Annotated in this window: 39 protein-coding genes and 1 pseudogene; 24 read left to right on the top strand and 16 right to left on the bottom strand. The window is 60.6% G+C overall.

The genetic code is table 11. The features are described from left to right. Positions 1–134: 134 nt before the first annotated feature. Positions 135–1,001: a LysR family transcriptional regulator gene (locus tag JBO08_RS27840; protein ID WP_065910644.1), complete on the bottom strand. Its 867-nt coding sequence runs from the start codon at positions 999–1,001 to the stop codon at positions 135–137. 93 nt (positions 1,002–1,094) lie between these two features. Here JBO08_RS27840 and JBO08_RS27835 point away from each other — a divergent pair, with 93 nt between their 5' ends. The 4 genes from JBO08_RS27835 to JBO08_RS27820 are packed head-to-tail and all read left to right on the top strand — an operon-like array spanning position 1,095 to position 3,787. After that, the gene (locus JBO08_RS27835) at positions 1,095–1,637 is read left to right on the top strand and encodes a DUF4865 family protein (protein ID WP_220075268.1); all 543 of its coding nucleotides are present in this window, start codon (positions 1,095–1,097) and stop codon (positions 1,635–1,637) included. A gap of 54 nt (positions 1,638–1,691) precedes the next feature. Continuing rightward, positions 1,692–2,246: a histidine phosphatase family protein gene (locus JBO08_RS27830; protein ID WP_065946369.1), complete on the top strand. Its 555-nt coding sequence runs from the start codon at positions 1,692–1,694 to the stop codon at positions 2,244–2,246. Between the two features lie 45 nt (positions 2,247–2,291). Then, positions 2,292–3,047, top strand: coding sequence for a precorrin-6A synthase (deacetylating) (gene cobF / locus JBO08_RS27825; protein WP_065889421.1), 756 nt, complete (start codon positions 2,292–2,294; stop codon positions 3,045–3,047). An 11-nt stretch (positions 3,048–3,058) separates the two neighbouring features. Continuing rightward, the gene (locus JBO08_RS27820; RefSeq protein WP_065889423.1) at positions 3,059–3,787 is read left to right on the top strand and encodes an alpha/beta hydrolase; all 729 of its coding nucleotides are present in this window, start codon (positions 3,059–3,061) and stop codon (positions 3,785–3,787) included. 60 nt (positions 3,788–3,847) lie between these two features. Here the strand turns inward: JBO08_RS27820 and JBO08_RS27815 are convergent, their stop codons facing one another. Continuing rightward, the gene (locus JBO08_RS27815; RefSeq protein WP_220075267.1) at positions 3,848–4,402 is read right to left on the bottom strand and encodes a hypothetical protein; all 555 of its coding nucleotides are present in this window, start codon (positions 4,400–4,402) and stop codon (positions 3,848–3,850) included. 72 nt (positions 4,403–4,474) lie between these two features. After that, entirely contained in the window at positions 4,475–6,283 is a 1,809-nt protein-coding gene (locus tag JBO08_RS27810) for a monovalent cation:proton antiporter-2 (CPA2) family protein (RefSeq protein WP_065889427.1), read from the bottom strand. A gap of 246 nt (positions 6,284–6,529) precedes the next feature. On the opposite strand from JBO08_RS27810, the pseudogene JBO08_RS27805 reads away from it, so the two are divergent. Both JBO08_RS27805 and JBO08_RS27800 read left to right on the top strand, forming a co-directional pair. Beyond that, positions 6,530–6,894, top strand: a pseudogene (locus JBO08_RS27805) (type II toxin-antitoxin system RelE/ParE family toxin). Beyond that, a complete protein-coding gene (locus JBO08_RS27800) occupies positions 6,887–7,192 on the top strand; it encodes an XRE family transcriptional regulator (RefSeq protein WP_049708781.1) in 306 nt (101 codons plus the stop codon). The pseudogene JBO08_RS27805 and the gene JBO08_RS27800 overlap by 8 nt, the downstream one beginning before the upstream one ends. 48 nt (positions 7,193–7,240) lie before the next feature. Here JBO08_RS27800 and JBO08_RS27795 read toward each other — a convergent pair whose 3' ends face one another. After that, entirely contained in the window at positions 7,241–8,143 is a 903-nt protein-coding gene (locus tag JBO08_RS27795; RefSeq protein ID WP_065910641.1) for an EamA family transporter, read from the bottom strand. A 206-nt stretch (positions 8,144–8,349) separates the two neighbouring features. Between JBO08_RS27795 and JBO08_RS27790 the strand changes: the two genes are divergently transcribed. From JBO08_RS27790 to JBO08_RS27780, 3 genes are all read left to right on the top strand, one after another. Then, positions 8,350–9,147, top strand: coding sequence for a helix-turn-helix domain-containing protein (locus JBO08_RS27790; RefSeq protein ID WP_220075266.1), 798 nt, complete (start codon positions 8,350–8,352; stop codon positions 9,145–9,147). A 103-nt stretch (positions 9,148–9,250) separates the two neighbouring features. Next, positions 9,251–10,804 carry a DUF726 domain-containing protein gene (locus JBO08_RS27785; protein ID WP_220075265.1) on the top strand — a complete coding sequence of 518 codons (1,554 nt, stop codon included), beginning with the start codon at positions 9,251–9,253 and terminating at the stop codon, positions 10,802–10,804. A 41-nt stretch (positions 10,805–10,845) separates the two neighbouring features. After that, positions 10,846–12,165 (top strand): Nramp family divalent metal transporter, encoded by a 1,320-nt coding sequence (locus JBO08_RS27780; RefSeq protein ID WP_065889435.1) that lies wholly within the window; start codon positions 10,846–10,848, stop codon positions 12,163–12,165. Between the two features lie 27 nt (positions 12,166–12,192). Here the strand turns inward: JBO08_RS27780 and JBO08_RS27775 are convergent, their stop codons facing one another. From JBO08_RS27775 to JBO08_RS27765, 3 genes are all read right to left on the bottom strand, one after another. Next, positions 12,193–12,570, bottom strand: a complete 378-nt coding sequence (locus JBO08_RS27775; RefSeq protein WP_065876174.1) for a type II toxin-antitoxin system VapC family toxin — start codon at positions 12,568–12,570, stop codon at positions 12,193–12,195. After that, positions 12,567–12,926 (bottom strand): type II toxin-antitoxin system Phd/YefM family antitoxin, encoded by a 360-nt coding sequence (locus JBO08_RS27770; protein WP_175403072.1) that lies wholly within the window; start codon positions 12,924–12,926, stop codon positions 12,567–12,569. The genes JBO08_RS27775 and JBO08_RS27770 overlap by 4 nt, the downstream gene beginning before the upstream one ends. Before the next feature lie 140 nt (positions 12,927–13,066). After that, a complete protein-coding gene (locus JBO08_RS27765) occupies positions 13,067–13,999 on the bottom strand; it encodes a LysR family transcriptional regulator (RefSeq protein WP_220075264.1) in 933 nt (310 codons plus the stop codon). Between the two features lie 116 nt (positions 14,000–14,115). On the opposite strand from JBO08_RS27765, the gene JBO08_RS27760 reads away from it, so the two are divergent. From JBO08_RS27760 to JBO08_RS27750, 3 genes are all read left to right on the top strand, one after another. After that, positions 14,116–14,604: a DMT family transporter gene (locus JBO08_RS27760; RefSeq protein ID WP_065876172.1), complete on the top strand. Its 489-nt coding sequence runs from the start codon at positions 14,116–14,118 to the stop codon at positions 14,602–14,604. Positions 14,605–14,608: 4 nt separating this feature from the next. Continuing rightward, the gene (locus JBO08_RS27755; RefSeq protein WP_065876171.1) at positions 14,609–15,061 is read left to right on the top strand and encodes a DMT family transporter; all 453 of its coding nucleotides are present in this window, start codon (positions 14,609–14,611) and stop codon (positions 15,059–15,061) included. A gap of 89 nt (positions 15,062–15,150) precedes the next feature. Beyond that, the gene (locus JBO08_RS27750; RefSeq protein ID WP_082224326.1) at positions 15,151–15,321 is read left to right on the top strand and encodes a metallothionein; all 171 of its coding nucleotides are present in this window, start codon (positions 15,151–15,153) and stop codon (positions 15,319–15,321) included. A gap of 120 nt (positions 15,322–15,441) precedes the next feature. Here the strand turns inward: JBO08_RS27750 and JBO08_RS27745 are convergent, their stop codons facing one another. After that, complete coding sequence (locus JBO08_RS27745; protein WP_065876170.1) at positions 15,442–15,714, bottom strand: hypothetical protein; 273 nt, start codon at positions 15,712–15,714, stop codon at positions 15,442–15,444. Between the two features lie 16 nt (positions 15,715–15,730). Then, positions 15,731–15,973: a DUF6555 family protein gene (locus JBO08_RS27740; protein WP_049708769.1), complete on the bottom strand. Its 243-nt coding sequence runs from the start codon at positions 15,971–15,973 to the stop codon at positions 15,731–15,733. A 116-nt stretch (positions 15,974–16,089) separates the two neighbouring features. Here JBO08_RS27740 and JBO08_RS27735 point away from each other — a divergent pair, with 116 nt between their 5' ends. The 3 genes from JBO08_RS27735 (at position 16,090) to JBO08_RS27725 (ending at position 18,108) form a co-directional block, all read left to right on the top strand. Then, positions 16,090–16,854, top strand: a complete 765-nt coding sequence (locus JBO08_RS27735; RefSeq protein ID WP_065876169.1) for a helix-turn-helix transcriptional regulator — start codon at positions 16,090–16,092, stop codon at positions 16,852–16,854. Between the two features lie 89 nt (positions 16,855–16,943). Continuing rightward, on the top strand, positions 16,944–17,117 hold the full coding sequence (locus JBO08_RS27730) for a DUF1427 family protein (protein WP_082224325.1): 174 nt from the start codon (positions 16,944–16,946) through the stop codon (positions 17,115–17,117). A gap of 31 nt (positions 17,118–17,148) precedes the next feature. After that, a complete protein-coding gene (locus JBO08_RS27725) occupies positions 17,149–18,108 on the top strand; it encodes a zinc-binding alcohol dehydrogenase family protein (protein ID WP_220075263.1) in 960 nt (319 codons plus the stop codon). 16 nt (positions 18,109–18,124) lie between these two features. On the opposite strand, the gene JBO08_RS27720 is transcribed toward JBO08_RS27725, so the two are convergent. The 3 genes from JBO08_RS27720 to JBO08_RS27710 all read right to left on the bottom strand — a co-directional run bounded on the left by JBO08_RS27720 (position 18,125) and on the right by JBO08_RS27710 (position 21,224). Continuing rightward, positions 18,125–19,153, bottom strand: a complete 1,029-nt coding sequence (locus JBO08_RS27720) for a purine nucleoside permease (RefSeq protein ID WP_065876167.1) — start codon at positions 19,151–19,153, stop codon at positions 18,125–18,127. A gap of 14 nt (positions 19,154–19,167) precedes the next feature. Next, positions 19,168–20,130, bottom strand: a complete 963-nt coding sequence (locus JBO08_RS27715) for a nucleoside-specific channel-forming protein Tsx (RefSeq protein WP_065876166.1) — start codon at positions 20,128–20,130, stop codon at positions 19,168–19,170. A gap of 155 nt (positions 20,131–20,285) precedes the next feature. Next, positions 20,286–21,224: an AraC family transcriptional regulator gene (locus JBO08_RS27710; RefSeq protein ID WP_065876165.1), complete on the bottom strand. Its 939-nt coding sequence runs from the start codon at positions 21,222–21,224 to the stop codon at positions 20,286–20,288. A 210-nt stretch (positions 21,225–21,434) separates the two neighbouring features. Between JBO08_RS27710 and JBO08_RS27705 the strand changes: the two genes are divergently transcribed. Beyond that, the gene (locus JBO08_RS27705; protein ID WP_065876164.1) at positions 21,435–22,745 is read left to right on the top strand and encodes a sugar ABC transporter substrate-binding protein; all 1,311 of its coding nucleotides are present in this window, start codon (positions 21,435–21,437) and stop codon (positions 22,743–22,745) included. Positions 22,746–22,763: 18 nt separating this feature from the next. After that, entirely contained in the window at positions 22,764–23,537 is a 774-nt protein-coding gene (locus JBO08_RS27700; protein WP_220075262.1) for an L-iditol 2-dehydrogenase, read from the top strand. Positions 23,538–23,682: 145 nt separating this feature from the next. On the opposite strand, the gene JBO08_RS27695 is transcribed toward JBO08_RS27700, so the two are convergent. Further along, positions 23,683–24,375 carry an NUDIX hydrolase gene (locus tag JBO08_RS27695; protein ID WP_220075261.1) on the bottom strand — a complete coding sequence of 231 codons (693 nt, stop codon included), beginning with the start codon at positions 24,373–24,375 and terminating at the stop codon, positions 23,683–23,685. Between the two features lie 146 nt (positions 24,376–24,521). Between JBO08_RS27695 and JBO08_RS27690 the strand changes: the two genes are divergently transcribed. From JBO08_RS27690 to JBO08_RS27670, 5 genes are all read left to right on the top strand, one after another. Beyond that, complete coding sequence (locus JBO08_RS27690; protein WP_049708760.1) at positions 24,522–25,169, top strand: nicotinamidase; 648 nt, start codon at positions 24,522–24,524, stop codon at positions 25,167–25,169. An 11-nt stretch (positions 25,170–25,180) separates the two neighbouring features. Then, a complete protein-coding gene (gene pncB, locus JBO08_RS27685) occupies positions 25,181–26,398 on the top strand; it encodes a nicotinate phosphoribosyltransferase (protein ID WP_065881362.1) in 1,218 nt (405 codons plus the stop codon). 1 nt (position 26,399) lies between these two features. Then, positions 26,400–27,209, top strand: coding sequence for an ammonia-dependent NAD(+) synthetase (gene nadE, locus JBO08_RS27680; protein WP_220075260.1), 810 nt, complete (start codon positions 26,400–26,402; stop codon positions 27,207–27,209). Between the two features lie 210 nt (positions 27,210–27,419). Further along, positions 27,420–28,550: a hypothetical protein gene (locus JBO08_RS27675; RefSeq protein ID WP_175405771.1), complete on the top strand. Its 1,131-nt coding sequence runs from the start codon at positions 27,420–27,422 to the stop codon at positions 28,548–28,550. 278 nt (positions 28,551–28,828) lie between these two features. Next, the gene (locus JBO08_RS27670; RefSeq protein ID WP_065876158.1) at positions 28,829–30,184 is read left to right on the top strand and encodes an MATE family efflux transporter; all 1,356 of its coding nucleotides are present in this window, start codon (positions 28,829–28,831) and stop codon (positions 30,182–30,184) included. On the opposite strand, the gene JBO08_RS27665 is transcribed toward JBO08_RS27670, so the two are convergent. Next, complete coding sequence (locus JBO08_RS27665) at positions 30,168–30,755, bottom strand: TetR/AcrR family transcriptional regulator (protein ID WP_065876157.1); 588 nt, start codon at positions 30,753–30,755, stop codon at positions 30,168–30,170. The genes JBO08_RS27670 and JBO08_RS27665 overlap by 17 nt on opposite strands. A 141-nt stretch (positions 30,756–30,896) precedes the next feature. Here JBO08_RS27665 and JBO08_RS27660 point away from each other — a divergent pair, with 141 nt between their 5' ends. Continuing rightward, complete coding sequence (locus JBO08_RS27660; RefSeq protein ID WP_220075259.1) at positions 30,897–32,069, top strand: MFS transporter; 1,173 nt, start codon at positions 30,897–30,899, stop codon at positions 32,067–32,069. Here the strand turns inward: JBO08_RS27660 and JBO08_RS27655 are convergent, their stop codons facing one another. After that, entirely contained in the window at positions 32,070–32,435 is a 366-nt protein-coding gene (locus JBO08_RS27655) for a type II toxin-antitoxin system HicB family antitoxin (protein ID WP_065876155.1), read from the bottom strand. After that, on the bottom strand, positions 32,432–32,683 hold the full coding sequence (locus tag JBO08_RS27650; RefSeq protein WP_038846635.1) for a type II toxin-antitoxin system HicA family toxin: 252 nt from the start codon (positions 32,681–32,683) through the stop codon (positions 32,432–32,434). The genes JBO08_RS27655 and JBO08_RS27650 overlap by 4 nt, the downstream gene beginning before the upstream one ends. A 209-nt stretch (positions 32,684–32,892) precedes the next feature. Between JBO08_RS27650 and JBO08_RS27645 the strand changes: the two genes are divergently transcribed. Beyond that, positions 32,893–41,893, top strand: a 9,001-nt coding sequence (locus JBO08_RS27645) for a non-ribosomal peptide synthetase (protein WP_220075258.1), incomplete at its 3' end; no start/stop codon positions are given.

Raw genomic sequence — 41,893 nt, 5'->3', positions numbered from 1 at the left:
GATAAAACCAAGTCGCCTGGTTTGGGGCGGCTTCGCCACCCAGCGCGGGGCAAGCCCGCTCACTACAATTGTGAAAATGGCATCACCTGGGCAAGCCAGCTCCCACAAAAAAAGCACACTGGCGGGGGCTGGTTTCAACGTTGCAGCACACCACGAAAGGTCGCGCTCAGGGCGCGCAATGTTTCCCTGGAGCGTGCGTCACTGATCCGGCTGTGAAGCACCACTTCACTCACGGGCAATGCCGGCAACCCATATTGCTCGCTCACCTCAGCCGCGCCAGCGGGTGCCACGCGGTGGGCGAGGGCGGCTACGCCGAGGCCGGCGCTGACTGCCGCCCCCACGGCCATCACACCGCCGCCGACGAATACTTCGGTCCAGTCGATGCGCGCCGCGTCCAGTGCGCGTGTGGCCAAGTGGCGAACGCCGCAGGGCGCAGCCATGGTCGCCATGCGCAGTGGCGTGCCGGGGCTGTGTTGCCAGGTGGGCGCAGCGAACCAGCCGAAGCGTTCCACCACCAAGACTTCGCCGTCCTGGCGGTCACCCTCGTTGCGCACGATGACCGCGTCCAGCTCGTTGCGATCGAAGGCGGCGACCAGGTCGCGGGAGGAGGCGATGCGGACTTCGAGGATCACCAAAGGGTCATAGGCGGCCAGGCGGCTGAGCCAGGTCGGCAAGTCCGGGCCGGCGACGTGGTCGCTGATGCCGATCACCAAGCGACGCGGTGCGTGGGTGCCCATGTCGCCCAGCGCGCGTTCATGGGCGTTGAGCAGCGCACGCGCGGCCACGATGAACTGCTCGCCCTTGGGCGACAGCCGCACGTGCCGTGGCGTGCGCTCAAGCAGGCGATAGCCGAGGCGCTCTTCAAGGCGCTTGAGCTTAAGGCTGATCGCGGCCTGGGAGGTGTCGAGGGCCTCGGCGGCACGGGTGAAACTGGCGAAATCCGCCACCAGTACGAAAGCGTGCACGGTGTCGATATCCAGAGGTTTGAGCGCGTCAGTCATATCGGATCCTTATCGCATCTATATCGGCTCATATCTTGTTGAAATCATCACGGGTGCGCAAGCTGGAACCTCATCTTGCCAGGGAGCTTTTTTATGTTCGCCAAACAGTATTCACACCGCTTGCCCGCCGACTACGACATGAACGTGATTCGCCGACGCGCCGCGCAGTTGGGGCCGTTGTGGGATCACGCTGAAGGGTTGTTGTTCAAGGCGTTTATCGCCCAGGAGACTGGCGGCAATGTGTATTCCTCGGTGTACCTGTGGGCCGACCCCTTGCAGGCCGCTGACTTTTTGCTGGGGGAGCGTTTCCAGAAAGTGCTCGACAGCTTCGGTCGTCCGCATATCGAGAGTTGGCTGCCGCTGGATCTGCAACGCGGCCCGGCGCAGAACGCGCTGAGTGTGTATCGGGAGGAATGGCCGCTGGCGCCTGGCGCGGACCGCGCGGGCATAGTGGCCGATGAGAAACGACGGAATCAGCACTTGGCGGATAGCAACGACACGTTCGCGGTGTTCCTCGCGCTGGACGTACAAGCGTGGCGCTTGGTGCGGTTTACGCTGTCGGCCAAGACGTTGGACGTCGAGCACCCAGGCACGGGCTACCAGGTGCTCTATCTGGCACAAGGCGTTGCGCCCTAGCGATAACTGCGCCAGTCTTGGTGGCCTTAATCCTTGTCGTTGAAACAATCCGTGATCCAGGCCACCCGTTTGACACTCATCTGCCATGCCGCCACGCCGCTGCAAAAGCGCGGGCGTTTTCCGGACGACGAGGCGGTGGCGATGGATTGGCAGGGGGCGGCGCTGTCCCTGGCCGGGCGCTATAAAAAACCCCGGCGTTTGTTGTGCGGGCCGGAAATGCGCGCACGGCAGACTGCCGGCTTGTTCGGCGGTGACGCAGGAGTCGAAGACGCCCTGCGTGACGCTGATTTCGGCCAGTGGAAAGGCCAGGCCATCAGCCAACTGAATGGCGATCAGTTAAACACCTGGCTCACTGACAGCACGTGCGCACCCCATGGCGGCGAGTCGGTGGATGACGTTTGCACGCGTGTCGCGCAGTGGATGAAATCCCTCGAAACCCAACCCGGCCATGTGGTCGCCATTACGCACCCCTTTGTGATCCGCGCCGCACTGCTGTACGTGATGCGGTTTCCGCTGTCGATGTTCTATCTCATCGACGTCGAAGCGCTGTCAGCCACTGAACTTCGCTTCAACAAGGCCTGGCGCCTGCGCCTGGAAACTCACGCCTAGGCGCCTGAACATGGCAAAATCCACGCCCCGCACTGAGAGCTACCCATGAAACGCATCCTGATCATCGGCATTGGCGCCGGCAACCCTGACTACATCACGATGCAGGCCGTGAAAGCGCTCAACCGCACCGACGTGTTTTTCCTGATGGACAAGGGCCAGAGCAAAGACAAGTTGATCGACCTGCGCCGCGAGATCTGCGAGACCTATATCACCGAGCCTGGCTACCGCTTCGCCGAGGCCGATTGCCCCGAGCGTGTGCGCGGCGATATCGACTACACCACCGCCGTGCAGGACCTCAACCGCGACAAGCAGCAGACTTTCGAGCGCATGATCAATGAGGAAATGGCCGACGGTGAAGTGGGCGCTTTCCTGGCGTGGGGCGATCCTGCGCTGTACGACAGCACCATCCGTATTTTGCAGGCGATTTTGGCCAGTGGCCGCTGCGCCTTCGAGTTCGACGTCATCCCCGGTATCACCAGCGTGCAGGCGCTGGCCGCACAGCACAAAGTGCCGCTGAACCGCATCGGCAAGTCGGTTGAGATCACCACCGGGCGCCGTCTGGCGGCGGGGCAGGCGAGTGATGCCGACACCCTGGTGGTCATGCTTGACGCCGAAGATTCCTACCGTAGCGTGGCCGATCAGGACCTGGACATCTACTGGGGCGCCTACCTCGGCACGCCGGATGAGATCCTCATCAGCGGCAAGGTGAGTGAGGTGGCCGAAGAAATCCAACGGGTGCGCAAGGCCGCGCGCCTGGAGAATGGCTGGATCATGGACACTTATCTGCTACGCAAACCCTGAGGTAACGTCCCATGCTTAAACTGTTTGCCCTGGCGCTGACCCTGCTAGCCGGTGCCGCTCATGCCGACGATACGCTGCACACCGACTTGCCGCTGTCGTACCTGGAGCAAACCCAGGGCGATGCGCGCAACCAACCGCTGGTGATTTTCCTGCATGGCTTTGGCAGCAACGAGGAAGACCTGTTTGGCATCAAGGACGCGCTGCCGTCCACGTGGACTTATTTGTCGGTTCGGGCGCCCATGCCGGTCGATCCGAATGGATTCCGCTGGTTTACCAAGACGCCGGGTGACGGCGATTACGATGGTGTCACGGCCGATCTTCAGCGCAGTGCGGGGCTGATCAAGGACTTCGTCGGCAAAGCCACCGCCAAGTACCACACCCGGAGCGATCGGGTGTTCCTGATTGGTTTCAGCCAGGGCGCGATCATGTCGTATGAGGTGGCGTTGCGTGACCCGCAGCTGGTGCGGGGGATTGCGGCGTTGAGTGGCAGCGTGTTGCCGGTGCTCAAGGCTGAGCTGAAACCGGATGAATCATTGGGCAAGCTGGCGATCTTTATTGGTCACGGCACCTTGGACCAGGCGCTGCCGTATGCATCGGCGACCCGGGCAAACGAGGTGCTGACGGGGCTGGGGTTGAAGCCGGAGTTTCATGGGTATCCGGGGATGAACCACACCGTCAGTGAGGCGGAAGTGCAGGACTTGAAGATTTGGCTGGAAAAAAGCCTGAGGCAAACGCCGTAAAAAATGTGGGAGCTGGCTTGCCTGCTCCCCCATTGGTTTTGTGTTGCTTGGGAGATCGGGTTACTTACCGCCTGTAATCTGCTTCACCAACGCGGCATGCCCCTTGGCATCATCCGCCCGCGAAATCGCCTGGATCACCAGCAAATGATTGCCCGAACCGCCGAGGAACGTGGATTGCAACGTCTTGCCGCCACCCTGGGTGGCGGTGCTGTCCACTTGGCGCAGGCCCAGGCCCTTTGAGTTCAGCTTCTTCTCGCTCTGCTTCTTGAAGTCAGGCAGCGCTGCGCTCTGGTCCTTGACGAAGCCGGCCACGGCGCCATCGAGGAACTGCGCGTCGTTATCCCCGATGGTTACTCCATCGTTACGCACGGTTTCGGCGACGATCACCACACTTTTCGTGGTTTGGTTGGCGTACATCGTGCCTTGGGTATCGGCGGTGCCATCATCCGCCTTGCCAGCCGGCAAGGTGTCGGCAGCGTAGGCCTTGGGCAGGTTGAAGGTGAACTTGCCGCCCAGGGTAGAGATGGTTTGCGTAGTTGGCTTGGAGGCGGCGAAGACACTGCCGGCAGTAAGCGCGAGGACCAGCAGGGCGGCGGTCTTGGTGAAAGTGGCCATGAAGCGCTCCAGGGATGAACGAAATTGCGGCATATTCTGTCAGAATTTTCGCAAGATCGTTCACCGATAGCCTCACACCTTGTCGGACTCTTCCTCGAGTCGGTCCATCTCAAACAGCCGCGCCAACTCCGTCCGCGCTTCTTGAGCGGTCTGCATCACTTTCGCTGCATCGTCGTACACCGCGTGTTGCGCCGCCAGCACTTGCAGGTCGTGGTTCTTGAAGCGCGTGATGCGCGCATCGGCCTGAGCCTGGCTCAAGCCCAGGCCGACCAGGGTGCGACGGCTCATTTCCAGGCTGGAGTAGAAGGTCTCGCGAATCGGTGAGGCGTCCAAGTCCACCAGGCGGTGCACGTGCTGGCGGTTACGCGCACGGGCGATGATCTTCATGTGCGGGTAGAGGTTGCGCACCAGTTCGGCAGTCTTGATGTTGATCTCCGGGTCATCCATGGCGATCACAAAGAACTCCGCCTGGTCGACCTTGGCCGCATGCAGGATCTCCGGGCGTTGCGGGTCGCCGTAGAACACCGGCATGCCACCGAAGCTGCGGGTCAGTTCGATGGTCTCCACCGAGGTGTCCAGGGCGATAAACGAGATGTTCTGCGCACGCAGGATCCGCGCCACTATCTGGCCCATACGGCCCATGCCGGCAATCACCACGCGCGGTGCATCGCTCTCGATGGCGCGGTATTCCTCCGGCACTTCCACCGGTTTGACCTTTGGCTTGAACAGCTTCGGGCACACCAGCAACAGCAGCGGCGTCACGGCCATGGAGAGGGTGATGGTCAGTACCAACACATCATAGAGGTGAGGTTCGAACAGGCCCTGGTCGCGACCGATCTTGAACACGACAAAAGCAAACTCACCCCCGGCCGCCAGCACCACGCCCAGGCGCAGGGCGCTTTCGCGATTGAGGTCGCCCACCCGTCGGCCCACGGCGTACAGCAGCGGCAGCTTCAAGCCGATCAGCAGCAGCGTCAGCCCGATCACCACCCATGGCGAGCTGAGCAACAGGCTGAGGTTCGCGCCCATGCCCACGCTGATGAAGAACAGGCCCAGCAGCAGGCCCTTGAACGGTTCGATCTGGGATTCCAGTTCGTGACGGTACTCCGAATCCGCCAGCAGCAAGCCAGCGAGAAACGCGCCGAGGGCCATGGACACGCCCACCAGTTCCATCAACCAGGCTGTACCGATCACCACTAGCAACGCCGTGGCGGTGGACACTTCGCGCAGACCGGTCTTGGCGACGATGCGAAACACCGGCCGCAGCAGGTAGCGACCGCCGATGATGACCACGGCGATGCTGCCGAGGATCTGCAAGACATGCTGCAGGCCCTGGGCTTCGGTAGTGGGGTGATCGCTGCCGGCCAGCAGCGGCACCATGGCGATCAGCGGGATTGCAGCGATGTCCTGGAACAACAGAATCGCAAACGCGAGGCGACCGTGTGGTTGGTTCAGCTCTTTGCGCTCGGCAAGGCTTTGCAGGCCGAACGCGGTGGACGAAAGCGCCAGGCCCAGGCCGAGCACAATGGCACTGTTCCACGACTGGCCAAACAGCCACAGGGCCACCACGCCCATCACCAGGCCGGTGAGCAGCACCTGGGCCAGGCCAACGCCAAACACGGCCTTGCGCATTACCCACAAACGCTTGGGTGACAGCTCCAGGCCGATGATGAACAGCAGCAGTACCACGCCCAGTTCAGAGAATTGCGCGACGCTTTGCGGGTTGCCGATCAGGCCGAGCACCGACGGCCCGATGATCACGCCGGCAAACAGGTAGCCCAGCACCGCGCCCAGTTGCAGGCGTTTGGCCAGGGGCACGGTCAGCACGGCGGCGAGCAGGAATACCACGGCTGCTTGTAACAGGTTGCCTTCATGGGGCATTGCGAACTCCAGAATCTTTAAAGCCAATCAACAGGCGGGTATTAGAGCGCTTTTTACATGTCGAAAATTGTGTTTTTGCAGCGCGTGAGGCTGCATTGGGCGCTTTTCCTGCGGTGGATCGATGGTTTTGCCGGCTGGTCGGAAGGATGTACAAACAATTTCCCGGTGTGGGCGGGTGGCAGCTCATCCAATTCATCTACTAGGTTTTATGCTCTTGAGTTTATATTCCTTGGGTGGCATATTTGCATGGACTGGGACATTGAGTACACGGATGAATTCGGAGCTTGGTGGGAAGCGTTGGGCGCAAAGGAGCAAGTCTCGGTGTCTGCCAGCGTTGATCTATTGGGGCTATTCGGGCCGGGTTTGCGCTTCCCCACAGCAGCGATATCAAGGGCTGCCGGCACGGTAACCTGCGGGAACTGCGCATACAGCACGCGGGTAGGCCTTATCAGGTCTTGTACGCGTTCGATCCGCGACGATGCGCGTTATTGCTGATCGGCGGTGATAAAACCGGGCAACACCGATGGTATGAGGAACACGTCCCAGTGGCAGAAAAGCTGTACGACGTGCATTTGGATACATTGCGTAAAGAGGGCCGTACCCATGGCTAAAAAATTCGCTGAACTTCAAGCCCGCATGACGCCGGAATCCCGTGCCGAAGCGCAGCAGTTGTTCAAGCAGCATCTCAAGGAAATGCCCCTGCATGAGCTGCGCAAGGCTCAGCAGTTGAGCCAGGAAAGCCTGGCCAAAGCATTGAATATCAACCAGGCGGCGGTTTCCAAGATGGAGCGTCGCACCGACATGTACATCAGCACGTTACGCGACTATATCCGCGCGATGGGCGGCGAACTGGAGATTATTGCGACGTTTCCCGATGGCCAGGTCAAGATCGACAATTTCGCGTATTGAGTGCCATGCGGAAGCCTGGCCAGGTGCTGGGCTTGTCTGCTGCCGTTGTTACTTATCAGCCTGCATCACGGCGTGAGGCCCGACCGGCGCCAGGCTCACCGGCCTGCGGTATAACCCCACCGCCAACCCGACGATGATGGTCCCGATCGAGATCAGGTTGGGCGTGGAAATGCGCTCGTCCAGCATCAGCATCGAGCTGGTAATGCCAAACACCGGGATCAGCAACGACAGCGGCGCTACGGTGGACACCGGGTACAACTTGAGTAGGGAGTTCCAGCCCCAGTAGGCGAAGTGCGTGGCCAGGTACACCTGGAAGAGGATGGACAGGATCGCCGTCAGGTCGAGGTTGGCTTGCAAACCCTCGAACGCAGCGCCGCCATGCATCAGCCAGGCGGTGAGGAACAGTGGAATCGGTGGGATCAGGCTGGCCCACACCATGAACGAGAAGATCTCCTTGACCCCGGATTTCTTGATGATCACGTTGCCCACGCTCCAGGCTACTGCGCTGAGTACGATCAGCATGACGCCGAGCACCGCATGGTTGCCGTCCTGGGTGGAAATGATTCCCGCCAAACCGATCAGGGCCAGCACGGCACCGAGCATCTGCGCGCCGCGGATTCTCTCCTTGAACAGCACAACGCCCCAGCCCAGGGTGAAGAACACGCTGAGTTGAATGATCAACGATGCAATACCGGGGCTCACACCCACCTGGATGCCGTAGTTGATCACGCCCCACATGCCCAGCCCGAAAATAATGCCGTAGGCGGTCACATAGCTGAACTTGACGGCAGGGCGCTTGATGAAGAACACCAGCGGCAAGGCGGCAAGGGCAAAGCGGATGCCGGTGAGGACAAACGGATCGATAGCGCGCAGGCCCAGTTTGGTGATGGGGAAGTTGACCCCCCATACCAGGGTGACGAGCACCGCAAGCGACAGATGTTTTTTCAGCATGGACCCTCCTTGGGTCAGGCGGCACAGCGCGATTGCGATGTGTCGCCGGAAATTCAGTTCAAGGCGAACCGTTGCGGGCTGGGAGTTTTTGACACTCATTTTCCGGAAACCCCTTCGATATCAGCCCAACATGGGGAGCAATGATTCTAGGTTGCAGCGTTATGGCCCGCTTGCTATGCCAGGTCATATTTTGACAAAATCGGGCCATGTCGCCGACCTTCACCTATACCCCTTACACACCGAATAGCCCCGAAGCGGTGGTGACGCTGTGCGAGTACCCGTCCGGTACCGTGTTTCCACGCCACACTCACCGGCGCGGGCAGTTCGCCTACGCCTCGGCAGGCGCATTGAAAATGTTCACTGACCTGGGCAGTTGGGTGGTTCCGCCGCAGCGGGCAATCTGGGTGCCGGGCGGGGTGTCCCACGAGATGCACATGCGCGGCGACGTGGTGATGCTCAATACCTACCTGGACGACGACGCGGTACGACGCACGGGGTTGTTGGACCATTGCCAGGTATTTGGCGTATCGCCGCTGTTGCGCCACCTTTTGGAAGCGGCGCTGGCGATTGGGCCGTCGGCGTCTCCCGGCGTTCGCGACCGGTGCGTGCTGACCCTGTTGGTCGATGAAATCGGCGCCATGCCCGAGTTGCCCCTTAGCGCGCCGTTGCCTTCCGAAGCCCGGCTGGCCCGCGCCTGTCAGCGCTTCCTCGAAGCGCCCACACAGAGAATCTCCATCTGCGAGATGGCCGATTGGTCGAGCATGAGCCGGCGCACCTTTACCCGAAACTTTCGGGAGTGCACCGGCATGACCTTTGTGTCGTGGCGCCAGCAGGTGTGCTTGCTGGAGGCTACTGCGCGACTCAGTCACGGCTCGTCCATCACCGAGGTGGCGTTCGAGTTGGGTTTCAGCAGTCCCAGCGCATTCACGTCGGTATTTCGTCGTAACTTGGGCGATTCGCCAGCACGCTACCTGGCCAAGTCCAAGGCCGCTTCCATGTTCTGAAAGGAGGAGGGCGCCAACGTCGTGCCTTTTCCCCCAGCGGTACGGCATTGAGCCTCACCCTTTGTTACTATCGCCGTCCCTTTTCACCAGGAGTCACCGCCCCATGCAGCACCAGTGGGATGAAATGCACCGCACCCGCAAGCCCACGTTCGTACTGTGTGGCGAGCCTCAGGGCGATGTGCTCAATCTCTACGTTCACGGTTATTCGGCGTTCTTCAACCGGCAACAATTGGGCAGCTTCAAGGCGCAGTTGGCGGGCGTCGAAGGCTCGACCAACCTGATGCTGTTCTGGCCGGCGGGGCATTTTCTGGAAAACTTGTTCGCTCCCTTCAAGGATGTACTGGGCGCGATGCTCAGCGGCGGCAACCTGGGCGCGGCGACTGTGGGGGTGGGCAAGGCGATTGCTTATTTCCTCGATCACTACAAAAGCGTCGAGGCCCGGGTGGACGAAGTCGCCAGGAGCCTGTTACCGGAACTCGCCAGCTACTTGCACGGTGAGTCCCTTGAAGTACGGCGTATCAACCTGATCGGCCATTCCCTGGGCGCGCGCATTCTGGTCAAGAGCCTGTTGGCCAGCCCTGAAACTGCCCGCGAACTGCCATTGGACAACCTGTTGTTGATGGGCGGCGCGATCTGTACGTCGAGCCCGTGGGATGAAGTCTCGGCACCGCTCAAGGGGCGTGTGATCAACTGCCATTCCAGCAAAGACTGGGCCCTGGCGATGAAACCGGATACCGAACGTTGCATCGGCCGCTATGCGATCCCGGTCACGCCAGCGCTCAAGGCCAAGGTTACCAATGTGCACCTGGCGACGTTCGACCACGCCGCCTATTGGCCGCAGTTGCGGACGGTGGTGCAGTACACCGACCTGTCGCACGAGCGACGCGGCATGATCCGTTCCGATCAACGCAGCACTGAGGTACGTTTTGCCGAAGAGGACGCGGAACTGTTCCCGGCGCTGGTGCAGGCACGGCCGGAAGAATTGAAGTTCCTTGCTGAGTTGATGGCGCAAAAGCGCAGCGCTTCAATCGACGCCAGCGTGCGCGAGCCACTCAAATTGGCCATCGAGTTGCAACGCATGGGCGGTGATACTTTTATGAACCTGGCCCGCGGCCATGGCGTGAGTTACCGCCAGATCGCCGAAGATGTGGTGCAGCGGTTGGGGATCAAGTTTGACGAACCTCTCGATACCGTCGAATTGGCAGACCTGGAAGCCCAGGTTGCGGAAAAGCTCATCGAACAATACAAAGACAAACTCAGTAACGCTGACCGGCAGGTGTTCGATGCGGAGCTCAAGGCGGCCGCGCAAAAGGAGCAGGGGCTGTTCAGCCGTTTCGATGTTGGCCGATCAGCCACCACTGCGTTGAGTGGTACGGCGTTGGCCGGGCTGACCGGGTTTATCCTGCGCCGTGGTGCCGCCACAGCGATTCCGGTGGTGGGTCAGGCTGTGGCAGCGGCGATGCTGCTGGTGAGCGGTGTACGCGCGTTTTCCGGCCCTGCGTATTCGATCACCACCCTGGCAGTACTGGTGATTGGGTTGATCCGCCAGCGCATGGAGCGCGAAGCGATGAGCCAGGAGATGGACCTGGTGGTGCAAGTTGTCGAAGCGTTCGATCTGCCGCGGGAGACGGTGATGCGCACGGTTGCGTCTGACTGATAAGCTGCGTCTCTATCGAGTGTGTTTGCCTGGGATACCGCGTGAAATTCAGCCTGCCAAAAATCGCTACCGCCCCGTTTTGCCCGCCGGAAGTGGCCGGCTCCGTCGCCGTTGATCCCAAGGCTTCGTTCTTCAAGCGCGTGTTGATGTTCGCCGGGCCAGGCCTGCTGATCTCTATCGGCTACATGGACCCAGGCAACTGGGCCACGGCCATCGAGGCCGGCTCGCGTTACGGTTACAGCCTGCTATTCGTCGTGCTGCTGGCCAGCCTGGCAGGGATGGCGGTGCAATGCCTGTGCTCGCGCTTGGGCATCGCCACCGGCAAGGACCTCGCGCAACTGTGCCGTGAACGCTATAGCAAGCGATCCGCCCGCACCCAGTGGGTGTTGGCAGAAATCTCCATCATCGCCACCGACCTTGCCGAAGTGCTGGGCTGCGCCTTGGCGTTTCACCTGCTGCTTGGCGTGTCGCTGACCACCGGCATTGTGATTACCGCTTTTGACACATTGTTGATCCTGGCGCTGCAAAACCGGGGTTTCCGCCGCCTGGAAGCGATCATGCTGGCGTTGGTGGCGACCATTGGCGTGTGTTTCTTTATTGAACTGGTACTGATCAAGCCTTACTGGCCGGACGTGTTCAGTGGTTTTACGCCTTCACTGTCGGCCATCAGCGATGCCGCGCCGTTGTACCTGGCGATTGGTATTCTCGGTGCCACGGTGATGCCGCATAACCTTTACCTGCATAGCTCCATCGTGCAAACCCGCATGATCGGCAAGGACCTCGCCAGCAAACAGGACGCGGTCAAGCTGGCGCGCATCGACACCATCGGTTCGTTGGCCCTGGCCCTGCTGGTCAACGCTGCGATCCTGGTACTCGCCGCTGCCGCCTTCCACAAGACCGGCCACACCGACGTAGTCGAGATCCAGGACGCCTACCACCTGCTTGACCCGCTGGTCGGTGGCGCTTTTGCCAGCATCCTGTTTGGTGTGGCCCTGCTGGCTTCCGGTCAAAGCTCTACGTTTACCGGTACCATTGCCGGGCAGGTGATCATGGAGGGCTACCTCAACTTGCGCATTCCTTGCTGGCAGCGGCGCCTGATCACTCGTGGGCTGGCGCTGATCCCGGCGTTTCTCGGGGTATGGCTGATGGGCGACGATGCCATCGGCAAGCTCTTGATCCTCAGCCAGGTGGTACTCAGCCTGCAACTGCCGTTTGCGCTGTATCCGCTGATTCGCATGACCGGCGATAAGCAACTGATGGGGCCGTTCGTGAATCGGCTGCCGACACGGTTGCTGGCGTGGTTCCTGTTTGCGGTGATCAGTGGGGCGAATGCGTGGTTGATTGCGCAGTGGGTGTTTTGATTGGCGCTGTGCAGCCATTGCGAATCTCTACACCAGGATCGCCAACGGCGTGTACTGGGCGATCTGGGGGGCGGCCGTCAATAACTTCATCGGTTCGCTCACGGCCGTCGCAACGATGAGCCGATCAAAGGGGTCCTTGTGATGGTGCTCGAGATCCTTCACCGCAATGGTATGTTCTGAAGTGATGGGCAGTTCGACGAACCCGCTTTCCAGGCAGTACCAACGGATTTCCTCCAGATCGACAGTGAGTTTCCCTAACCCGACCTTGATTGCCATCTCCCAGAATGTTGCAGCGCTGATGTAAATATCTGCAGCATCCTCAATCAGTTTTTTGGCTTTGCTCGATAGCTTGGGATCATCAGTCAGTGTCCAAAGCAGGATATGGGTATCGAGCAGCACTCTCACGCTGGGTTGCCTTCGAAAGCATCCAGTAGATCGTCAGGTAACGGTGCGTCGAAGTCTTCGGGTATGACGAATTTCCCTTTCATGGCCCCGATTCTCCGGCCTTTGGCTTTGCCCACGGGGACAAGCTGGGCCATCGCACGCCCATGCTTGGCAATCGTGATGACTTTGCCAGCAGCGGCCTGATCAACCAGTTTTGACAGATTGTTTTTCGCTTCGCCCAAAGGAACAATAATCATGTGGTTATCCCCATATTTTGGCCACATATAGCCAAAACTAGGTGCGCTATCAGAGACAGCGCGACCGCTGGCTGAAGCGACTCGCTCAGAGCGCGATTTTTTGTTGTAAATGACGTCCATGGCAGGTCTCCAAAAAGATGTCAGCGAAGTCTGCCGCAGCGCGTCTAGCAGAGAAATGCTGGCCCGAAAAATCAGAACGGACCTACTTTTTCCAGTAAGAAAACTTCCTGCGTAGGCACGCTCCTCACGCGCTGTATCGCTCACCGATCCCAATATGGCACGACCCCAAAACACTCCACGAAGTAATCAATCACTGTGCGCACCTTCAGTGACATGCGCCGGCTCCCTGGCCACAGTGCCGCGATCTGCTGCGGTTCCAAGGTGGTAGCCACTTCGTATTCCGTGAGCACCGTCTGCAAGGTGCCGGCACGCAGGCCTTCGCCGATCAACCAGGAAGGAAACACCACCAGCCCGAGGCCTTGCTCGGCAGCGTGGCTCAGGGTGTCGGCGTGGTTGCCGGTGATCGGGCCCTTGACGCTATAGGGCATCCAGTCGCCTTGGCCTCTGCGGAAGAACCAGCGTTGTTGTCCGGTGATGCCCTTGTAGGCCAGGCACTGGTGGTTGATCAGTTCGTCGGGATGTTGGGGAGTCCCGTGCCTGGCCAGGTAGGCCGGGCTTGCGGCGATGCGAAAGCGTTGGGGCGCGAAGATGCGCGCCTGCATGCTGGAGTCGTTGAGCACACCAATGCGGAACAGCAGGTCAGTGCCGTCTTGCAGCGGGTCGACGAACGTATCGGTTTGCTGGATATCCAGTTGCAGTTTCGGATAGCGCCGGCATAACTCGCCCAGCCACGGTGACAGGTGACGCTGGCCGAATACCATGGGTGCATTGATGCGCACCAGGCCGCTGGGTTCGCTTTCCTGCTCTTGCAGGGCTTGGCTTGCAGCTTCCAACTGCTCCAGCACCAGGCGTGCATGCCGCCCGAGCAGGCGCCCGGCTTCGGTAGGGCTGACCGCCCGGGTGTGGCGGTACAGCAACTGTTGCCCCAACGCCTGTTCCATCAGCTGTATTTGCCGGGAAATAGACGAAGGCGCCAGGCCCTCACGCCGCGCCACTTCGGAAAAGCTGCCGAGGTCCAGTACCGCGACGAAGAGGCGCAGCGCCTTGAAACTCAGTTCATTCAAACCGTGCATCCTGCCTCCAGGCTGTGCGCTGTACGCAAAGGTGTTGTTGGCATACTCCCATTTATCGCACAGGACGGCCACTGGATAATGCGCGCCATGTTTCCCTTCTGAAGCGCAGGTGATGTATGCAGGCAAGTTCTATCGAGGGTGTGGCGCAGGCCACGCCGAAAAAAAACGTTCTACGGTTGCTGTTGTTGCCCCTGGTGATCCTGGCGGGCATGGGCCTGTCGGTAGAGGCAGGTTTGCTCGGTCCACTGGGTGTGCAGGTGGGGCATTTGTGGGCAACGTTGAGCATCTTTGGCGTGGGTTCGGCGATTCTGTTTTTGCTGCTGCTGTTCAGTGGCCCGCAAAAGGGGCCGGCGCTGACCGACTTGCCACGCTGGCAGTTGATTGGAGGCTTCCTGGGGCCTATGTACGTCGTCGTACTCACCTTGGCTACGCCGCACATTGGTATCGCCATGACCATGATCGCGATTCTGTCCGGGCAAGTGGGCAAGAGTGTGCTGATCGACCATTTCGGCTGGTTCGGCACCGCGCGCAAACGCGTCAATGGCGAGCGCTGGATAGCGTTGGCGTTGATTGTGGCGGCACTTGTTCTGATTGCGCGAGGATAAGACGATGAACCTGATTGTGTTATTGGTGCTGGTGATTGCCGCCGGAGCGGTGTTGAGTGTGCAGGCTGCCATCAACGGGCGTCTGGGCCAGGCGGTCGGTGTATTGCGCAGTAGCTTGCTGACCTTCGCGGTGGGTGCCCTGACGACCGCGCTGTTGATTTTCTTCTTCGAACCGGCCCAGGCCGTGAGCTTGCTGGACGTGCCGAAATGGCAACTGACCGGCGCGTTGTTCGGCGTGGTGTACATGATGGTGATGGTCGGCGCGGTGCCCATCGTCGGAACGGCCGTCGCGACGGTGGCGGTGATCGTTGGGCAATTGGGCATGGGTATGCTCATCGATAACTTCGGCTGGCTGGGCAACCCGGCCATCGAGTTATCGGGCAGCCGGATTGTCGCGATGGCGTGTCTGGCTCTGGCCCTGGTGTTCATGTACCGCAGCAATACCCGCACCGACTGATGGTTTGAACCATCGCTGGCGGCTGGCAGTCACTGCTTTAGGTGCTGGCAGTCGCCAGACCGCGACGACCATGAAAAAGGAGTCTGACCATGCCAGATAAGACCTGTGCCTGCCCGCACTGCAAGTGCGTATTGGGCGTTGACGCGGTAATGAAAGACGGTAAGGGCTATTGCTGCCAGGGATGTGCCGAGCACCATGCGCATGGTGAACCGTGTGCGGCTGCTACGGGCTGTGAGTGCGCCAAATCAACCCATGGCTGAACTCGGTCGAAACTGTGGGAGCGGGCTTGCTCGCGAAGGCGGTGTGTCAGCCAACAAATTTGCTGACTGACACAGCCTTCGCGAGCAAGCCCGCTCCCACATTGGTCTGCTTTGTTGCGGCTACTGGGTTTCCAGTTCAAGCCTGAGGCTATGGTCGGACAGGCGCTGCCTGCCTTTGACTACACCGCTCGTGCGTCGCCCCTCCAACGCAAAAACCACCGTCTGCGCCGAGTGCAAGTCATCCGGCAACGGCTGGAATATCTTCAGCACCATCCGGCCGGGTTGGCGCTGTAGGCTCACTTGGCACTCGACATGCTTGGCCATCGGCCCGAATAGCGTGTCCTGGGTGTAGTCAATGCGTGCTTTGCCACGAACCGGTACAGGTAAAACCATGGTTATCGCTCCTTGATCAAGCCTGGGCGCGCGCGTCCGAGCGGCGCCATTGCACATTAGTGATGCCGTACTTCTCGGCCTGCTCCTGGCTGGTCTTCTTGACGTGCTCGCGCGCGAAACGGCCGATACGCCCAATGCCCGCGTCACAACTCGCCCAGTGCCAGGCCTCCAGGGTATCGAGCTTTTCCAGGCGGATGATGAAGGACTTGGGTTCACCGTGCAGGATGTAGTCGATCACAAACAATTTTGCATTATTCATTGGCCCATTAACCCTCCGTGTATAACCAAGTGATCTCTACTGGCCGCAAAAATTCATTCGGATTGTCGAGCGGTGGTCATTACCATGGTGGCTCACCCTTGATAGATGTGCCCCCCATGGCCCTGGCCGCGCCGCCCGACCTCAGTGATCACGCCGTTCCCGTGCAGCCCCTGGCGCGCACCTATCCGCGTGGGTTGTATGTTGAACCCCATAGCCACGATTGGGGCCAATTGCTTTACGCCATGAGCGGCGTGATGTGGGTCGAGACGCCGCGCGAAGCCTTGGTCGTGCCGCCGCAGCGTGCGGTATGGCTGCCACCGGGGGTGGAGCATGGGATTCGCGTGGTCTCGGATTTGCAGATGCGCAATATCTACCTGCGACCGGCGCTAGCGGCCACGCTGGACAGTCAGGTGCAGGTGATCGAGGTCGGTGGGTTGCTGCGTGAGTTGATCGTCACGCTGGTGGAGGAGGGCGATAGCGGCGATGCGGCGTATTACGACGCCGTGGTCAACCTGGCCTTGCTGGAGCTGCAACGGGCGCGACGCTCGCAGATCCGCATCGCCATGCCGGTGGAGGCAGACCGTCGGCTGATCAACGCCTGCCAGGCGGTTATGGCCGCGCCCTCCCTGGAGATTTCTTTCGAGCAGCATGCGCAAACGGCCGGAGCCAGCGTGCGCACCTTGTCACGCCTATTCCAGAACCACTTGGGTATGGGCTTCGCCGAATGGCGGCGTCAGGTGCAGTTGGCTACGGCGGTGGCGGAATTGATCCAGGGTCAGCCAGTCAGTGCTATCGCACGCTCCCTCGGCTATTCGCCCAGCAGTTTCAGCGATATGTTCCGGCGTGAACTTGGCGTGGCACCCTCGCAGTACGTCGGTTGAAGATTTGGCCGAAAGCCTGAAGCACTTGGCCGATGCTTCAGGAATGTGCTCTCTACACTGAGCACATCCACTCATAAGGCACCGTCCCCATGAACTACCTGATTTCTCTCGCCATCGGCCTGTTTGTCGGCGTGATCTATGGCGCCCTGGATTTCCGCTCGCCTGCGCCGCCGGCCATTGCCCTGGTCGGCCTGATGGGCATGCTGCTCGGCGAAAAACTCTGGCCCATGGGCCGACAGCTGGTGGGCGCTTGGTTGTCTTGATCTGTTTTTTTCACTTCGATGGATATCGGCTATGAAAGCACTGCAATTTTCCGCCACCGGCGACCTCGCCGCCCTCAGCTTCGTCGACGTCGCCACCCCGGTGCCGGCTGCCAATGAAGTGTTGGTACAGATCAAGGCCGCCGGCCTCAACCCCAGTGACGTCAAAAATGTGCTTGGTCGCTTCCCCTACACCACGCTGCCGCGCATTCCCGGCCGTGATTTCGCCGGTGTTGTGGTGCAAGGCCCGCAGGAACTGCTCGGCCAGGAAGTCTGGGGCACTGGTCGCGACCTCGGTTTTTTTGCTGACGGTTCCCACGCTCAATACCTCACCGTGTCGGCCAAGGGCGTGGCGCAAAAGCCTGGCCATTTGAGCTTCGCCCAGGCTGCCAGCCTTGGCGTGCCGTATACCACCGCCTGGGACGCCCTGGAGCGCAGTGGTGTGACCAAGGGCACACGCTTGCTGGTCATCGGCGCCAATGGCGCCGTGGGCAGCGCGACCCTGGCCCTGGCGAAAGTTCGTGGCGCCCAGGTGCTGGCCGCTGTGCGTCGGCCGGAGCAAGTCGACGTGTTGCAGATGCAGGGCGTTGAGGCGATTGCCTTGGGTCAACCGGAGGCATTGGGTGCGCAGGTCAATGCGGTGTTCAAGGGCGGCGCCGATGTGATCTTCGACACCACCGGTTTCTGGCTACCGGCAGCCGTGGCAGGCCTGGCGCCGTTCGGTCGCATCGCGATCATCGCGGCACCGGTGGATGGCCATGTACAACTGCCGGCCCTGGCCCTGTACCGCAAGGGCGGCTCGGTGGTGGGGATCAATTCGTTGCTCTACAACTGCGAGCAGTGCGCGGTGATGCTGAGGCAGTTCGGGCGCTTTTTTGATGAAGGCTTGCTGCCGCTGCCCACCGGCCTGCGTGAAGTGGCGCTGGCTGATGGGTTGCAGTGCTACGAGGACGTGAACCAAGGCAGTACGGACAAAATCATCTTCCTGCCCTGACACGGTTTGATCTTTACTAGGCTTCGGGAACACCTTTTTCCCAGGCTGACCAGTTCTTGAGGATTGCCTGTACCAGCGGGTTGCCCGTGCGATACAGGTTCTCCAGCGCTGGCACGAACCCACCCTGATCCGCGTATTTCAGCAGGTTGTCCACTTCGCTGTAGCCAGGATAGGGGCGGTCGAAGTCTGAACCTGCACGCACCACCGCCAAGCGCTGGATATCCACCAACCCCTCACGGCTTGCACGCAACAGCGCTTCATAGGTGGAGTTGTCTTCCTGCTGGGTGGTGCAGTACTCACCTTTGTTGTCCGTCAGCAACTTGGTCCAGACTTCCGCACGTTCGCTCAGGCGCGTGCCGGAAAACCACGTATTACCCGCCAAGGTGTCGCAGCGGGTGACCTGTGGTGGCTGGTTGGCCGGGGCGGCAGGGTAGTGTTTGCGCCAGGCGCTGGACGCTTTGCTTTCAGTCAGTTCAACCGTGTGCGACAAGGCAAACGCCTTGGCCTGCAACTTGGGGTTCAGCTCGAACACTTCGGTTTTGTAGTCCAGCGGTGGTTTCTCGTTGGGCCCCTTGGTGTTGATGCCAATGTAGCCGGTCGGCCAATCCTTGGGTGCGTCCCGCGAATCCAGCTCCCACTGAGTGCCGAACTCCACCAGGTAGTGTGCCCAGGCGGTGGTGCCGATGGTGCCATGCTTGGGGCTGATGCCGGCGATCCCGGCGATCAGGAAATAGCTCTGGCGCAAGTCGAACTTGGGAGACAAGGCCAGGGCCAGCGTGGACGCGGCGGCATTGGTCTGACCCATGCCGGTCACCAGCAGGCACACATCCTGGGTGTTGCAGCGGATCACCGGGTATTCGGCGGACAGCCCCGGTACGCGCACTTCTTGCTTGAGTTCCAGGCGATCGATCCAGGTTTGTGCCTCGGGGGCGAACATGGTGATCAGCATCACTTTGGGTTTGATCGGCGTCGGCGTGTCAGCCATTGCCACGTGAGGCAGTATGGCCAGGCCCGCGGCGATTGAAAATCGAGTCAGCGTATTCATCTAATGCTCCTTTATCAGAATTGGTAGCCGACGCCGGCGTAATAGCCCCAGCCATCGGAACGGGCGCGGAAGTTGCCCTCGCCGAAATTCAACTCACTGCCGTCTTCCCAGTTGCCGCCGTTATGAAAGTAACGGCCAACCAGGGTGAAACGCAGGTGGGTGAACGAGTACAGCAGCACGTTGGTGGCCACCAGGGAATTGGCGGTGCGCGCCGGATTGTCCTTGTGCAGGTCTGAGCCGAAATCGTAGTTGGTGAAGCCGATATAGGTCAGTGAGGCGCCGTTGTCGAACTTGCTGATGGGCACGATGTACTTCATTTGCGCGCGGTAACCGTCCCACGAGTATTCATTGCTGGCGCCGTAGTTCTCCCACTGGTAACGCCCGTAGAAGTTGGCCGACAGGTTCACCCGCGAGTGGGTGTCGATGTCAGTGCCCAGGCCGCTGTACAGCGTGTTCGCGCGGTTTTCCTTACGGCTGCCGTGGTCGTAGATCCAGTCAAACGCCACATACCATTCCTTGAACGGCCCGATGGCCAGGCTGCGGCCTGCCAGGTAGTCGATGGAAATACGCGGCTCGTGCTCCATGAATACCGGCGAGCCGTGGTCCCACACGCCCTTGTCATTGCTGTTACCGATGGTGAGGATCTTCGGCACATCGATGTATCCGTACAGCTCGAATGGCCCTTTGCGGCCGAAATACTCGTATTCCAGGTAGACATCATCCTGTGGCTTGGGGCCGAAGCTGATGTCTTTGCTGCCGATCAATGTCAGGTCCTGGTTGAACCAGTCCGACAGGTACGGGCTATTTTTTGCCGGGCTGGCTTCAGGGCTCTTGGTTTTTGGGCTTAGGGTTTCGCCCTGTGCTGAGTCATCCACTGGTTTTTCCTGCGCCAAAATGGGCACGCTGAGTACTCCCGTAACGGCGGCCAGTAGCAAGGAAACACCAAAGGGAGCAGGACGCCTTGAGGTGGGTTGCATTGAAAATCCCTATTCGTACGCGGTTTGAACCCGATTCCTCGGGTGAGGAAGAACTTGGCTGGCAAGTTCGTTCCGCAAACGTTTGCACAGGCTGTACCAACTTTGCTCAATCAATTGATCAGCCTGAAAAAAACCGGGATTAGTCAACCTTTTGGTCAGAATTGACGGGGTGTCATTTTTTCGATTCGGTTAAACAAATGCATCGCGGTTTCCCTTCGATAGTCACTCGGCGTCTGGTCCATCTCGATACGAAAGTGCCGGTTGAAGTTGGACAGGTTGGCGTAGCCCACTTCAAAGCAGATGTCCGCCACCGACATATCGCTTTGCAGTAACAACCGGCAGGCGCGCTGCACGCGGAATTTGCGCATCAAGTCGATAAAACCATGGCCGGTGTTGCGCTTGAAGAAGCGCGAGAAGCCCGGTTCGCTCATTTCCAGCTGCTGCGCGATCACCGAAAGGCGCACATCGCCGGTGAGCTCGCGCATCAAATAGTCGAATGCCTTGTTGATGCGTTCGGCGCTGCGGGCGTCCAGGGTCGGCGCGTAGCAGGGGCTGGCCAGGGCCTTGACCTGCGGTGTCGGGGCGTTTTTCAGGCAGTCCAGCAGTTGCAGGAATAGGATCAACCGTTGCAGGCCATGGGCGCGCCCGATGTCTTCCATTAAACGCGCGGCTTGCAGCGCCGTCTCGCCCGTGAATTCGAGGCCGCGTCGGGCGTGCTCGAACAACGGCTGCAAGTCGCCGAGTTCAGGCAGGGTCTTGCGCAGGGCGAGGAGGGCGGCGCCGTCGAATTGCAACACCACATCGCGACCGGCCAGGTACTCACCCGGGGCCAGTTCGCCGATCCAGTCGTGGGGCAGGTCGGGGCCGATCAAGGCGACGTGCCCGGCACTGAACGCACCGATGTAGTCGCCGGCGACCAGTTTGCCGCTGCCTTGGCGGATCAGGTGGATTTCAAATTCGGGGTGGTGGTTCCAGCGCGCCAAATCATAGGGGTAGTCGTGTTCGAACCAACGGAAGCAGTGGTCCGGTTCGGGCAGGATCACTTCCAGCTCGGCGGGGCGGTGCTCGAACAGCTTGGCGCGGCTGGCAGGCATGGGAGGCTTCTTGTGATTCTTGGATCGATCCAAAATACGCGCCTCGGTCGTGGGAGCGCTACCCCCGGTTTCGCTTGGCACTGATACTTTTTTAACGTCGAGCCCAAGGTTAAAAAAGTACCAGTCAAGCATTCGTCACGCGTTTGTGGAGGGCTTGGACGAGCTGCTGTAATTGGCCCTCAACAACAAAAACAACAGGTAGAAACCGCTATGTTCAAGCTCCCGCAAGCGTTGTTCCTGCTGTCAGGCCTGGCGCTGGCCATCCCCAGCTATGCCGTCGACACCGTCACCATCGCTACGGTCAACAACAGCGACATGATCCGCATGCAGCGCCTGTCCAAGGTGTTCGAAGCACAGCATCCGGATATCAAGCTCAACTGGGTCGTGCTGGAGGAAAATGTGCTGCGCCAGCGCCTCACCACCGATATCGCCACCCAGGGCGGGCAGTTCGACGTGCTCACCATCGGCACCTACGAAACTCCATTGTGGGGCGCCAAGCACTGGCTGGAACCGCTGACCCAACTGCCGGCCGACTACGACGCCGATGATATCTTCCCCTCGGTGCGCCAGGGCCTGTCGGTCAACAACACCCTCTACGCCTTGCCGTTCTACGGCGAAAGCACGGTGACCTACTACCGCACCGACCTGTTCCAGCAAGCCGGCCTGAGCATGCCCACGCACCCGACCTGGACCCAGCTCGGCGAGTTCGCCGCCAAGCTCACCGCCAAGGACAAAGGCCAGTACGGCATGTGCCTGCGTGGCAAGGCTGGCTGGGGCGAGAACATCGCCTTGCTGAGCACCATGGCCAACGCCTTTGGCGCACGCTGGTTCGACGAGCAATGGAAGCCCGAGCTGACCAGCCCCGAGTGGACAGCGGCCGCCAACTTCTACGTCAACACCCTCAAGCAATACGGCCCGCCGGGCGTCTCCAGCAACGGCTTCAACGAGACCCTGGCGCTGTTCAACAGTGGCAAATGTGCGATCTGGGTCGATGCCAGCGTGGCCGGTTCCTTCACCACCGATAAAACTCAAAGCAAGGTCGCCGACAGCGTAGGTTTCGCTGCCGCACCTACCGAAGTCACGGATAAAGGTTCCTCGTGGCTCTACGCCTGGTCCCTGGCCATCCCGGCTACCTCAACGCACAAGGACGCCGCAAAGGCCTTTATCACGTGGGCCACCTCCAGGGACTACATCCAACTGGTCGCTGACAAAGAAGGCATCACCAACGTACCGCCAGGCACCCGCCAGTCCACCTACAGCGAGGCGTATTTGAAAGCCGCACCGTTTGCCCAAGTAACTTTGGAAATGATGAAACACGCTGACCCCGCGCATCCGTCGGCAAAACCGGTGCCTTATGTGGGCATCCAGTACGTGACTATTCCCGAGTTCCAGGCCATCGGCACATCGGTCGGCAAGTTGTTCTCGGCGGCGCTGACCGGCGGTATGTCGGTTGACCAGGCCTTGCACCAAGCGCAGTCCACTACCGAGCGCGAGATGAAACGCGCCGGCTATCCGAAGTAATTTCTACAGGACATTTTCATGAAACGTCTCGAAGGTAAAAGCGCGCTGATCACCGGATCGGCGCGCGGAATCGGCCGTGCGTTTGCCCAGGCCTACATCGCTGAAGGTGCTAAGGTCGCCATCGCCGACATCAACCTGCAACAAGCCCAGGTCACGGCTGCCGAGTTGGGCCCACAGGCTTACGCGGTAGAGATGGATGTCACCGACCAAGCCTCCATCGATGATGCAATTGCCGCCGTGGTGGCCGAGGCCGGCAAGCTGGATATTCTGGTCAACAACGCCGCGCTGTTCGATTTGGCGCCCATCGTCGACATCACCCGCGAGAGCTTCGAACGGCTGTTCTCGATCAACGTCGCCGGCACACTCTTCACTCTGCAGGCCGCCGCGCGGCAGATGATCAGCCAGGGCCACGGCGGCAAGATCATCAACATGGCCAGCCAGGCCGGGCGCCGGGGCGAGCCGCTGGTGGCGATCTACTGCGCGACCAAGGCCGCGGTGATCAGCCTGACGCAATCGGCAGGGTTGAACCTGATCAAGCAAGGGATCAACGTCAACGCCATTGCACCGGGTGTGGTGGAGGGTGAGCATTGGGACGGGGTGGATGCGCTCTTCGCCAAGCATGAAGGGCTGGCGCCAGGCGAGAAAAAGAAGCGGGTAGGGGATGAGGTGCCGTTTGGGCGGATGGGCACGGCGGAGGATTTGACGGGAATGGCGGTTTTCCTGGCTTCCAAAGACGCTGACTATGTTGTGGCGCAAACGTACAACGTGGATGGCGGCAACTGGATGAACTAAAGCCTGTTCAGACAAAAGGAGATCCAATGTGGGAGCTGGCTTGCCTGCGATAGCGATGGGTCAGGCAATAAGGTTATAGCTGACAGACCGTCATCGCAGGCAAGCCAGCTCCCACCTTGGAATCTCATTGTTCTCGAAAGAGGTGCTACTCGGCAAAACTGCGATCAAAGAAGTAAACCTCCCCAGGCTTCAGATTCTTCAGCGTCGCCTGGGGCCGGCCGCCTTCACCATTCTTCTTGCGGCCCGTCTCGCATAAATACCCTGCCTCAGTCAGCTTCAACAAACGCTGGCGAATACTGGTCTTCAACACCGGCCGCGCGAGCACCAGGGAAAAGATCGTGGTCGCTTCGGGCGCGCTGAATTCATCGCCCAAGAACATCAACGGCAAGCTGCTGTACAGCGACTTGGAGAACAAGCGTTCCTGCACGGCGGCCACGATGTTGTTGTGATCGAACGGCAACTTGATGCTGCCATCGGCCACCGCGCCCAACGAAAACCAGCCCTGGTGCTCACCCAGCGTCACTTCATCCGCGACAATCGCCAGGTAGTACGTGGACGACGACCAGCACCGCGGATCACGAAACGCATCCCCCACCGTGCCCACTTGCTCGCTCCAGGCCAGGTCCAGGCCGACCTTGTCGCTTGCACGCAAACGCTCCACCGCATCCTGGAGGCTCAGATCTTGCACGCCGCCATTCACCACCACGCCGGGTAATGCCCGATGCCCAGCGAACGGTTCGGCTTCGCGCTTGTTCAGCAACAGCTTCAATTGGCCGGAGGTGCGGCAGTAAAACAGCACACACAGGTCGACGGTATGGAGGTAGGCGCTCAGTGTCATGTGACGTCCTTCTAAACAGCGGTGGGGCACAGTCTAACGAATCGAACAGATATGTCATGTACTGGCGTCAAGATAGATAACTAAATGTTTCTTGCAATGAAAGTACATGACGTGTACTTTTGTTTCCAGGCCAAAGGAGAGCTGCCATGACCCTCGCGAAAACTGCCATTGCTTCATTCGACGTCGACGCCCAGAAGAGCTTCACGCCGCTGTGCCCCGATGAGTTACCGGTGGCCGGCGGTGACCAGATCGGTGCCGAGCTCAACTTCATGGCGAGCCTCGCCGGCCACCGTGTCGGCAGCAAGGACGCCCACACCCCGCACGCGCCCTGGGTGGTCACCCAGCACAGCGAGATGCTGCGGCCCACCGGCCTGGCCCATGCCGATGTGACGTGGGTGAGCCACTGCGTTCCCGGCACCGAAGGCTTTACCTTGCTCGACGAGCTGCCCACCCCGTATGACTACGATTACTTCATCTGGAAAGGCGTCGAACCCGACCTGCACCCCTACGGCGCCTGCTACCACGACCTGCACGACAAGCTGTCCACCGGCGTGATCGAGTACCTGAACGCCAGAGGCGTCAGGCGTGTGATCGTCGGCGGCCTGGCCTTGGACTACTGCGTCAAGACCACCGCGTTGCAACTGCTCAAGGCCGGCCTGGAAGTGGTCCTGCACCTGCCGGCGTGCCGGGGTATTACCGAGGAGGGCGGCGTACAGGCCGTCAATGAGTTGCTCAAAGCCGGTGCCGTCATCAGCAGCACCCGCGAAGAACTGGCCGCGATGGCCGCGCGTTAAGGAGACACACCATGGAAAGTGCATACGACTACGAATCCCCGGTGATCCAGGGTTTGCTCGACACCGACTACTACACCTTCACCATGATGCAGGCGGTGTTGCACCAGCACCCCAATGTCGATGTGGAATACAACTTCATCGTCCGGTCCAAGGAAAAGCTCGGCCACTTGATCCCGCAACTGCGCGACGAGCTGGAGAAGCTCGCCGGCCTGCAGATGCGTGAGGGCGAGCTGCGCTTCTTGTTCAACCCGCGTTTTCGTGAGTACCTCACGCCGGATTACGAGCGCTTTCTCGGCCTGTTCCGCTTCAACCTGCGTTATATCCACGTCAGTGAGGTCGACGGCCAACTCAACATCCGCGTGGTCGGCCCGATGCTGCATTGCATCATGTTCGAGCAACCGGTACTGGCGCTGGTCAGCGAGCTGCGCAACCGCGATAAATACCCCGACGTGACCCTGGAAGACATCACCCGCAAGCTCTACCAGAAGTTCGACTGGCTGGAGAAAAACCTCAGCCGCGACGAGCTGGCCGACTTGCGCGTCTCCGATTTTTCCACCCGCCGGCGCCTGTCGTTCAAGGCCCAGCGCGAAGTGGTCGACATCATGCGCCGCGACTTCCCCGGCCAGTTCGTCGGCACCAGCAACGCGCACCTGGCCTACGAATTCGACCTGCCGCTGATCGGCACCATGGCCCACCAGTGGATGATGGTGCACCAGCAACTGGGCCGGCTGCGCGAAAGCCAGAACGCCGGCCTGGAAAACTGGGTGCGTGAATACCGCGGCCGCTTGGGTATTGCCTTGACCGACACCATCAGCACCGACTTTTTCCTCAAGGATTTTGACCTGTACTTCGCCAAACTGTATGACGGGCTGCGCCAGGACTCCGGCGACCCCATCGTCTGGGCCGACAAAGTCCTGGCCCGCTACAAGCAACTGGGCATCGACCCGATGACCAAGGACCTGATGTTTTCCGATGGCCTGAACTTCGAAAAATGCTTGCCGATATTGCGCCACGTGCGCGGCAAGGCCAAGTTCGGTTTCGGCATGGGCACCAGCCTGGCCTGCGATGTGGAAGGCGTCGAACCGCTGAGCATCGTGATGAAACTGGTGCGGGTGCACGGTGAGCCGGTGGTGAAGTTCTCGGATGACCCGATCAAGAATGTCTGCGAAGACCCCTCGTTTTTGCAGTACGCGGCAAAGGTGTTCAATGTCGGCAGCGTGGAGGTGTGACATGCAAAATCGTATCGCGCAGGAACTGAATATCAATCGGCAACTGGTCAAGGGCGGTGAAGCCAAGGAAATTCAACGGCGCATCGACTTCATCAAGACCACCTTGCGCAGCTCCGGCTGCAAGGCCCTGGTGCTGGGCATCAGTGGCGGCGTCGATTCCCTCACCGCCGGCCGCCTGTGCCAACTGGCAGTCGAGCAGTTGCGGGCCGAGGGCTACGCCTCACGCTTTGTCGCCATGCGCCTGCCCTATAAAACTCAGGCAGACGAAAGCGACGCCCAGGCCTCCCTGGATTTCATCACCCCGGACCACACCGAAACGCTGAACATCGCCGCCAGTGTCGACGGCCTGATGGCCAGCCTGACCGCTACCGAAGCCAACGCCAGCCAAGTTGACTTCATCAAAGGCAACGTCAAGGCGCGCACACGGATGATTGCCCAGTACGCTGTAGCCAATCTGCACAACGGCCTGGTGGTCGGCACCGACCACGGCGCCGAAGCACTGATGGGTTTTTTCACCAAATTCGGCGACGGTGCTTGTGATCTGGCACCGCTGTCGGGCCTGACCAAAACCCAAGTGCGCTTACTGGCCAGCGCCCTCGGCGCGCCGGACAACCTGGTGCATAAACATCCCACCGCCGATCTCGAAGAGCTGGCGCCGGGCAAACTGGATGAACACGCCTACGGCTGCACGTATGCAGAGATCGATGCCTACCTGATGGGCGAACCGGTGAGTGAGCACGTGAGGTCGATTGTCGAGGGGGCGTACAGCAAGACAGCACACAAACGCTCGCTGCCTATCACCCCCGAGTGATCGTTCCCCAAACGACTAAGATCCACCGTGGGCGCTGGCGTGCCTGGGATAGCGGTGGGTCAGCGAACAGTCATGCTTCCTACCGGTGAAAATCGCTCCCCAGCCGTCCGCGGGAACTGTTTTTCCGCTCATGACCACAGATGGAATGTTGATCCAGCGCCCAATCGGTTGGGGTTGGCAGTTATCGATTCCAGTATCTGAGGTCTTGCTATGTCCTATGTAAATCTTCGTCAGGAAACACCTTATTGCGGTGATTTCAGCCCTCGCTGCGAGCAACCCAAGGCTACCTCTGATAATGCTGGTTGGCGTGCACCCAACTCAGTGGTTGCGCGGGACTTCGCTAGAAACTTCGATTACTTCCAGAGTGCTGACAGCGGGTTTGTGACGCAGAAATCCCTTCAGAACGCGGCTAACCGCCCACTGACCGGAAATCCGTTTCATGATCAGATGACGTTTTTGGCAAGGGAGATTCTCCAACGGCCTGAATTGAACGCCATGCTTGACGGAATCAACCATGGCGGTTCATCAGATGGGTTAATCAGCAAGGGCGACGTGGACCGGACCGTTGCTTACATCGATCAGCAAGAAGCACCTCCCATGCGGGAATTTCCAGGGCGGTACAGCGGCGCCATGCAGCGCCAGCGCCTCGAAAACCAATATGCACCTCAGGCTGATTGGCAACAGCCAATCATGTCTGCACCGCACTACGCTAATGAAAACCAATGGGATGGCTCGATGTCAGCGTCGGGGCAGCGTCCTTATGCGAACGACAGCAAGCAAGATCTTCTCAACAAGATACTGGCGCGTTTCAGTTCATTTGAAGATCCAAACTCCCCGGGTTTGATCACCGACAAATCACTCACTGCGGTTGCCAGCGGTTATCACTTGGATGGTCGGCCCGCCACGAGAGCCGAGATGGCGTTGGCCAATGAGCTGCTTGAGCGCGGTGAGGTGTTCAAGGAACTTGATCAAAGCGGCACGGGCGTTCTTGATGGGGCGTTCTCCAGGGATAACCTGGCCTACTCGTCGGACAAGTACCGGAATATGGATAACCACGACCTGATTCAGGGCATAAAGGATAACTTCAGGCAGTTCACCGCTGGCACAAACGACGACTACATTAACGTCAATGAGTTGAAGGAGGCTGCTGGAGTTATTCCGTCGAATCGAATGTTCAGCCCAGAAGCACAGCAACTTGCGGCTGAGCTGCTCAAGCGTCCCGGACTGTTGCGCGAGCTGGATATTGGGACTAACAGCCAGGGCGGGGTGGGCTACGAGGACAATCGTTTCGATATGGCTAACATCGACTACATACTCAATAACGGGCACGCGCCGGCCTGAGCCAGAGTGAACAACTGCCCCACGGCGGCCACAAAAAAGCACGGGGTTTGAGGCGACGGTATTTTTGTAGTGAGCGGGCGTGCCCTAATGCCAGTCAGTCAAGGGCGAAGATGTACCTGTGGCGGGGGAGTTTTGCCGCTCTTCCGACTTCTTAACTGACTGCATTGGGGCACGCCCGGCCACTACAAAGGCCATGTTCAGAATCCCGTCCCTTAACTGATGGGATCCACTTACGGTATAACCTTCGGACGCTTTAGTTATCCGAGGCCCCGTTTTTCATGCAAAGCCCCTTGCAACGCCCGCTCTGGCAGATCTACCTGATCTTTCTGGCACCGATGGTGCTGTCCAACTTCCTGCAAAGCTTTTCCGGCACCCTCAATGGTATCTACGTCGGTCAAATGCTCGGCACCCAGGCGCTGGCAGCGGTGTCGGGGATGTTTCCCATCGTGTTTTTCTTTATCGCCCTGGTGATTGGCCTGGGGGCGGGTGCCTCGGTGTTGATCGGCCAGGCCTGGGGCGCCCAGGAAACAGGGATGGTCAAGGCGATTACCGGCGCCACCCTGACCCTGGGGGCGCTGGTAGGTATGATCGCCGCAGTGCTGGGCAGCCTGTTTGCGCGCTCGGCCTTGCAGGCGTTGGGCACGCCGATTGATGTGCTCGACGATGCGGTCGGTTATGCCCAGAAAATGATGCTGATCATGCCGTTGCTGCTGGTGTTCATTCTCTACACCCAATTGCTGCGTGGCGTCAGCGATACGATCTCGCCGCTGCTGGCACTGATGGTCTCGACCCTGGTCGGCCTGCTGCTGACCCCGGCGCTGATTCGCGGCTGGATCGGCTTGCCGCCCATGGGTATCCAGAGCGCGGTATATGCCGGACTGGTAGGCAACGCCCTGGCAATGCTGTTTTTGATCTTGCGGCTGCGCCATAAAAACCATGTGATGGCGCCGGATCGCGAACTGCTCGCGGCCTTACGCCTGGACCGCGTGATTTTAGGAAAGGTCCTGCGCATAGGCCTGCCTACCGGCTTACAGATGGTGGTGCTGTCGCTGTCAGAATTGGTCATTCTCGCCCTGGTTAACGGTCATGGCTCCCAGGCCACCGCGGCGTATGGCGCGGTGACGCAAATCGTCAACTATGTGCAGTTTCCGGCACTGTCGATTGCCATCACCGCATCAATCCTCGGTGCGCAGGCCATTGGCGCCGGGCGCCTGGAACGCATTGGGCCGATCCTGCGCACGGGCTTGTTGATCAACACCTGCCTCACCGGCGGCCTGATTGTGCTGGGTTATGTGCTGTCCCACTGGTTACTCGGCCTGTTCATCACCGACGACGCGGCACGGATCAACGCCGAACACCTGCTGCACATCATGTTGTGGAGCATCCTAGTATTCGGCTTCCAAGCTGTGATCGGCGGGATCATGCGCGCCAGTGGCGTGGTGCTGATGCCGGTCGCGATCTCGATCTTCTGCGTGCTCTGCGTCGAGTTGCCGATTGCTTACCTGTTCAATGCCCACTTCGGCCTGGAAGGGGTGTGGATGGCGTTTCCGGTGACTTACCTGGCAATGCTGGCATTGCAGGCCGCGTATTACCGGTTGGTCTGGCGGCATAAGCAGATCAAGCGGCTGGTGTGAGGTACAGGCCTCGCAGCAACAGCTCCAGGCCCTGCAAGCCCTGCTCCAGTCGCTCGCCGGGGTGTTCATCGCGGGCGATCCATAGGGCGGTGTTGACCAGGCTGCCATTGATCAATTGCGCCAGCGCGACGCTCGGGGCCTGGTGGATGAGACCGGCCTGCATCAGGGCCTCCAGCAGTTGGCGCAATGATTCAACACACTGTTGCTGAGAGCCGGTATCACCCAATACGGCCGGCGCATCCTGCAACACAATGCGCTGTATTTCATTCTCCTGAGCCATGCGCAAGTAGGCGCGGCAGCGTTCGCAAAAACCACTCCAGGGGTCTGCGGCCTCATCCGAAATGCGCTGCAAGCTGGCGTCCATCTCGCTGTCGAGTTGGGCAACTACCGCAGCCAAGAGCCCTTTTTTGTCACCAAAGTGGTGGTACAACGCACCGCGGGTCAGGCCAGCACGGGCGGTGAAATCATCCATCGAAGTGTTGGCATAACCTTGCAAGGCGAAGGCCTGGCGCGCGCTGGCGATCAGCCGGGCGCGGGTGTCTTCGATCATTTCAGCACGGGCTCGGCTCATGGTAGGACTCACAATGGGCAAGTGAAAGATTGACATACGCTGCGTATGTTACGCATGATTTGACACATACGCACCGTATGTATTTTGCCTTGAGCCTTGCAGATAGCAAGTTCCAGGGCAATCAGGAAGAGGTCAAGCAGGATGGCAAACCCTTACGCCGAGTTGTTCCAGGTCCCTGGCGCCCGAGCTTTTGTGCTGGCGGGTATGCTGGCGCGCATGCCGATATCGATGACAGGCATTGGCTTGATCACCATGCTCTCGCAGGTGCATGGCGGGTATGGTCTGGCGGGCTCGGTGGCGGCGGTATTTGCCTTGGCCACGGCATTTTGCGCGCCGCAGGTGTCCAGGCTGGTGGACCGCCATAGCCAAGGGCGAGTACTGCCGATTGCCGCGCTGATCGGCGGCGGGGCGCTGCTGTTGTTGCTGCTGTGCACCCGCTTGCAGGCGCCGAACTGGATGCTGTTCCTGTTTGCCGCCTTGGCCGGGTGCATGCCAAACATGTCGGCCATGGTGCGGGCGCGGTGGACCGAGTTGTACCGCGGCCAGCCCAAGCTGCAAACCGCCTTTGCCCTGGAGTCGGTGCTGGATGAGGTGTGCTTCATCGTCGGCCCGCCGATTTCGGTGGGCCTGAGCGTGGTGCTGTTCCCGGAAGCGGGTCCGTTGGTGGCGGCGCTGTTGTTGGCGGTGGGCGTCACGACCTTTGTGTTGCAACGCGAGACAGAACCCCCTGTGCATGAGCATCAGGACCATCACGGCCGTTGGCTGATCGCTTCCCCCTCCGTGTTGATCCTGATGATCCTGCTGCTGGCCATGGGCGTGATCGTTGGCGTGGTGGATGTGGTCAGCGTCGCCTTTGCCCAGCATCAGGGCCAGCCGACGGCGGCGAGCATTGTGCTGTCGGTATACGCCATTGGCTCATGCCTGGCAGGGCTGGCGTTTGGCACCCTTAAACTCAAGGCGCCGTTGCCCCGGCAGTTCCTGTTCTGTGGCGTGGCTACGGCGTTGACCACCTTGCCATTGCTGCTGGTGACCAACATTCCTGGGCTTGCGGTGGCGATCTTTATTTCCGGGCTGTTCTTCGCTCCGACCCTGATCGTGGCCATGGCCCTGGTAGAGCAGATCGTGCCCGTCAGTCGCCTGACCGAAGGCATGACCTGGCTGATCACCGGCCTCAGCATTGGCGTGGCCATCGGCGCCGCCAGTTCCGGTTGGATGATCGACCACTTTGGCGCCACCAGCGGGTTCTGGGTCGCATTGGTGGCGGGGGCGGTGGTGCTGGGTTCCGCGGTGTTGGGGTCTCGGCGATTGGGGTAATCAGCCAAGCGCCGGGCAAGTATCTGCACTGTGATGCTGTAAAAATTCATTCAGTGCCTGGCGTGTCAGGTCATTGAGCGTCACTTTCTTGCGAGTCGCCGCCAGGGCCGCCGCCAAGTGCAGGTCATGGCCGACCCGGACATTAAAGGAGCCTTTGCAAGGCTTCTCCGGTGTATGCCCAAGGGTCTGGCAGGTGGTGAGATAGTCGTCCACTGCCTCACGAAATGCGGCGTCCAACTCGGCGACGGTTTTGCCTTCGTAGCTCACCAACGCCTTGATGAACAGAATCTTGCCGAACAGGCAGTTGTCTTCGAGGCTGGCTTCAATAGAGCCGATGTAGCCTTTGTGTTTCAGTTGGTTGTTCACTGAATCAGTTCTCCTGATTTCAATTGCTCGATGATCTGGCGCCGAATGTAGTGTTTCAGTTCGTTACCAGGGTGAGGCTTGTGCAAGGTGATCATTGCACTGGGGTCACCGATGTCGAATTTGACGCGGCTTCCAGCCCCTTCAATCTGTGTGTAGCCGAGCCGACGCAGCAGCGTGACGAGTTCGGGCCAGGTAAATGCCATGTGCTCGTTGAGCAGTTTGGCGAGCAGCTTTTCATTTTTGGACACGGCGTTCCCTGCGTGTAACTAAATGTAGTTGCAAAAAGTGGGGTCCGTCAATGCTAGCTCGGGTTCGTGTGGTCTTCCTGAGATTGATGTAACCCCTGATGACACCTCGCGCCACGCCGCCCATCCCCCGCTAATTTTTCCCTCTCCGGTTCGTTTTATAGGGACGACGTGCCTTTGTGCTTCCTGCCTATTGCTCCGGACTCCAAGAAATGAATGCTGAAGACTCCTTGAAACTTGCTCGCCGGTTTATCGGGTTGCCCCTGGAAAAGCGCCAATTGTTCCTGCAGGCCTTGCAGAAAGAAGGCGTGGATTTTTCCCGGTTTCCGATTCCGGCAGGGGTGGCAGTGGAGGATCGCCAGGCGCCGTCCTACGCGCAGCAGCGCATGTGGTTTCTATGGCAATTGGATCCCGCCAGCGGCGCCTACAACCTGCCGGGTGCGGTGCGTTTGACGGGCGCGTTGAACCTGGGCGCACTTGAGCAGGCATTCGCCAGCTTGGTCGCGCGCCACGAAACATTGCGCACGGTGTTCCAGCGCCAGGCTGATGAGCGCCTGTTGCAGGTGGCGGCGCAAACGTCGTTAAGCGTCGAGCAACTCGATCTGAGCAATCTGGCCCACGCTGAGCGCGAACAGGCCGTCAACGAAGCGGCGACCCGTCAATCGCTGCTGCCGTTCGACCTGGAAAACGGCCCGCTGCTGCGCGTGCAATTGCTCAAGCTCGATGCCCAGGAACACGTATTGCTGTTGACCTTGCACCACATCGTTTCTGACGGCTGGTCGATGAACGTGCTGATCGATGAGTTCATCCGCTGCTACGACGCCCATGAGCGTGATGAAACCCCGCAATTGCCGGCCTTGCCGATCCAGTACAGCGACTACGCCCTGTGGCAACGCCGCTGGCTGGAGGCCGGCGAACAGGCTCGCCAACTGGACTACTGGCAGGCGCGCCTGGGCGATGAGCATCCGGTGCTGGAACTGCCCACGGACCGCCCGCGCCCGGCCATGCCGAGCTACCAAGGCACGCGCTATAACTTCGCAATCGGCCCGCAGTTGGCGACACAACTGCGCACTTGCGCACAAAAACACAACGTCACCCTGTTCATGCTGTTGCTCGGTGCTTTCAACGTGCTCCTGCATCGCTACACCGGGCAAGGCGACATCCGCGTTGGCGTGCCCATTGCCAACCGCAACCGGACTGAAGTCGAAGGGTTGATCGGCTTTTTCGTCAACACCCAAGTCTTGCGCACCGAATTGACCGGGCAAACCCGCATCAATGAACTGCTGCAAGGCATCAAAGAGCATGCCTTGGGTGCGCAGGCCCATCAGGATCTGCCGTTCGAGCGTCTGGTAGAAGCCCTCAAGGTCGAGCGCAGCCTGAGCCATACGCCGCTGTTCCAAGTGATGTACAACCACCAGCCGGTGGTCGCCGACATCGCAAGCGTCAGCACCGCCTCCGGCCTGGAGCTGGCGCTGGTGGAATGGCAAGGCCGCACCACCCAGTTCGACCTGACCCTCGATACCTATGAAAAGTCCGGCACACTGCACGCCGCGCTGACCTACGCCAATGACCTGTTCGACGCGTCGTCTATCCAGCGCATGGCCGCGCACTGGATCAGCCTGTTGCAGTCCATGGTGGGCGACGGTGAGCAGCGCATCGGTGAATTGCCGATGCTGGCCGCGCATGAACAGCAGGTGTTGATCCAAACCTGGAACCGGACCGACGAGGCATATCCGACTGAGCGCGGCATTCATCACCTGATCGAAGACCAGGTACGGGCCACGCCCGATGCGCCGGCGCTGGTGTTTGGCGCTGCCACGCTGACTTACGCTCAGTTGGATGCGCGTGCAAACCAACTGGCGCATGCCCTGCGCGCGAAGGGCGTTGGCCCCGACGCCCTGGTGGGGATTTGCGTCGAGCGTTCCATCGAAATGGTGGTCGGTCTGCTGGCGATTCTCAAGGCGGGTGGCGCCTACCTCCCGCTGGACCCCGAATACCCCCCGGAACGCCTGGCCTACATGGTCGAGGACAGCGGCATCCAGTTGTTGCTCAGCCAGCGTAGCCTGTTGCCGTTGCTGCCTGCCGATGGCATTCAGGTGATTGCCCTGGACCAGCCCGCCGGCTGGCTCGATGGCTACCGTACTGAATCGCCAAACGTCAGCCTGCACGCGTTGAACCTGGCCTACGTGATCTACACCTCCGGCTCCACCGGCAAGCCCAAGGGCGCCGGCAACAGCCATCGTGCGCTGGTCAATAGGCTGTGCTGGATGCAGCAGGCCTATGGCTTGGACGCCAGCGATGCGGTCCTGCAGAAAACGCCTTTCAGCTTCGACGTCTCGGTGTGGGAATTCTTCTGGCCGCTGATGACCGGTGCACGCCTGGTAGTCGCAATGCCGGGCGAACACCGCGAGCCGGCTCGTCTGATCGAGACCATCAGGCAACACCGCATCACTACGCTGCACTTCGTGCCGTCGATGCTCCAAGCGTTTATCCATGAGCCAGGTGTGCAGTCTTGCATCAGCCTGCAACGTATCGTCTGCAGCGGCGAAGCCTTGCCACTGGACGCGCAGTTGCACGTGTTCGCCAAATTGCCCCAGGCCGGGTTGTTCAATCTCTACGGCCCGACCGAAGCGGCCATCGACGTTACCCACTGGACCTGCGTCGACGAAGGCGCCGACAGCGTGCCCATTGGTCGGCCCATCGCCAACCTCGGCACCTACGTGCTCGACGCCCAGCTCAACCCTGTTCCCACGGGCGTCAGCGGCGAGCTGTACTTGGGCGGCACTGGCCTGGCGCGCAGTTACCATCGGCGGCCGGCGCTCACCGCCGAGCGTTTTGTGCCGAGCCCCTTCGGTGAAGGCGCACGCCTTTACCGCACCGGCGACCGCGTGCGCCAGCGGGCCGACGGGGTAATCGAATACCTTGGCCGCCTCGATCACCAGGTCAAGTTGCGCGGCCTGCGGATCGAGCTGGGTGAAATCGAGGCGCGCCTTATGCAGCACCCATCGGTGCGTGAAGCCGTCGTGCTGGTGCAGGGCGGCAAGCAGTTGGTGGGCTATCTAGTGTTGGAAGGCGCAGCGCCGCGCGACCTCAAGGCCTGGTTGCTCAGCAGCCTGCCGGAATACATGGTGCCCACCCACATGGTGCCCCTGGACAAGTTGCCGGTGACTGCCAACGGCAAGCTTGACCGCAAAGCCTTGCCATTGCCGGACGCCACCCCACAGCAGGCCTATGTCGCGCCGGAAAATGACCTGCAAAAAGCCTTGGCGGCGATCTGGAGTGATGTGCTTGGCACGCCGCAGATCGGCCTGGAAGACAACTTCTTCGAACTGGGCGGTGACTCGATCATCTCCATCCAAGTGGTCAGCCGTGCGCGCCAGGCGGGCATACGCCTCAGCCCGCGGGATTTGTTCCAATACCAGAGCGTGCGCAGCCTGGCGCTGGTGGCCGCCTTTGAGCAGGCAACCGTTATCGAACAAGGGCCAGTCACCGGCGAGGTGATCCTCACTCCTGTGCAGCACAGCTTCTTCGAGCAGGCGATCCCGGCGCGTGAGCATTGGAACCAGTCGTTGCTGCTGACCCCGCGCGAAACCCTGGAGCCCGCGCGCCTTGCAGCGGCCTTGACCCAGTTGATCAACCACCACGACGCCCTGCGCCTGCGCTTTGTGCAACAGGCCGAAGGCTGGCAGCAAACCCATGCTGAGCCGGTGACAACCACCGAGTTGTGGCAAGCCAACGTCGCTGACGACGCCGAGTTGGCCGCACTTTGCGATAGCGCCCAGCGCAGTCTCAATCTTGAACACGGACCACTGGTACGCGCGGTCCTGGTCGCGATGGCCGATGGCACCCAGCGCCTGCTGCTGATGATCCATCACCTAGTGGTGGATGGCGTGTCGTGGCGCATCCTGCTTGAAGATTTGCAACAGGCTTACCGCAACGCCGCACTGCCGCCCAAGACCAGCGCCTACCAGCGGTGGGCGCAGCAATTGCAGGCCCATGCGCAGACGCTGGACGACCAACTGCCGTATTGGCAGGCACAGACTGCGAGCGCCGACTTGCCGTGCGACAACCCTCAGGGTGGCCTGCAGAACCGTCTGGGCAGCAAGCTGGAAATCCGCCTCAGTGCCGATTACACACGCCAACTCCTGCAAGACGCCCCGGCGGCCTATCGCACCCAGGTCAACGACCTGTTGCTGACCGCACTGGCGCGCGTCATCAGCCGTTGGAGCGAGCAACCCGCCGCACTGATCCAACTGGAAGGGCATGGCCGCGAAGACCTGTTCGACACAGTCGACCTGAGCCGCACGGTTGGCTGGTTCACCAGCTTATTTCCCGTACGCCTGCAAGCCGACGGCGAACTGTCGAGTGCGATCAAGTCGGTGAAGGAGCAGCTGCGCGCCGTGCCGCACAAAGGAATCGGCTACGGCCTGTTGCGCTACCTTGGCGCGCCTGACGCCCGCGAGGCCTTGTCAGGCCTGGCCGCGCCGCGCATCACCTTCAACTACCTGGGCCAGTTCGACCGCCAGTTCAACGAATCGGCGCTGTTCGTTCCGGCGACCCAGGGCAGCGGCCAGGCCCAGGACCCTGAAGCGCCGTTGGCCAACTGGCTGACGGTGGAAGGGCAGGTGTACGGCGGTGAATTGGCCCTGCAGTGGGGCTTCAGCCGCGAGATGTTTGAGGTGTCGACCATTCAGCGCCTGGTGGATGACTACCAGCAGGAGCTGCTGGCGCTGATCGAACATTGCGTCGACCCGCAACAGGGCGGCCTGACCCCCGCCGACGTGCCGTTGACCCGCCTGACCCAGCCACAGTTGGACGATTTGGCCTTGCCATGCCGGGGCGTGCAGGACCTGTATCCGCTGTCGCCCATGCAACAAGGCATGCTGTTTCACAGCCTGTACCAGCAGGGGCAGGACGACATTTACGTCAGCCAATTACGCGCTGATATCCAGGGCCTGGATGTGCCACGTTTCCAACGTGCCTGGGCGCAGGTGCTGGCGCGGCATGACATGCTGCGCACCGGGTTTGTCTGGCAGGACGCGCAGACGCAGCCGTTGCAAGCGGTCTACCGCGATGCCGTGTTGCCGTTCGCCGAATACGACTGGCAGGCGCGCCCCGACCAGCAAGCGGCACTCGACGCATTGAGCGAGGCCACACGGGCACAAGGGTTTGTGCTGGAACGGGCGCCGCTGCTGAGCCTGAAACTGGTGCGTACCGGTGCCGAGCGTTTTCATCTGATCTATACCAACCACCACATCCTGCTGGACGGTTGGAGCCGTGCCCAGCTGTTTGGCGAAGTCTTGCAGCATTACGCCGGCCAGCCGTTGCCGGCGATCCAGGGGCATTACCGCGACTATATCGCCTGGTTGCAGGCGCAGGATGTGGCGGCCAGCGAGGTGTTCTGGAAAAGCCAATTGGCGGCGCTGCAAACACCGACGCGTCTGGCGCGTGGCGTATCGACCCATCCTTCGCCGAGCAAAGGCACGCTGCATCTGGCCCTCGATCAGGCGCAGACCGCGCAACTCAGGGCATTTGCCCTGGCGCACAAGGTCACCCTCAATACCGTGGTTCAAGCCGCCTGGCTACTATTGCTGCAACGTCAGACCGGCCAGGACACGGTCGCCTTCGGCGCCACCGTTTCCGGTCGGCCAGCGGGGTTGCAGGGCATCGAGCAGCAGGTCGGCTTGTTTATTAACACCTTGCCGATCATCGCCACGCCCAGCCCGCAGCTGTGGGTCGGCGAATGGTTGCAGCAGTTGCAAGAACTGAACCTGAGCCTGCGCGAGCACGAACACACACCGCTGTTCGATATCCAGCGCTGGGCCGACACGGGCGGTACGGCATTATTCGACACCCTCCTGGTCGTTGAAAACTACCCGGTCTCTGCGGCATTGGCACAGGGCGCGCCGGCCGGGCTGGCGTTCAGCAACGTGCAAAATATCGAGCAGACGCACTATCCATTAACCGTGCTGTTGGGTGCAGGTGCAGCGCTGGAATTCGAATTCAGCTTCGATACAGAACTGTTCGGCGAGGGCGAGATTCGCCAACTGGCCGAGTACTACCAGCACCTGCTGCACAGTTTGAGCGGTGCGGCCGAGCAACGCCTGGGCGATCTACCGACCCTGGCGGACGCTGTGCGCCAACACGTGGTCTACGACTGGAATGCCACTGCGCGCGATTACCCGTTGCACCGCAGCGTGCATCAGTTGATCGAAGAGCAGGCCGCGCGCACGCCGGATGCACCTGCGCTGGTCTTCGCGCAGCAGCGTTTGAATTATGCGCAGTTGAACCGCCGCGCCAATCGCCTGGCCCATCGCTTGATCGAAGCGGGGGTGGGCCCGGACGTGTTGGTGGGCCTGGCTGTGGAACGCTCTATCGACATGGTGGTGGGCTTGCTCGCCGTCCTCAAGGCCGGTGGCGCCTATGTGCCGCTGGACCCGGAATACCCGCGTGAGCGCCTGGCCTACATGCTCGACGACAGCGGCGTAAAGTTGCTGTTGACCCAGGCCCATCTGCTTGAGCAATTGCCGCTTCCGCCCGGTGTCGAGAGCCTGGTACTGAGTGACGCGGGGTTCGACGCTTACAGCGAAGCCAATCCAGACGTTGCACTGGATGGCGAAAACCTCGCCTATGTGATCTACACCTCAGGCTCCACCGGGCAACCCAAAGGCGCCGGTAATCGGCACTCGGCATTGGCCAACCGCTTGCAATGGATGCAGGAAGCCTATGCACTGGACGCCAGCGACAGCGTGTTGCAAAAGACCCCGTTCAGCTTTGACGTGTCGGTGTGGGAGTTTTTCTGGCCGTTGATGACCGGCGCGCGCCTGGTGGTCGCGGCGCCTGGCGATCACCGTGATCCGGCCAGGCTGATCCACCTGATCAATCAAGCGCAAGTCACCACGCTGCACTTTGTGCCGTCGATGTTGCAGGCGTTCCTGCAGGATCCGACGGTATCGAGCTGCCAGAGCCTGCAACGCCTCGTGTGCAGCGGCGAAGCGCTGCCGATTGATGCCCAGCAGCAAGTCTTCGCCAAGCTGCCCGAAGCCAGGCTCTTCAACCTGTACGGTCCGACCGAAGCGGCCATCGATGTGACCCACTGGACATGTGTCGATGAAGGCTGCGATGCGGTACCGATTGGACGCCCGATTGCCAACCTCGGTTGCTACATCCTTGACAGCAACTTCGCGCCCGTCCCGGTCGGTGTGCTGGGCGAGCTGTACCTGGGCGGTATTGGCCTGGCCCGTGGTTATCACCGTCGGCCGGCACTCACGGCCGAGCGCTTTATCGCGCACCCATTCGTCAAAGGCGAACGCCTGTACCGCACCGGCGACCTGGCACGCTACCGTGAAGACGGCGTGATCGAGTACGCCGGGCGTATCGACCATCAAGTCAAGCTGCGCGGCCAGCGCATCGAGCTGGGTGAAATCGAAGCGCGCCTGCTGGAACACGACTGGGTCCGCGAGACGGCGGTGTTGGCGGTAGGCGGCCAATCCTTGGTGGGCTATCTGGTGCTGCAAAACGCGGGTGATGATTGGCGCGATGTATTGAGCGCCCACCTGGCCCAGCACCTGCCGGACTACATGATACCGGCGCAGTGGATGCTGCTGGCACAGATGCCCCTGAGCCCGAATGGCAAGCTGGACCGCAAGGCGTTGCCTTCGGTCGACGTGCAAACCCGTGAATACGTGGCGCCGCACACCGAACTGGAACGCCGGGTCGCCGCCATTTGGGCCGAGGTATTGGGCGTGGAACAGGTCGGCCTGAATGACCATTTCTTTGAGCTGGGCGGACACTCCCTGTTAGCCACCCAAGCCATATCGCGCACTCGCCATGGTCTTGGCCTGGATGTCGGGTTGAAGGCACTGTTCGACCAGCCGGTCCTCGGTCGCTTCGTGGAGGCGTTGACTGACGCCAGGGTTGAAACCAGCCCGATAGCGCGGGCCGAGCGCAACCAGCCATTGGCGCTGTCCTACGCTCAGGAACGCCAGTGGTTCCTCTGGCAACTGGACCCGCACAGCGCGGCCTATCACGTGCCCAGCGCACTACGCCTCAAGGGGCAACTGGATCACATCACGTTGCAGCGCGCTTTCGACACCCTGGTCGCACGCCATGAAAGCCTGCGTACTCATTTGCAGCAGGATGCTGACCGTACGGTGCAAGTGGTCAGCCCTGAACTACGCATTGAAATCAGCTTGGCCGAAGCGAATGAGGCGAACCTGAAGGCGTTGGTAGAAGCCCGCATCACCCAGCCGTTCGACTTGCGCCAGGGCCCGCTGATGCGCGTCAGCCTGCTGCGCCTGGCCGCGGATGAGCATGTGCTGGTGCTGGTGCAGCACCACATCATTTCCGATGGCTGGTCGATGCAAGTGATGGTCGATGAATGGGTACAGCTCTACGCCGCCTATAGCCAGGGGCAGCCGCTGCAACTGCCGGCGCTGCCGATCCAGTACGCCGACTACGCCGCGTGGCAACGCCAGTGGATGGAAGCGGGGGAGACCGCGCGTCAACTTGACTATTGGCGTGAACTGCTCGGCGGCGAACAACCGGTGCTTGAGCTGCCATTCGATCACCAGCGGCCCGCGGTGCCGACTCATCGCGGGGCACGGCTGAACATGCCATTGCCTGCGGCGCTGCTCGACAGCCTCAAGGCCCTGGCCCAGCGCGAAGGCGTGACGTTGTTCATGCTGTTGCTGGCGTCCTACCAGGCGTTGTTGCATCGCTACAGCGGCCAGCAGGATATTCGCGTGGGTGTGCCGATCGCCAACCGTAACCGGGTCGAAACCGAGCGGCTGATCGGTTTCTTCGTCAATACCCAGGTGCTCAAGGCCGATATCGACGGGCAGACCACCGTTGCCCAGTTGCTCGCTCAGGTCAAGCAGCGTGCGCTGCAAGCCCAGGCTCATCAGGACTTGCCGTTCGAGCAATTGGTGGAAGCGCTGCAACCGGAGCGCAGCCTGAGCTTGAGCCCGTTGTTCCAGGTCGCGTTCAACCACCATGTCAGCCTGGCGGGCGGGCATCTGCGGCGCCTGGAACAGCTGCAGATCAGTCCGGTCAGCTGGGATGAGGCGGTTGCGCAGTTTGACTTGACCCTCGATATCGAAGAGTCCCAGGACGTATTGCGCGCCTCGCTGAGCTACGCCACTGACCTGTTCGACGCTGCCACCATTGAGCGCATGGCGCGGCATTGGCAGAACCTCTTGCAGGCGATGGTTG

Source organism: Pseudomonas sp. LAP_36, assembly GCF_019456785.1.
GTDB lineage: Bacteria > Pseudomonadota > Gammaproteobacteria > Pseudomonadales > Pseudomonadaceae > Aquipseudomonas > Aquipseudomonas tritici.
Note: the sequence above shows the minus strand (reverse complement) of the source record. Positions and strands in the feature narration are given on the sequence as shown.

Excerpts from the sequence above, each read along its gene's own strand:
- JBO08_RS27840 (WP_065910644.1), bottom strand. The coding sequence starts at position 1,001 with ATGACTGACGCGCTCAAACCTCTGGATATCGACACCGTGCACGCTTTC.
- JBO08_RS27835 (WP_220075268.1), top strand. The coding sequence starts at position 1,095 with ATGTTCGCCAAACAGTATTCACACCGCTTGCCCGCCGACTACGACATG.
- cobF (WP_065889421.1), top strand. The coding sequence starts at position 2,292 with ATGAAACGCATCCTGATCATCGGCATTGGCGCCGGCAACCCTGACTAC.
- JBO08_RS27820 (WP_065889423.1), top strand. The coding sequence starts at position 3,059 with ATGCTTAAACTGTTTGCCCTGGCGCTGACCCTGCTAGCCGGTGCCGCT.
- JBO08_RS27815 (WP_220075267.1), bottom strand. The coding sequence starts at position 4,402 with ATGGCCACTTTCACCAAGACCGCCGCCCTGCTGGTCCTCGCGCTTACT.
- JBO08_RS27810 (WP_065889427.1), bottom strand. The coding sequence starts at position 6,283 with ATGCCCCATGAAGGCAACCTGTTACAAGCAGCCGTGGTATTCCTGCTC.
- JBO08_RS27800 (WP_049708781.1), top strand. The coding sequence starts at position 6,887 with ATGGCTAAAAAATTCGCTGAACTTCAAGCCCGCATGACGCCGGAATCC.
- JBO08_RS27795 (WP_065910641.1), bottom strand. The coding sequence starts at position 8,143 with ATGCTGAAAAAACATCTGTCGCTTGCGGTGCTCGTCACCCTGGTATGG.
- JBO08_RS27790 (WP_220075266.1), top strand. The coding sequence starts at position 8,350 with ATGTCGCCGACCTTCACCTATACCCCTTACACACCGAATAGCCCCGAA.
- JBO08_RS27785 (WP_220075265.1), top strand. The coding sequence starts at position 9,251 with ATGCAGCACCAGTGGGATGAAATGCACCGCACCCGCAAGCCCACGTTC.
- JBO08_RS27770 (WP_175403072.1), bottom strand. The coding sequence starts at position 12,926 with ATGGACGTCATTTACAACAAAAAATCGCGCTCTGAGCGAGTCGCTTCA.
- JBO08_RS27765 (WP_220075264.1), bottom strand. The coding sequence starts at position 13,999 with ATGCACGGTTTGAATGAACTGAGTTTCAAGGCGCTGCGCCTCTTCGTC.
- JBO08_RS27760 (WP_065876172.1), top strand. The coding sequence starts at position 14,116 with ATGCAGGCAAGTTCTATCGAGGGTGTGGCGCAGGCCACGCCGAAAAAA.
- JBO08_RS27755 (WP_065876171.1), top strand. The coding sequence starts at position 14,609 with ATGAACCTGATTGTGTTATTGGTGCTGGTGATTGCCGCCGGAGCGGTG.
- JBO08_RS27750 (WP_082224326.1), top strand. The coding sequence starts at position 15,151 with ATGCCAGATAAGACCTGTGCCTGCCCGCACTGCAAGTGCGTATTGGGC.
- JBO08_RS27745 (WP_065876170.1), bottom strand. The coding sequence starts at position 15,714 with ATGGTTTTACCTGTACCGGTTCGTGGCAAAGCACGCATTGACTACACC.
- JBO08_RS27740 (WP_049708769.1), bottom strand. The coding sequence starts at position 15,973 with ATGAATAATGCAAAATTGTTTGTGATCGACTACATCCTGCACGGTGAA.
- JBO08_RS27735 (WP_065876169.1), top strand. The coding sequence starts at position 16,090 with ATGGCCCTGGCCGCGCCGCCCGACCTCAGTGATCACGCCGTTCCCGTG.
- JBO08_RS27730 (WP_082224325.1), top strand. The coding sequence starts at position 16,944 with ATGAACTACCTGATTTCTCTCGCCATCGGCCTGTTTGTCGGCGTGATC.
- JBO08_RS27725 (WP_220075263.1), top strand. The coding sequence starts at position 17,149 with ATGAAAGCACTGCAATTTTCCGCCACCGGCGACCTCGCCGCCCTCAGC.
- JBO08_RS27720 (WP_065876167.1), bottom strand. The coding sequence starts at position 19,153 with ATGAATACGCTGACTCGATTTTCAATCGCCGCGGGCCTGGCCATACTG.
- JBO08_RS27715 (WP_065876166.1), bottom strand. The coding sequence starts at position 20,130 with ATGCAACCCACCTCAAGGCGTCCTGCTCCCTTTGGTGTTTCCTTGCTA.
- JBO08_RS27710 (WP_065876165.1), bottom strand. The coding sequence starts at position 21,224 with ATGCCTGCCAGCCGCGCCAAGCTGTTCGAGCACCGCCCCGCCGAGCTG.
- JBO08_RS27705 (WP_065876164.1), top strand. The coding sequence starts at position 21,435 with ATGTTCAAGCTCCCGCAAGCGTTGTTCCTGCTGTCAGGCCTGGCGCTG.
- JBO08_RS27700 (WP_220075262.1), top strand. The coding sequence starts at position 22,764 with ATGAAACGTCTCGAAGGTAAAAGCGCGCTGATCACCGGATCGGCGCGC.
- JBO08_RS27695 (WP_220075261.1), bottom strand. The coding sequence starts at position 24,375 with ATGACACTGAGCGCCTACCTCCATACCGTCGACCTGTGTGTGCTGTTT.
- JBO08_RS27690 (WP_049708760.1), top strand. The coding sequence starts at position 24,522 with ATGACCCTCGCGAAAACTGCCATTGCTTCATTCGACGTCGACGCCCAG.
- pncB (WP_065881362.1), top strand. The coding sequence starts at position 25,181 with ATGGAAAGTGCATACGACTACGAATCCCCGGTGATCCAGGGTTTGCTC.
- nadE (WP_220075260.1), top strand. The coding sequence starts at position 26,400 with ATGCAAAATCGTATCGCGCAGGAACTGAATATCAATCGGCAACTGGTC.
- JBO08_RS27675 (WP_175405771.1), top strand. The coding sequence starts at position 27,420 with ATGTCCTATGTAAATCTTCGTCAGGAAACACCTTATTGCGGTGATTTC.
- JBO08_RS27670 (WP_065876158.1), top strand. The coding sequence starts at position 28,829 with ATGCAAAGCCCCTTGCAACGCCCGCTCTGGCAGATCTACCTGATCTTT.
- JBO08_RS27665 (WP_065876157.1), bottom strand. The coding sequence starts at position 30,755 with ATGAGCCGAGCCCGTGCTGAAATGATCGAAGACACCCGCGCCCGGCTG.
- JBO08_RS27660 (WP_220075259.1), top strand. The coding sequence starts at position 30,897 with ATGGCAAACCCTTACGCCGAGTTGTTCCAGGTCCCTGGCGCCCGAGCT.